Genomic DNA, 44,010 nt, shown 5'->3' with positions numbered 1-44,010 from the left:
CTTATTTACGTTCTTAAGTATGAGTATATTTACAGGCTTACTTATAATCTTACTTACGATTTAATTTATTTTTATAAATGCAGTTCTATTTTAAGAACTATCATTCATAGTTTAAGTATACAATGATTAGTTCATTATTTCAAACGATAATAATATAGTCTTATTTAGAATTATATATACATATAAATATACAAATAGAATATATTCAGTCATATACTATCGTAACTTAATAATTTGTATATATCCATAAACTAATATATTATAGTAATTAAATAGTAATATGTTTTTACATGTGGGGAAGGAGAGTTATTTTATGATTGAAAAATTAAACAGAAAATTATTAGAAGAAGGATTTGATACTCAATTTGATAATGATGGTGTATATATTCCAAAATACAATATTGATATAATTTATGAAAATACATCATTTATCATTCAGCCTTCTAGTTCAGATCCAGTTGTACTAAATTCGTTAGATGAAACGATTATATATATAAAAGACCTATCCTACAGTTCGGATTTCAGCGAAGAAATGGATAAAAATAACTTTCTATATCAAAAGGAATCTCCTAGATTTTTTTCAATAGGTAATAATAGAATAAATATTGTTGATGGTCGTTTTTTCCTCAAAGACGAAAATGGCGAAACTAATATATATGTAAATATTCCTTCTGTCATCAATGCTATACAATCAAAAATTTTTAGGTGAAAAATAAAAAGAGAGGAAGTATAACCTCTCTTTTTATATTAAAACCTATATTTTAAAAGCTCTGTAAAACAATAACTTAAAGCCAGATATAATACTATTGAACCTATTAAAAAGTAAATAAATTTTTGAGTTTTATTTTTCTTGTTATATATAATGCTATGTAGTGTATACCACATAGCAATTATTCCAACTATAAACACAAATATAGTTAATCCTATCATTATATCATCTCCTAATGGTTTTGAAGGTGCTTCAAATATTCCTCTAAACTAGCCCCTTGAACATATGCCTCACAAGATAATATACTTTCTACAACATCACTTTCAATTTTATATTTTTTAGATACTTTATCGATCGCTATTTCATGCTTCGTTTTACTGTATGTTACTTCTTCAACTATATTCAAATTTCTAGACACTACTCTTACGAGTTTGTCATCTTTCGAGGGGATTAATGTATCTGTATTGTTTTTTAAATGTGTAGCTATATTCGCAACTTTTGTATAACTAACGTTAAATTGTTTAGCAATTTGTGTTAAAGACTTTCGATTAGACTTTGGCAAATTATTGTTTATCTCCAAATATTTTCTTATATTAAGACTAGCAATAATTTTACTCAATTTTGATAATGTTACATAGGAAACATCAGTATTAAATCCATCTTTCTCTCTCCATCTGAGGAATGTATTAGCTATATTTATTGTACTAGATAAGTGGTTAAAAATTTTGTAATTAGGCTTAAAATATTCAATCGGTAGTCCATTCTCTATATCTCTTTTTATTAATTTCTGCTCTTCTGCTTTATACATCGGTTTATCTTTATTCATACTTCCTATGTTATTCACTTTTATTATTGAAGCAACATGTTGAGCTGTTACTCCAAATTCATTTGCTATATCTTGTAGCACAATTTCTCTATTTAAATATTTTTTGTATAATCCATTTTCTAATGCTTTTACTATTTGAAAGGACTTATTAAACTTTTGCTTTTTCTCAGTCATTATTTACACCTACTCTAATCTATTGCTCATATACATTATATCATTTATTTATATGTTTTTAAATTATAATCATATTAAAAATACCTCTTGCGTCGATGGATATCTCCCTGCTAATAAACAAAATCTAGGAGGATATTTTTATCTTTCTATTCTAAATCCTGTTTTACTACAGTATAGGCTATACAATTTTTTCGTAATCCACCACGTTAATATCCCTATCCCTTGAATAAGAAACACTCCTAAAATACACACTGTAGTATTTAACGTATGTGTTGCCAGAGCAATAAGCATAGATAGAAAAACGGTGTACGCTGCAAAAAACGACAGAACAAGCAATAGTATCATGGCTACTAACCCTAGCACTGTATACATTGCTATTTCAAATTTTCTTCTTCTGTTCATACTACTATCCTTTCAACTATTACATACTACATATTTTTAAATAGATTTTAAAACCCAAGCTCCTACAAATAGTAATAGAGTAATTAAGTTAAGAAACAAAAGTTTTTTATCAATTATCATCAAATCACTCATTTCTAATTTTTTTTGAATGAAAAATTACGGCAAGATAATACTAATATTCTTAAAGGTTAGGGGCTTATGCCCCTTTACCTTATAAGAAGTGCTTTTGTATAAATTCAATCAAAGCATTTATACCGTTTACTATTCCAGTTAGAAAGCCAATTACCGATGAAAACCAAATACCTACTTTGATGATGTCTTTACTTATCGGTTTGTTCTTTTCTTGTCGGCTATAAGCTACTCTATCTTGCCGTTTCATTTGGCACCCCCTTTTCTTTTGTTAATTACATATTATCATTTTTATCTATGTTTATCAAGTGTTTTATTTATTATTTTTAAAAGTTTTGATTTTTTTCTTTTACATTAACCCTTCATTTCAACATATTTATCAGTTAAGCTTTGTGTCCCGCTAACAATCCTTTTCTAGATTTTAACGTTCCACTCTCTAATAAACTCGTTGCCCTCATTACTACATCTTTTCCATATTTAACCCTAATTCTATCTAGTGAATGGTCTATTATTTCATTTTTTTGTTCACGCTCTGATTTAAATAACTCTAGTTGTTGTATATTGTTATTACGAAAATTAGTAAAGTTTACCCCTATAGTTCTGTAGAGTTCTGTTTTATCTGCTTTCTCACTCAGATATCTCCACAAAACATCTATAATATCAGTTGTACTTTTAAATCCGTTTTTTTTTGTAAATTGTTTTCTCATTCCTCCTCCTTTGGCATAGCCTACATGTATAGAAATTGTTGTAGGGTATAGATTTTGCTGTCTAGCTCTATAAAAAACGTCCTCAACCTGCTCATTAATAACTGCTTTCATTTCATTAAAACAATAATCCCTCAACAAAATTTGACTTTTTCCTAGTCCTTTTTGTTTGGTTTTATATTTATCTCTTATTACACTTTCATCAATACCATTAGCATGTAGATGTAAGTCCACACCAATAATTCCAAAATCCCGTTTTAAGTATACATAAGGATAATGAGCTAAATCTCTTATAGACAGTATCCCTTTTTTATTCAACTTCTTAGCGGTTTTTGTATTTATCCCCCAAAAGTCCGTTAAATTATCAATTTTCCATAGCTTACTAGGCACATCTTGATATCTCCATTCTGCTATTCCGTTTACTGTATGCTTTGCTTCTATATCCATAGATACTTTAGCAAGAAGCGGATTACTACCCAAACCAACTGTGCTTTTTATTCCTGTTACTTGGTAAATTTCTTTCTGTATTTTTTCAGCCATTTTATATGGACTAGATACAAACAAATGATAGCTATTTGTTATATCCATGAAAAACTCGTCTATACTGTATTGATGAAAATCTTCGGGGGCAACGTATTTCAGTGCTATGTTAGATATTTTAGTAGATATATTCATGTACGTTCTCATTTTAGGATTAGTAATATAAATATCAGACCGTTGAGGTATTTCATATAGTCTTGAGCCTGTTTTAATACCCATAGCTTTCAAAGGTGGCGTCGCTGCTAGAACAACCGATCCCTGCCTTTTCGTATTGCCTACCACCGCTAACTTGGTTTTCATCGGATTTAATCCATTTAATAAACAAGAAATACTAGCATAAAAGCTTTTTAAATCGACACATAGAATATCTCTATGTTGGCATTGATAATAATCATACATCTAATACACCTCGCTTCATCTATCACTTATTATAGAACATACGTTCGCATAATTAAAGTTATATTAGCTTTTTTCGTGAAATAAAAAAAGAACTCACAATCCTGTAAGTTCTCCTCTTTGAAATCATTTTCTTTAAATTTTAAAAGGCTCTTGCGTATTTATAATATTTTGCACCGCTTCCGAAAATACTTCCTTTTTATCTAATATTAAGCGACCTATTTCAAATATAGCTCCAAACTCGAAATAAATTTCTTCTTTTTCATTTGTTTGTTTATTTATTAGATATTTACCATCAAACTCATATATATCATACAAATAACTAATATCTATAACTTCATCAATAACGATATACCCCTCTGATTTATTTAAACCTGCACTGATTGAGTGATTGCCATTATAAATATTGATTATGCCTAAAGGATATATATATTCTCCTTTATGATTTAAATTGTCATAATTAAACTTATTTTCTTTCCTCATACCTATTTCTAGGAAACTTTTATCAACCATTCCCTCTCCAATATTTCTTATAGCATCAGATAATCTATTTGCATTCCATATGTGTGTAATGATTGGATCTCTCGCATTTGATACTACTAAATTAGTATTTGTGAACAAAGTAGCTTTTGAAAATTTATTCGCTAAAAATATCTGATCGATTGGTTTCAAATATGCGTCAACAGTATTAAACCACTTATTCCGCTTTGTATTTATATTATCTCTACCATTCTTCAATATTGTTATAGTTAGTTTGCTTTGTATTAAGTCAGTAAATATTTTGATGTAACTAAATATTGGGTGTTGTTGTTCATAGGTTATACGTGGATTTTCCTTTAATATATATATTGCTTGTTCTAATACGGTATTTAATTGTGCATTAGTTCGATTGCTTTTTCGTTTATCTTTAGCCTCTAACTTCATCAATGTTTTGTTATTCTGAATATCACTATTCATGTTTTTAGACCTCCAAATTAAAAAGTATCCACTATTGATTTATTTACTAATAAAAAACATACCAATATATATTCACCACTTCAGCTTCACATTAGAAATAATCAATCCTATAATTTGTTTTACCTAATTTATCTATGACGTCTAACTGCTTATCTGTCACATTTTGTCCTTGCTTAATTAACACTGTTTTTGTTTCTGGTACAATCATCACTAAATTAGCTCTATTCAGTGCCTCGTCCCAAAACCCCTCTATATCTCTATCTATATCACCAAACAAACATTCAATAATTCTATGGTCTTCTCCTCTTACACCACTATCAAACATACCTGAAATAAAGCGTCCATCTGCCATTATATAAATGGCTTCGTCAATATTATCCGTAAGTTCAACGCCTTCTTCTTCTAGCAATTTCAATACATTTATATTATCCATATCGTTTATCTCCCTTGATTAAAATAAACTCTTGAAAAAATCAACAATAGCATTAAGTATTTGCATGATAAAATCGCCTATCTTTTGTAGAAGATTTCTGTTTTCTTCAGTGTTTAAACTACCTGCTTTTTCTTTTGCTTTATTTATCAAGTCGCCGTGATTCTTCTCTAATTGACCTTTATATTTGTCTAGTTGCTTTATAAACGCTTTAGGATCATTATTTAGAACATTTGATTGTGATACATTGATAATAATATTGTAAATCGTGTTTCTTTGATTATCGCTTATCACACTGTCTAATCCCTTTACTTTTAAAACATCATCTACAATACTTCTCACTTTATCTTCAGACACATTGCCGTTATCTTTCTTTTCTTGAGCTACTTGTGACTTCATTTCTGCAACAGCGTTATTCATAACTGCATCAGAATATCCTTCTTCACTTTTATTTTCTTCGCTTATAGTTGATAAATCAGACATCTCTTGATTGGCATTTTTCGCATCACTTTCGCTCAAATCAGTGCCCTCTTTAGCATAAGCTTTAACAATACCTGTCAAAGCACCATCGCCTGTCGTTGGTTCAACTGTTGATGCAACACGTATTTTTGCGTTCTGTATGCCTGCACTAATCGCTGCATTAGTATACTGTTCTTTCGTTATTTTCGTAATATAATCTGGCGTCACTATTTCGACGTCAACACCCTTGCCAAAGCTTTTAGGCTCTATTAGAGAACTTGAGTAGATATGGTCGTATTGCACGCCTGTAAAGTCTTTAACGTCGCCTAACGTAACTTCAATTGTCTTATCACTATCATCTGCCCCAAGTTTCTGTTTAACCTCATCTTTTTGATTGCTATTTAAATCTCCACCATATGTGAGTACATCTTCTTTTAGTTCTGGTTTATTATCACTGTTAGTATCTTGATTTTGTTCTGCTGAAGCGGTTGTTCCTGTAAGTGTTGTTGCTAGTACAGTTGCTGAAATCATTCCTAGTATTTTCTTCATTGTTCGTCACTCCTCATTGTTAGTCATACTAAATATTCAATTCATCTTTCAACGCTCTTTGAAGTGTCTGGCTAAAATTAATTTTCTTTTCTTTACCCAATTCAACTAAATACTGCGGTAGTGTAACCATTTTATTAACTGTCTTGTTCTCTTCTTTAGCCCTTACAACGTTAGTATTTACAAATATCAATTGCAATTGCTCATCATCATTTAAGTTTTGTGATAGCTCTTTAAATTCTGAAGGCTTTGGAATAACATCTCCGTCATCTTCCATTACAATCAAATGACCGCCTAACGCATCTGAAGCCATCTCTACCGCTTCTTCTATACCTTCTCCAAACGTTAAAGCACCCGGTAAATCTGGAAATGATACATTATAATAATTTCCTTCTTTTTCTAAAATCGCATAATAATAGTATTTCATTATTAGCCAACCTCCTATATATACAATAACATATGTTATAACATATGTTAAATGATAACCAAATAAAAAACGACACGTTCAAGTTTTTCTTAAACGTGTCTTTACGATGCTATAGATTTTTTACTATATATCTGTATAATCTTTTATCTTAAATTCTTTTTCTTTATAGTCATAAACTAAATCATATCTAGAATTAATTACTCTACCTTTTTTATCCTTTTTACTTAATACAAGCTGTATCTCTGTATCGTTTCGCTCGTAAGAAGTGACTTTAGGATCTGTGAATTCAGATTTTTTCTTGGATTCGACTTGGTCTTTTATATTTTTCGCAACGCTAGAGTTTTTATCTTCAAAGTAATACTGTAACGCACTGAAATCTGATACTTCATAGCCTGTATTTAGCTTTTTAGTATAAGCCTTCATAAATTTCTCAGCGTCTTTTTCAATATCTTTATTTATCTTTCGTTGCTTTTCTATATCGCTTTCTTTAAACGTTAGTTCAATTGTCTGAGCTTTATCTTCTTTGTTGGCTTTTACTTCTGATTCTTTTGTTTCCAAACTTTGATTATTGGCTCTACCGACTGCTGAGATAGCTATTGGTGCATCTGCTGGATATTTACCATAAATTTTATTTTTCTCATAGTCGACTTCTTCTCCATCGATAAGTATTTTGTAATCTTTATCTAATTCCTCATTATTCTTCAGTTTTACTTTAAACCATGCTTGAGGTATATCTTCTTTTGCCTCTAATTTTTTATTTTTGTCTGCTTGATCTGTATTGACGTGCAAGTGACCGTCTACCGAACCATCTAAAGGTTTTTCTTTGAATGATTTTATTACCTCTACATTATAGTTACCTACAAAAAATTGTCCTAACTCAGTTTCATTATTAGCATTGCTTACTACTTTTCGTTGACTACCGTTATTCTTAAACTCATAAGAAGCGGTATTATTGCCTTCTTTAAGATAAACATTGTAGAAGTTAGGTTCGAAAGCCAAGTCATTTAGAAATAAGAATCTATTGCCATTTTGAGTGACATCTACGATAGTATGACCGTTTTTATCAGTGATTTTTCCAATTATCGAATCATGAGCCGCTTCATCATTCAGCGTTTTTTTCATTTTCTTTATTTCTGAGTTGTATCTTTCTCTATTTTCAGGTTGATTTACATACTCTATAAAGTGTTTTGCATCAATTGTGTTAATACTTTTTTGACCCGATTTAATAATTTCTGTAAGCTTTTTATAATCTTTGTGTTTAACGGCGTTATCAAATTCATTAATTTGTCCGCTCGCCCCCTTACTTGCAATAAAGAAATAAATGGCTAGAGCTATTAAAATGATAATTAGTGCGACTATACCTCTTACAATCCATTTTCGCTTTTTCTTCTTATGTTGTTCTAATAACTCCTTTTCCTCATCAGTTAAACGTATATATGAATCTTGATTCTCGTTTGCCATCATCATCACCTAACTTTTTCTATTTCTTATTTTCTTGAGCAAGTATCTTCCAAAGAAATCAGACTGCATGAGGTGTATTGTTTTCTCATATGTCTCTAAAACTATATCTTTGAATGCTATTTCTAATTTCAAATCTTTTATTTCTATCGCATATCTAATCGAGTTTTGCCAATCTGGAATAGCACTTATACTCGTTTGCTTATAAAACCTTGTATCATCTTTTAAAGTGAATCCTAGATTTAGATAAAATCTTTTTAGTTTTTTATAACCTATTGTTTCCTTAACGTTCTTATAGCTGTTCTGATTTTCTATATAAACGCTTGAGATGTCACCATACAAATAAACGTTTTCTGTATCATTTAGTTTAGCAATACCACCTAAAGCTTCAGCAAACATCGCTGCGCCATAGCTTTGCCCTCGATATTGTCTATCTATCTCAAAGTCTATGATTTTCCACTTACTATTACCTTCATATTTAATACCTAGATGACCGATATTTGTGTAATAATCATCGCTATTATCATGTAACGTTGTAAATAAATAAAAATCATCGTTCATATCAATTGCTGATAGATGAACATTAATCCATTTATCTTTGTATTGGGAAATTATATTTTCTAGGTTTTGCATTGGGAAGTCCTCCATCATCACTTTTATTTATACATAATATCTAGAATACTGTTGATTAGGGAAAATATTAAAGATATTAATAGTGCGTACATTGCTATCGTGTGTGCCTTTTCATGGTAATTAACAATCTTTATTGGCGCTTTCTGATCAACTAAAGTCGTCTGTTCAAGTAATACTTTTAACTTTTTCTTTTGTTTACTTCTAGCGTATCTAATATAAATAATTGTTATAATGCCTAACAAACTCACTAGCAACATCATGTATGAAAAATTATCGTTAGATAACAAACCGTTAATAAATGTTATTGCTAAAACTAATGCAATGACTAACGCAAATAGATTATCTATACCATTTAAATTATTCGTTTCTTTTTCAATTTCTTTTCGTTGTTTCTCGTTTATATTATCTAACTCAATTTCATTGATATTAACTTCAAATGGTTTTACCAATCTTTCACCCCCTATTTCTCTACTTATATAGCATACGCTTATAATCCCATTGCTAAAGCGATAATAAGATAATTAATGTTGTTAAAACTAATATATTAAGCGCTATACCCATATACATATATAACGACCACGTTGTTTTAAATGCTATCGGTTTAATCCTTTTAATATCGTCTACCTTAAAATTTAAAGTAATACTGTAGTATTGGGTCTTTAAAGTGGCGATACCTGTATCAGTAATTGATACATATTTTTTAAGTATTTTACCTATTTCTCGATTCATTTTTTCAAACCAGTATACCGTACCAATATCACCTAATATCATTAGCACAATCATTGTATATCCTAATATCTTAACCTCATAGCTATAGTTGGAATAGTATAAGTTCGTCGTATCCACATGAAAAACTGTAACGCATGTCACAGTGAACCAAACTATTAATAACAAATAGCTAAGTAGTATCGTCTTCTTTTGACTTTTCATATACCTATTACTCAATGTTCTATCTATGAGATTTAAATCAACTTGCTTTAGCTCTAATTCATTAACCGCTCCTACCAAACTCAAATACTCACCCCTTTAAGTACTACTGCTCATTCGTACAGAAAGTTTATAAAAATTTTTAATCGCTTTTTTATAACTGCTGTTACGGTTCACTCTTCGTTCCTTCTCTAATTTATCAAAGCACTCTGCTAGTATTTTTCCTGTTTTAAGCGTAAAGTTCATGTAATTTCTTTCGCCTCGTTTAGCTTGATATATGCCACTTTCACTCAATCCAGTTAAACGTGAGATCTCAGTCCCTTTTACTTCTTCACTGAATATTAGTATGAATACTTTATCCTCCATATCCATTAGCACCATCTACCTCTTTATGTTTCTTTATCGGATTCAATTGCTTTAACAATATCAATTTTTACAATATCGTAATTCACTTTTTTTAATTCGCCCTCTTCCATGAATTGCTTTAACACTTGCCCGTAAACATTATTCCTACTTAACGATCGTATCACTTCTTCTATGGCTGTATTACTCGCATGATTTAAAAAAACGTGTTGTTTAGCTATCTTTTCAACTGGTTCATCTTCAAACGATAATGTCGCTTCAATCGTCTCTTTAATACATTTAGCTTCTTCACTCATATTTGAATTACCAACCAATGTTGCTTACCTCCTTATCTTGGGAAACACTTATTATTGCACCATGGATGATACGCTTTAAACTTATCATTTTTTTCTATGTAGTTCAAGTATTTTTTATAATATAGATATTCTCTATTCATCAAGATACATTGTGCTACAATTAAACAAGTCTAATGAAAGGAATGGAATATGAATATCTCCTCTTATAAAATTTCAATATCTATTTTCATACTGTACTTTATAACAAGTAGTATCTTTTATTTTATTCTTCACAACTGGTCAGCCTTACAATTAATAATTAGTATTTTTATGCACCTCATTATTCTATTTTTCAAATTAGAGTATGACGAAAACAAAAAACGAGAGGAAAACCGTCTTGTTTCACGAAATTTCTTGCTTTCCTATCAAGCCGAATTAAATCTAGTTATACGAGATTTTTCTAAACATCGACTGTCATACATCGATAAAGATTTAGAGGCTCTATTTAATGTTAATAACAGTTATGAGGAAATAATAAATAATAAAGATGAAGTTCAAGAGGTTTTCCGTATTGCTAGAAACAATAGTAAAAATTTATCAAAGCGCTTAGAAGTCCATGAAAACCTTTCTAGAATCATTATTAAAATGTTAAGACATAATGAGCTTGTTTTTACTGATGAAGCATATAGTCTAATTGAAACACTTAATTACTTCTATGTTTGGCATTATGAAGAATACTACTCAAATTTACGAGAAGGTTACTCAAATCTTTTCTTAATTTATGCTGTAAACATCGATGTTCCAGCGAACAAATAAAATGTTATTAATAATTGGTCTGATTTGTGCGGATATGTGAAAGGTACCTTGAACAAAGTAAATTTAGATCTTTCAGTCTCTCATAATTTAGTAGAGCTTTTGAATTTGTTAAATAAAGAGAAAAAGACGCTCGAAAGGTAATCGAGCGTCTTTTAACTTGACCAATGATATTTATCATTATCGTAAAACTCCTTTTTATCTACGATACTTCCATCTTCAAACCATACTGTAGATGTCCATTTTGCGCCGCCGTTAGTCATTTTTTCAACGTCAACAAACCAATAAATACTATATTCCTTGTTTATATTAATGACTTTTTCTTCATGTCTTTTGATTCCCCCACGATTTAGCTTTCTACTCCAACCTATCAATAATCTAGGGTCGTTCTCCGAACCATGAAAACCAACGGGGATTAAATGTGTTTTATCTGAAGCGGAATATTTATTGTAAATCATAGGCTTAAAATTTTTGCGTTTAATATCATTTCTTTTGTAATACCTAAATCCCGATTTAGGCTCAAACCTTGCTGCAATCTGATGCTTTGTTGATGAATGGTGATAATAAGCTATATGCGATGCACTTTTATCCATTTTTTCAAAAGCGGTATCTGGATTCATTTCACTGTTCAAAGTAATGATTTTAACGCCTAGTTCACCCCTATTTACTGCATCTAGCTCTGTAGGCTTTTTATCTTGTTTTGTTATCTTGCTTACCTTAACCTGCTTCTTTCTGTCTGTTCGTTGCTTTACTGGCTGTTCCTCCTCGTTATCATACTTATAAGGTTCTAGCCACTTATGAATCGCTTTTATAATTCCCATTGTCTTAATACACCTCTTATCTACTTAAAAAGCCCGAATAATCGGGCTTTATTTTCTTCCTAAAAAGAAATCCATATCCATTTGTTTTTTCTTTGTTTGAGTACTTTGGTTAGTTTTGTTGTTACTTTGTGTCTCTTTAATCGTATTTCCTGCTTCAGCCGCTTCTCGACGTTTTCTTGCACGTTCTCTCAACTTTTGCATACTTGCGGCTGATGTTGACACTTTTGTCTTACCTTTAATTGACTTTTCTGTTGTTTGGCTAGGTTCGGGTCTCATACGATTAGCATTTGTTGATATTGTCGTGCTATTTGGTACTTTGCCACTTTCATATAATTCATCATCTTCTTCACCGTTAGCTCTCGCAACTTCAGCCTCAAAGTCTGGAAATACAGGCTTATCAAATTTATCTTTTAGGTAGTTAAAAATATCTGTAATTTCTTCATCAGATATATAGGCACCTTGAGCCCTTTCAAGTTTATCTGCACGTTTCACGAGCATATCACCTTGTGGACGTAATCGTTCAGCGCCTGTTTGATCTAAAATGATGCCACTTTCTATACTTCCTGATACACGCATTGATACTCGCATCGGCACATTAGCTTTGATTTGCCCTGTAAGAATATTAGCACGAGGCGTTTGTGTACCAATAATCATATGAATACCTACTGCACGAGCTTTCTGTGTAATACGTTTTACAGGTTCTTCTACATCTTTGAACATTTGTACCAAATCAGCGTATTCATCGATAACTATAACCCAATATGGAATGACCTCTTTTTCATTTTTTTCTGCCCACTTGTTATAGTCTTTAATATTTCTAACTTTTGCTGATTTAAGCATCTTTTGTCTTTTACTCATTTCTAGTGTCGCATATTCCATAAATACTCTTGCTTTTGCCATATCTTGAATTGGATTTGCAATCATGTATGGTAGTTCTTCGTAAAATTGGAAATCAACTTCTTTAGGATCAATAATTCCAATTCTTAAATATTTAGGTGAATGGTGCACCATCATTGTTATCAACATTTGTTGAATATTTACTGATTTACCTGAGCCTGTTTCACCAGCTAATAGTAAGTGAGGTGCTTTAGCTAATGGCAATGAAATAATTTTACTCTCTGGTGTTATTCCTAAAATCATATCTGTTGGATTACTAAATTCTACTTGTTCTATCATCGTTTTTACATCAATTGGAATCGTGTAATCATATTTAACGTGATCATCTTCACCTTCTTTAAGAGGTAAAGTAATACGTAAATACCCTGATCCCCCTTGAACAATAATCCCTTCAACTTCTAAAACATCGGATAAACCATCTTCTATGATTTTTGATTGTTTGTCTGAAGAGCTGCTTTTACTAAAAGCTACTTTATATTTGTACATAATTGATGTATTACCGACGTGTGTTTTTTGATGAGTAACTCTTTTCTCTGTAGATGTTAAAAAATCAGTAATTCTTTGTTGCATCTTATCTGCAAAATCATTAGCTTCTGCTGTTTTTTCTTTAATAGAACCACTACGATCTGTAAATAAGTCTAGCGGGAATACAGGTTCAAAATTTAAGCCTTGCTCGAGTTTATCCTCTCTTTTCTGTTGAGTGACTTTTGCTTCTTTTCTTGCTTTTTTGATACTTCTTGCTTCTTTTAGCTTAGCTTCTTTAGAACCTCTATAACGGTACCACTTTCCGTCAGTCGTTGTTTCCATATCACCAAATGTTACACCTCCTGATTGCTTTCTTAGTCTTATTGGCATGTTTCTAATTTTTCTTTTTAATATGTTATCCACTTCTTCATTACTTGGCTGCATGATTTTGACTTCATATTCTTTAGATGGAACTGCCTCTCCTTGCTGTTTCCTTGTGTGAATATGAACCCTCATCAATCTTATACGACGTCTTGCTGCTTGCTCTACTTTACGTATTGCTTTTTCATTTTCATCGTACATCGTTTCTCTGCTTGCTCCTAAAGCAAAACGCATTTTCAACTTCAGCCATTTAGCCTCCATATCATTCAAAAATGGCGCTTGTTCTCTATGGTGATGTCTTAAAACGATAGTAGCTATGTAAAGCACTACAATAATTCCTAGTGCCCATAATAAGATTGATATATTGTCTAATGATTTATGCTCAATAACCCATTGATGAAGCGAATCACCTAATCCGTTTGCGGGTGGTATCTGTTTCGTCGTTATCGCACCTAACGCTTTATTGTAAATATCTATAATGCCTTGTAGTGCTTGGCTATTCGCTATCTTCTTTAACCCTAACGATAAAAAGTACAATATAAAATTAAATAGGATTACCCATAACGCAATTAAAACGACAAGGTACTTTCCTATCTTCATTAATACACGAGACGCCATCGCATACGGGTAATGATTTGTATCTTTATTTGCCATAAGAATGCTCCTTATCTCTTGATAGTATCCTCTATTTTTTTGTCATATGAAGCCTTAGTCATAATCTTAGAAACAGGCTCAATACCATAGTCTTCTTGGTAAATACCATTTCTATTTTTTACATAGCTTACTACATTAGCTTTAAATTTGATTTCCTCTCCTTGAAGTGATTGGAACATATCATAGTATTTGTTACGTTGATATATCCAAATATGATCTAATTCAATACCATCTACGCTCACGGGTTTTAGCAATACACATACATTTAACTTGCCATTATCATTAGCATGTAGAGGACTTCTATAACACACCTCCTCCACAACGGCTGTTACGCTTACTTTTCTGTTACGAAGCGGCTGTAGTTCGTCCCTAGTATTTGAAGCCATAGTTATCACCTTTCTCCCTCTTTTTTACTCAGTATAATTTTATCATTTTTATATATGTTTTTCAATTATAATTTTAAATATAAAAATACCTCCTTGCTGACAATCAGCAAAGGAGGTAAATTCTCTATATTCTATGCTTCTTCAAATTGCTCTTTATCAACCTCAACGTCAAGTTCATAAGCTTCATTTTGTAGCAAGATTCTATCTACATTTTCTTGTGCGTACATTGATGTACTACCGCTTTCTTTCGCCTCTTCTAGATGTTTTTCAGCTAATGTATCAAAATCAGTTTTCAAGCTTACATATAATGTATATGGAATCTCATCTACTGACGTATCGTGAGGAATACCTTCATCTGCTGCACTTTCTCTAATTTGTTCATTCAACTTATTTGTCTCGTTTTCTTTGAGATATTCAATGAACTCACTTTCTTGATATGCTAATTCTAATGCATCTGATAATGTCTTCATGTCAGGCTTACGTTCTCTGATCTCGCTTAATTCCTCTTTTATTTCAACTTCAGCATCGAAATTACCTTCGAGGTGTTCTAGCATTAATTTTGCTAAATCTTCTTCTTTATCTAAATATTCTTCTAATTCAACACTATTATGAATATCCTCTCTAGATAATAGCTCAGCCCATACTTCAGAGCTTTTTTTGTTTGTCAGTGTGAGTTCATGGCTCACATCTTCTGGTTCGATATCTTGAGGCATGTCATTTTGTTCAAATGCATCAATTACCATTTGTTCATAAACGTAAGCATCTAGCGTCCCTAGTAAGTTCCCAAAGTTGGTTGATTGAATAATATCCTCAATTTTTTCTGCCAGCTTTTGTTGCTGTTGTTCACTAATAGCCATAGAGCATCTTCCTTTCATAAATTAACTTAATCTTTATACTTTTAATCATACTATACATTCACGTACCCGTTCCATGATTTAACGGGCGTATAGCTCTATTCATCTAATCTCTTATAAGTGTATTTGCGTTTAGGTTTTGTTGCCGCTTCTTTTCTATCCATATTACGACAAACTCTTGCTCTAAACGTTCTGTTATCAACCCCGTTTTCTTTCATTAATCGTTTTTCTTCTTCAGTTATTTTAATGTGTTGATTTACAGGTTTTTTCATGGCTTCTTCTCGTGACCACCCCCTAGATACTCGCTCATAGAACCGTCGTTTCGATATGCCATTCTTTTCAAGATAATGTGCTTCAATACGGGAAATGATATGATACTTTCTCTTATTTTTTCGCTTTTGATTCTTACTGTTACTCAAGATTACTACACCTCTTTTTTTCAGTTACCATCATTTTATCCATTTTTTAAACGTTTTTCAATTATTTTATAATATTTAATTAAATAATTGACTTTAAATATACCCTTATTTATACTTATACTTGTAATCATAAATAAATATATAAGTAACTTCACAAGTAATTACATAATTAAGCTCATAAGTAACAATATAAGTAAGTTCATAAATAACCTTTTATTTGTTAGTTTATTTACATATATAAATAAAGGTATAATTAATGAAAGAGGGTGCTAGTATGGAAAACGCAAAACAACCTGTATTCTTAACTGTTCAAATGTTAAAAGGCGGCGTTGGTAAGTCAGTTATCGCATATAACTTTATGATGTGGCTGGCAATCGAAAAGAATAAAAAAGTTTTAGGAATTGATTTAGATGAAAATTGTAACTTTTCTCAAGTATTAGACGTTTACGACCAAGAAGGAACAGTAGCAAATATTCTAACTGGTGAAGGCGACGTTAAAATTCATCATATTACTGATAATGTAGATTTAATCGGTGGATTCAATAGACTACACGACGTTCAAGAAGATAACGCTAGAAGTGAGAAAAAGACAATGATGTTATACATGTGGCTAGAAGATAATTACGATCGCTTAAATCTCGGTCAATATGACTTTATTATTATGGACACACATAATGACTTTGGAACCGCCACAAAAAACGCTGTTGCTGTTAGTCACTTGATGATTAGTCCGATTGAACCCGTTGATTTCAGCGCTACTGCAACAGTTAAACAACGCTTAGAAGAATTTAAAAACGATGTTATCGACTTTAGAACAAGAGAATCTTATATTACGACAGACTTAAAATTTGTAGGTAATAAAATTAGACATACTAAAAATGGTAAAGAATTTGAAGAACGCATCGCTAACGACGAGGAATTTATCGCTAAATTTAGATTCAAAGAACCATTTAATACATCAATTCAAAAAAAGACACCAATCTCTCTTTTACTTAAAAAGCCTAGAAATCAAGATGAAAAAGACTTCAAACAATCTTTTGACGAAAACATGGAGTATATATATCAAGAAGCGAAAAAATATCAATAAAAGGAGGGCTTATCATGGCATTTGATGCAAATAACAAAGATCATAACGCAAAAGTACAAGAAAGCTTAAAGTCTACTAATAAAAAAGGTTTAGAATCACAAGAATTCGTATCATCTAATAAAAACATAGCTGCTGACGGTACGCTACACATACCTAAAAAAGATCCAATAGAAAAGAAAAGGAACTATACATTTAGACTTACGCCATCTGTAAGAAAAAATATTGAAAACATGGCTAAAGAGAACAACTATGAATCATCTAGTGAATTGTTAAATACATTGTTTAAACAATAACTATTCAATATAAAAAACACATCGCCAATTGTTGTGGCGATGTGTTTTTTACTTATCTTGAGCCTTACGCTCTAACCTATCTGCTAAATCATACATACCCTTTATTATCTTATCGATACTTATACGATTAGACGTTTGCTTATCATTTTTACCTAATATGCTTCCTAGTGTGACGTTGGTAATATCTAAAAGCTCACTAACTTCTTTAATAGTACTTTTATTTTCATAAGCCATGATTAAGTAAACACATTTATTTAACAATGGCTTGTCTAAATATCTTAATCGACCATGTACTAAACAACGTTTGTCTGTTGCGTCTGCTAATAATCGTATTACTTCTATAATTTGATAATCAGCCATTTCTTCTAACTTTCGTGATTTAATTTCATCAGCCGTCTCATACATTGCTTGTTGACCACCCTTCTATAATTAAACTTTATGTATATAAAAGAGGATAGGTTTTCCCTCACCTACCCTCATGATGTTACATTCGACCTTTACGTCAAATAGACAAATCGCATACTAGGAACGATTCACTAAAAGAAGATTAAGCATTTAAGAAAGGTGACTTGTAACAACAGTATAAAATAAAAGCGATTTTGAGCAGCATAAAAAACGTGCTCTTGTTTGTGCTTCCCAACACAAAGGGGTGAAAGGATACCCCAATACTGATTATAGCACCCTCATATATATGTCACAATCAAATATCTTCAGCTTCGTTCTAAAGTCTTATTGCGCTTCTCGGTAAGCTTTCATTTTCGTAATATTATATTTATCATCTTTATAATCTGAAATGATGTACCATATCGCCTCTGTTTCCTTACCATCTGGATATACTTTCGTCTGTTTAACAATATCGCCTATTTGGCTTTTATCTTTACCGATATAGCTATCTCTTGAATAGCTACTTTCGGGACTTGCTCCAGCACCTCGTTTATCACCTTTAATGTTTACGACATTACCTTCTTCAATTGATGGATAAAGTACTTGTAAATGTTTCATGTTGCTCATGTATTCTTTCCAAGTTGTCCAGTTGAAAAATTTATCATAAAACTTTTTAGACGATTGATCCGTATCATATATACCTATTTGTTTCTTCAACTGGTCATTGGCTTCTTCAACTTTCTTATTTTCCTGTTTCATCTTATTATTTTGCTCAATTCTTTTATCTACTTTACTTTGCATATCTTGAACATTTGTATGTTGATGATAGGCAAATATACCAGCAATAGCTACTAGTACGGCTAAAACACTTGTTACCACATTACGTCTCAGTCTAGAAGCTTCTTCATACTTATCTGTTTGTTGATTACTGTTTGGCATATAGTGTCCCTCCTTCTAGTTTTTCGTTGCTATTAATGTTGATAGATATAAGCTCATATCCTGTCTCTACTGTTTTGCCTTTGTATTTCACTTCTACATTGGCATTTAATTGCACCGAATCGTCATTCGATTTTTGTGCTGTTACATTAGAAAGTTCATAACTATAATCTTTATATCTTTCTTTGTATTCTTTTTTAGTAGAATCTTCTTTTAATCCTTTAACGCCTGTTGGAACGAAAAGTCCATAAAATACACGCCCTGCCATCCCCTCTTGGAAAATATCGTCATCGTTATATTCACCGTCTAAAAATTCATCGATTTTAGTTTCTACTAATTTTTGATATTTTGATACTTCTTCGGGTTTAAGCGATTGCTCTTTCTCTTTTTTTTGAGTAATTGGATTGTCCTCTAGTTTATGTTTTAAATTCTCTGTTTTTTGTTTTTGATTTATACCGTACCAGCTAAAACCAATGATAAAAATTGCTAGACACGCCATCAATATATATTGAGCCTTAGGATTCATAAAATGTCCTCCTCTTTATTTACCTTTTTTATATTCTTTTTTAGGTTCTCCTACACCTTCAAAGAAAATTAAATCGTTCCCCGCATCTTTAGGTACACCATCTATAACTGAATAAAGTACTGTTCTTGATGGTGCTGGATCTGGGTCAACATTCATCTGTGCAATAATGAATTTTCCATCGTCCATTACTCCAGCAACAACGCCTGTATGACCGATACCCGGTATAGCTGCTAATGCATAAGGAGGTGATGAAGAAAAGCCGTAACCGACTGTTGGATTATGTGTCGTCTTAGCGCCACGTCTTTCATAGATTTGATACACGCTATCTCCATTTGTGACACCGTCAAAAGCTGGTTGGTCTTTTTTATACAACTGGTTCATCATCGCCCAAGTAAACTCTGTACATTGTCCATCATTACCTGATGCAACGAATGGTGAGCCTTTTAAGTATTTAGGTTGGAATTTAGGTAATTCTATATGTTTCTTATATTTTTCTGGAATTTCATCATACGTCCAATTTCCCGCAATCTTCTTACCAGACTTACCATTTGCTTTAGTAGATGCTCCTAGTTTTCCTGATGTTGTTCCGCCACCGCTATCATCGCTCTCTTTATCCTGATCTCCACATGCACTTTTAGGCACTGAATCATTCGATGTATCTGCTGATGAAGCACCTGTTTCTTCTTCATCTTTATCTTTTTTGTCGTCATCTTTATCATCTGAAGACGACGATTCAATATCTTCAGCCCCTAAATCTTTCATCACTTTCTCGTTGTTTGGAACCCAATTTGCATTTAAGTTATCGGGGTCATTGGCTGCGCCAACAGGAGCATATTTTGGACCAATTTTTTTAGGTGTATCTAAACCTTTTTTAATATAGCCTTCATAAAGGTTCTTAGCACCCGCATGAAGTCCTTCCTCTATAGTATCGTACGTCGATTCACCGATAGATTTATTACCCATTACTGACAAAGGGTTATTTTGTTTCATCGCATTTGCACCAGTCCCCCAACCTGATTCATTAACGATGATTGCTATCATAAGCAAGGGAGGTACTTTTTCTTCTTCGGCTATATCAAGTATTTTCATTGATTTACCTTCTAATTTTCCTCCCTTTGCATTCTTCTCGAATGTCGATTTATATTTTTTCATATTGATATTTTGGTCTTTAGGAGAAACATCATCTTTTCCTGTTTTACTATCTTCATCTCCACCTACAGTACACCCGTGCTGTGCATCAATAACAGGGAGATTACTAGCCTTCGCCTCACGATGTGTGCTAGTTGTTTCATATGTCGTAAAGCATGTACTTGCTATAAGCACCGATCCACACATCACTTTTAAGCACCTCATTAGCGAATGCTTTTGAGTTGTATTGGTCAAATGAACCACCTCATATGTTTTGTTTTACTAGTTATATATTATCATGATATTATATGTTTATAAAGTGAAATTACATTTTATTTTAAAGGAGTGGAGCGTATGGTAGAATTTGATGACGCTAAATCATTTAGCACCTCTAAATATAATGATTTTGTTAATAAGGTAGATGAACATGCTAATCATCTTAAACGTTGTGCTGAGATTATCCTTCAACTTGATACAGATGATAATTTAAGTCTCAATGACAAATCTATGCTAAAAGAAGAATTAGGCACAAAACTCGAAATAATTAAAACAGATAATCAAAACATCACGGATATGTTATTCACTGATTATCAAGTATATGATGCAACTGAACCAAGACTACATCAAAATTTAAGCGGATTCCAAATGCTTAAAGAAAAAGTTGCTAGCAAGGATAAGGATTATCGTTTATCTAAAGAAGAAGCGGCAAATGATAGCTCATTTTATTACAGAGATTAAACATAACAAAAGGACTATACGCATAGCGTACAGTCCTTTTTAATATTTAGGAATGATATCACCTGTATAGTCTTCAAAATGGTTTGAAGCGGCTATAGGATCTAACATCTCATAATTTTTGATAGGATTATGTCTAAACGCTTTTATTTCTTCTAGCGTCCCCTCTATTGTAATATCTGCTATATCTATCCTCATGTGATTCTTCTTAGCATTGTATCTTACTTGTACCTCTTTGTAGGTCATTGTGCCATAGCCATCTTCTACATAATCGCATGCTAGTATTTCATCAAATGTACCGAATAGCACCCAAAGAATATCAAATAGATCATATGCACCATAACCGACTTGTGTTTTTTTATTATGAAGTTCTTCATAACTATATCCAGCGTGATCTAAAGAATATGTGCTTAGTAACTCCAATATAAATTGGTCTGTTGTAATACCGCCGATGTGATACATATCATTATTTGCTGCTGGTCTCACATTGTTAGTTGCTGGTTGCACATTTGAGCGTTTTTTGTTCTTAGTTGTTTTTCTTTTTTTGGCAATATTGTTTTTGTTTACTTTAATTGATATATATATGATACATGTAATAATCACGTACATGCCTAAAGCCATAACAAAAGGGTTTGTAGACATTTTTCTCACCTACCTTAAGAACACTTAGAATTTTTATCTTTCTACAAAATAAATTCTCCTCTTATGATATTGCTTGTTAAATCACCTGTGCGTCGGATTTGATATTGTACTGGATTATTTCTAATTAAGGCACTTCTTAATTCATCGTTGAGTTGTTGTCTTACCTTACCTTCATACTGTCCTAGATCTGCTTGAGACATCGTGCCTAGAATCGTGTAATCAAATTGTTGTTCAAAATCTTGGTATAAAATACCATCTGTATTAAAGATATCTGCTTTAAGTACATCATCTTTAACTTCACCTGATCCAATCGTATCAAAGAGATAAGCTAATCGAACGCCTCTATCTGATAGTTGCTCTAGTGTGGGTTTTAGCACCTTTAACGTTTCGACTGAAATTTTATCTACACCGTGAATCATTACAATGTCATTCGGTGCTGCGGTATAAGTACAATAATCAAATGCGTTAACGAATTGCGCTTCTCTTACATCTGGATTATTAATATTTGATACATCATAGTACCACTGAAGCTTAGTATTATCTTTATGGCTTGGTAATGTTGTTACCGTATTAAATAGCTGACTATGTGTGTTTAATGCACTTTGTACAGTTTGGTATAAGTGCTTCGCATTGTTGATTTCTTCATCAGTTGAGGTTGGATTATCTCTCACTGCTTTTTGATAGTTATTGAGGGTTAATATAAAGCTCCCCATTGTTTTAACGGTTTCTGGTTCACTAATACCAATCAATCTTGAACGTAATGGATAATCACGATTCCACACTTTAGAATCTCTATAAAACTTCTCTAGTAGCATAATCAAATCTTCTCTTTCGGTGCGTAAACGACGACCGCCTAATAGATATACGATTTGATAGAGTTTTTTGATATTGTTGTCGAATATATTTGTGATATATGCTTTATCATCTTTACGACGTGTATCACCAAACATCTGTATAGGATTTAAGCCACCCTTAGCTAAATCAATATATTGTAGCTTTTTATTTAAGCTTGGCGGACACGAGAAGTACGTTCTATCAATATCACCATAATAGCGGTGTCCGTTTAGTACAATGTGAAATGTGCGGTTACCGTACATCATAGCGTTATTTGCGATGAGCTGCCCCCACAACGACGATGAAGACATTCTAGGGTCAAAGCCCCTTAATCGACTTTCTTTGTGACTAGCGACTACCACACGACGCTTAAATGTATTATTTAACGCCATAAACGCCTGTCCTTTTGTATATGAATCGCTGAGCTCTCCGACAGGTAAACCATCTTTATCATTCAATCCACGTCTCAATACATGGTCAAACCCTCCATATAACGTACTCATCATTGTGTAATTTGATGATTTACCTTCTTTCGCAAGTAGTAACTCTCTAAACATTTGCTCTTGCACGCCTGCAACACTCATTAACTTCACACCACTGATGCGCTTACTATAGCTATTATTCAATCGGCGTATTTGCTCTTCGATATTATCTGGATTATCTCCTACAATAAGAACATGCAAGTGTAAATCTAATGCGATGTTTTCTTCACCGTGCAACTCTTCAGCAATCGCTATATCTTGTAGTCGAGCTTTACGACGTTTTTCGTCTGTCGCTGAATCAACGTTACCTGTTTCATTCGTTTTATAAGATTTTTGCGTTTCTGGCACGATATTTTTAAAGTAATGTGATTGTTCCTTTTTGCTAAATGGCGTTGTCTCTACGAATAAATATCCTCTTACGCCTTCAACATTAATTGGTGGTATTAATTTATATGCCCACCCTAGCTGTTGATTTCTATTCATTCCGTACGTATTAATAACTTTAAATACTGTTCCGTATCGGTTACCTGATTTCATGATTGAAGCGGTTGATACATAGCCTGAACTCGGCGCATATTCCGTACCTAAATCTCGAATTCGCTTAACTTCTTTTTTCTTTGTTCGCTTACTTTGTTTCTTATTTTTAGTCTTACTTTTATCTTTCGCTTTATTAATATCTGATTCCTTTTTCTTCGCTTCTTTTAGTTTTTCTTTAGATTTTGATTTATGCTTTTTTAGTTTTGGCATTTGAATCATCATCTTCACCCTTTCAAAAATAGAGGACGTTATTTGTCCTCTATTTAAATCCTTTTATGTCAGATAACACTTTATCTGTATCTTTTTTGTTGAGAAACTGCACGTTGTAATACAAGCCTTCTTCTACGGAATTATATAAGTTCTCGATACCTTCTTCTAAAGTTTGTTCATCTGGCGCAATCATTAGAAGATACTGCACAAATGTTGTTGCTTGCCCTTCAATACGTTTATCTGTGTATTCTCGTTGCAAATTGATAAGTTCTTTAATTGCGGGATCTTCATTTGTTTCTTCTAATGCTCTCATATTTTCTAATTGTAGCTCTGTACTCTGCTTTTGAGAGCTTGTAATGATTGTTTCAGTAACATCTCTGTTTCTTGATGTATGATAGTTTGCGGCAATGCCTTCTTGCATAAGTATTTCGGTTGGGAAAGCCGTTTTTGATGTTCGTCCATCTAATAATGCAAGTCGTGCAACGTTACCGCTAGAATATCGAATCAATCCATCTTTTCGGGTACGTTTGAACCCTGTTTTTTTAGAACGAGGCTTTTTACCTTTTCTTACTTGTCGACTTGTGATTAAGTGGTTGATTAAATTAACGCTTATTTCGAGCAATGAACCAAACGCTGGAAATAGGAAAGCGTATAACCCAATCAATATTAATAACGAAATAACCATTAATATTAGCGGTATGCCAATATAAATCGCTCGTCTTAAATCAATCAGCAAGAAAAAACCTGTCCCTATAATTAATACTGCTGCCATAAGTGCTGAGAGAATGAGCCTTTTGGGAATGATAGTGTAAGGAATGTTGAATTTATCTACTTTATCTATACGCAATTCAACTTCCGTCTTACGTTGTCTAAAATTTGCCTTAAAACCGTATATTTTTCTTGGTTTTCCAGCATCATTATTATCAGCCAAAGGTTATCCCCCTTTCTTAAAAATCGCTTTATTTTTTATCATCTTTTTTAGAGTTATCTTTTTTAGCTTCTTTCAAGTCATTTTCGAGTTGTTTAATCTTATCATCTGAAGCTTTTTGTTCCTCTTCATGTTTTTTATCGTTTTTATCAACTGCTTTTTGTACTTCAGTTTGAACTTGATCTTTTGATACGGCATTTTCATCTACCTTACCACTGCTGCCACTAAATAAGATTGATGCAATAACAATCGCAATCGCAATGATTGCTGCGGCGATAATATTACCTAAACCTTTTATTTTTTCAACTAATGTTGGTTTCATGTTTTCGCCTTTATTTTTTTCAATAATACGCTGTAGTTTTTCGACGTTTCCATCAGCCATGATTTTTTGTAGTTCTCGATAATTATCAGACACATTAGTGAAATCTAAACTACGATTTTCTAAAGACTGTTGTAAGCCTTCATTTTTCTTACGTTCAGCTAGCAACTCTCTTTCTAAATCTTTTTGTTGTTCATAAGCTTTTTCGTTTTCTTTATTAATATGTTCAAGCTCATTTTTTAATGTTTCGATTTGATGTTTAAATTCTGGATATTCTAATGTTCTTTCACTTACTTTTTTATCGATAAGTGCTTTATTGTTTTCATCAGTTTCAATTTCTTTATAGGTAATATCTTGGAATTGCTTAATTAAATAGTTGATATCGTCTTCGTTTTTCTTATTCATCTCTTCAATCGCTTGTTTCATCTCTAGTGATACATCATTAGCGACTTTTTCAATTTCTTCTTGATGTGATTGAAGTATTTTAGGTACTAATGTATTGAAGTTTGTTACATACCAATTTTGCGCATCTTGCTCGAGTGTTTTATAGTTGTCGTTATACTCATTGTCAGCACTTTTCTTAATATCATCGATATAGTTTTGTGCTTTTTCATCGATTAAGTGCAAATTACGTTGATCAAATTCTTGTGCTGCTGTTTGCGCTGCTCTTTCAACATATGCTTTTTTATTTGTTTCATGTTGATGTTTATTTTTTTCAACTTCTTCATGCTTTGTTTCTGGTAGTGAATCAATAATCTCTTGATACTGTGTTTTTAGCGTTCTATAGCCTTCATTGAACGGTGAATATTCTGATGTAAAATCGCTTTTTCTCAGCAACTCATCATTTTCAATGCTGAGACGTCTTACTAGCTTATTATTGATTTTCATTAAACGTTCACGGCGTAAATTATTTAATGATTTTTCTACCGATTCTGTACGCTTAACAAATTTATCTTCCGTAATACGTTTAAGGGCTAAAAATTTATCATAAGACTTAGAATCGCTTAAATTACCTAACGTGTCATCTGGTATATGATTTATTCTAGGTAATGTAATTGGATTGATTTTTTCTGATAGTTCATGAATTAAATCCTGTTTCGCAAAATCCATTGGCGTTTCTGGTGCTTTAGGTTCTAAATCAAAACTATATTGTCTATTTTGTTCAGCAATTTCAGCGTTTTCTTCATTCGTATTTTGCGGAACTTCTTTAATCGGTGTTGGGTTTTGTACTTGTTCGTCTTGTGATGTTTCAGGGCTAGGTAGTTTAATCTCTTCCTGTTGTTCTGTTTCTTTAGTACTTTCTGCTTTTTGTTCTTGAGTATCCTCTTCGTCACCACTTGTATAAGCACCTTGTGTTTCTTGTTTATTATTATTTGTTGCGGTCTCTTGCACTTTATTTTCTTCTTGTGATTCTTTCGCCTCATTTTGCTTTCCAGCAACTTTGGTTAATTGTTTCGTTTGTTCCATGACGTCCTCAAGCGTTGATTCCACATCATCAAACTCAATTTTTTGTAATACATAATCAATACCGTAATAGTCCAACATTTCTTGACTAAATACACGAGCAACGTTAGATTCTGTATCAACAACACGGATTCCAAACTCTAATGTTGCTTTATCGTTTTCTGATATCGCACTCAACGATTCCTTTGTAATCACTGCTACGGGTTTATCTTTATATGGTTCTTCATCATCATCAATATCAATATTGATATCTTCGATATGATGATAATTTTCTTTAGGGCTATCCGTTTGATATTGTTTTTCAAACGTTCTCCAAGCTTTGTCTTCTCGTTTGAACGTCTCTACATATTCATCAAGATACGTAAATACAATAACAAAAGGTATTTCAATATCACTTGCATTTTTTATACTGTCTAACATTAAGTCATCTTTCTTTGCCATGCGTATCTCCCCTTTTTATAAACGATCTTTAATTCTTCTATACAAGTTTTCGAATTTAATAAGTGTTTCTAATCGAGCTTGTCTGATATCTCTGTAACCACTTCTAAAGTTATAAACTTGACGCTGATTGATATCTGCTTCTTGTGCAATATAGGTACCCTTTAATTTTTTGTTATTCAATATCTTTAAAGCGTGAGCGATAAGCTCATCTCTATCAATATTTACGTAATTGTCGCTCATTAAATACGTCTCAGTCCTTTCTAAACCGTACACATAAAGTGTACAGATTGTTCTTAAAAAAAGAGGATAAATGGTATATCCTCTTCTACTGTTTGGGAAATTAATAGTTTAAGAAGTTCAACATGATAAAGCTTAGTTCGCTTTCCATACCGTTACCAACCTCTTTACCCCAGCCAAATACAATAGCTAGTGCGCCAGTAGCAATAGCAACAACAACTAAAGCTGCGCCACCCCACATTAACCCTTGTAGCCACTTAGCATCTCCAAAGGCTTTAAGACTGTTGACGATTGGTTTTGCTACAAAAATGATACCAGCAAGCACGACAATCGCTGCTATGACAGCTTTTACCTCTGGTCCTAGAGATTGGATTCTCTCGATAATTGGGTCTAACATGCTTAATCATTCCTTTCTTTCTTATTCGTCTATCTGACATGCTTATTACATGTATTACTATAACATACTCTTACCAAAAATGACACTTTGTGTGTACAAAAAATAGCATTTTTTATAAAAACTTTACATTTCACAGTGTAATAAGACGTTTATTAAATTCATTTTACCAATATTCATACCTTTGTTCTATGTTATCTAATAAAATTAGAAAATGTTTAGTGCTTTTGTTCGAATTTTAGAGTGAAGCTTGGCTAATATTTTGGCTTTCCCAGTATTGCTCAGCTACAGGTATTTTCGTAAATTCAACCGTGTTGTTATGGTTGTTTTTTACGACCTCTTCTATTTCATCAATATCAACTTTAAAGAATTCTTTTCTATGATTGACTTTGTTTAATTCTCTATCTCTAAAGTGTCTATGTAGTGTGCTCTCTAAGGTTGGTGCGTCATCGCTAAATATCATTGCATGTACATCGAATTCAAACGGTACAGAGGCATCTCCTAATTCTTTAACTCTATCGTAAGGTTCTAATCTACGAGTTAAACCGATTTTGTAAATACCTTCGCCAAATGATCCGATATTTGAAATGACATAAACATAGCCCGCACGGGTATTAAGTTTTCTATTTTCGACGTCTTTTTTATCTGCTTCAAGTTGCTTAACTTTCTCTTCTAGCTCTTTGATTTTATCAGCGTATAACTCTTTTTCGATATCGTTTTGAGATTTTTCTAGACGTTTGAATAAATTTTTAATCTCATTGCTAAACTGTGTTTCTTCTTTAGCGATTTTCTTCTCTTGTTGTTCTAGTTCTCGTCTAACCTTTTCTTCTTCTTTCATTTGCTCTTTTATTTCTCGTTGTAACGCTTTTTCTTGTTCAATTTTAATTGCTCGCTCATTAATTAGATTTAATTTTTCTAACTTGATTTGTAAATATTGTCGTGTGATTTCAACGTTATCTACTTTATATATTTTATTTAGCGCTTCGTACGAGCGAACTATTTTTTTATGATAATTATCATAATTTCTAGATGTTAGGCTGCTAAATAAATAGTCACATTCAGTATTAAACGAACGTAAAATCTGTTTGATTTGGCTATTGATATGTGATTTTTTCTCGCTATAGCCATAGTAATAAACGGCTTCATCATTATTTACCATGTCTTTCTCATCAAGAGATAACATACTTAATTGATCGTTGAGTTCTTTGGACGTGATATTTTCTTCAAAGTGATTCACAAAGATATCTTTTAAATCTGAATCGATAATCTTGTCTTCGATATTGGCTTCTAATTCTTTGATTTTCTTTTCTTTAAAGCTTATTTCACCGCTAAGACGTTCATTTTCTACGACTAAATTTTTACGTTCGGCGTCAAGCTCCTCAATACTATTCACAAGTGCCTTTTTTGATTCATCAAGAGCGGCTAATTCTTGTGCTTTGTAGTCTTGAAGTTTTGTTTTTTCTTCGTTGATAGTATTTTGTAATTCTTGTTCCTGTAACTTTAATTGCTTCTTGATTGAATACACATCATTAAGTTCTTTTTGTAACTTGCCATTTAAGCCTTCGTTTTCATTTTTGTATTCGTTCTCAATCTTATCTTTCTCTTTTGATAAGGCTTCTTTTTCGGAATCTAGCTCACTAATTTGTTGCTTCCAGCGCTTAACTTCATCACTCATTTCTTTTTCGAGCTCTTGTCGTTTGTTATCCACTGATTTAGCGAGATTTAACAGACTAATAAACGCATCACCGTCGCTTTTCGTCGTAAAGTCAATACTAGCGGTATAGTGTTTATCTTGATTACCATAAACTAGATGAATGTAGTACTTCAGCACTCTGCCCTCTGTACTTAAATCAGAGATATTATCTAAAGGAATTAGATATTTAAAATCATTCGTCGTACTTATTATTGACATATGTTCAGGTGTTAAAAATAGTGATGAATATATTTTTCTCCGTTTACCTTTCTCATCATAGATAAACGTGACGCTTTTCGAGTAAACGATATTGTTTACTCCAAATACGCTTTTATAGGTTTCTAAATCTTTTGCGATAGACATGTGACGCCTCCAAATAAGTTAAAGTTTTTATTTACACTAAGCATACGATCATCTTTTTATTATACGCATTGCACGTCTTAATTGCCTTATAAATTTTAGTATGCACTTTTTAAAGTTAGGAATGACTAGTAAGGCATACCCATTTCATCTTGATAGCCTAATGAGTTATTGCTGAATGGAGCGTCTTGATGCTTAACTGTTGTACAGTCAACGTGCTTTCGCTTTAAGGTTTTAGATACTTCTTTAATTTTCGCAAACCAACGGGCATTGAACTCTTCTGCTGTCTCTAAACCATTACTATTTTGTTCCTCAATTGTCTTGATTTCATGCGCTTTAAATTCATTTACTGTAGTTGTATAGATATAGCCACCCATCGCCGAAACAGTACTGTTTTTATCATGAATAACGACTTTAACTCGTTTCAACATCGGTAGTAATTGATCATCGATATCTTCAAGAGAATAGTTTGTATCATAGTTTTGATTATAGTGATTTTTAGCAGTAGCTAATTTTTTCAAAACAATACCTAAGTCGCTAGAAGAAAAATTCATGAGGTAGTTCTTAAGTGTTGGATTAAAATTAAATGGTTTTAATTTCATTTCTTTTCTAGTTATTTCAAAGTCATTGTTTGTGTTGTCTGTTTGTTCTGCATATTGATTATCAAATGACATACTATACATAGAATACATAGAATTATATGTATTACTATAATCAGTATTACTAAAACCAGTATTACTAGACTGCATATTTAAACCATAGCCGACTGCATTTTTCACCCATTGACGTTTATAAACGCAACCACGCATCGATTTTTCAGGTGGTACAAGCGCATATTTTTTTGTTTTATTATCTTCTTGGCTTGCCTCTGAAATGTCATCTATAGTCACTTGTTCACTAGATAATGGTGTATACAAATACAAGCGATTCGATTCATTGATACCTTGTTTTCGTTGTTTAAGTAGACCCAATGCCTCTAATTCTTTTTTAGCATCAATAATTTTCTTTTCACATACGTTTAACATCTCAGCTAACGCTTGATTAGCGTATACACAGAATACACGCCCACGTTCATCAATATATTGAGACGGTGATTTTGTATTTGTGTTTGCCAAAGAAAGCGTAAAACGTTCTTTTTGTAACGTATAAACTAATTTCGTAAGTAACGACACGTTTTTATAATTAGGGTTTGTATCAAAGAATTTAGGCATGTGATAGTAAGTCAGTTTTTTACCCTCTGCATACGTATGAGCATCATCAGCTAGTGTTGGTGTATTCACATAAATATATTTGCCTTTATGTGTTGTCGTAATAAGATCATACTCCGTTAAGATACGTTTATATTTTTTTACTGATGAATTAGACAGATTGAGGTCGTCCTGTAAATCTTTGATTGTATAAACAATAAAAGGCTGACCGTTTGTGTCGATGTAAGCTTGTTTATGTTGAGATTTTAAGACGCGGACTTGTTTATTCGCCATATACGTATACATGGCTTTTGCTTGATATGGTAAATCTTGATAATTGTTATCTTCAAAAAGGAATTTATAACTTTTAAGGAATGGTAAATACTTTTTATCATTTTGATTACAGATGCGTGTTTGTAGATTTTTTGTCATTTTCATTACCCCTCTATGTTTTATATTGAGAGGTTTATCACGAGAGCTTAAAAAGTTTGTAAGAGTATAATAAATAAACTACGGTAGTTGAATTGTAAGAGAATACCCTTTATAATAAGGATATAAATAAGCTTATAAATAAACTTATAAATAAGTCCTTATTTATAAATAGTGATAAACCAATAAATAAGGTTACAAGTAAACTTATAAATAAACTTATAAATAAGTCCTTACTTATGGATAGTGATAAACCGATAAATAAGTTTATAAGTAAATTCTTATTTAGGTTTTTATTTATAGGCTGCACAACTAAAAAGACTATATACTCTAAAATATTTTTGTTTGTTTTATTCTGCTCATTCGTAATAAAACACTCTTGAACACAGTTGTTGGAGCAACTGTGTTTTTTATTTGATTATATTATAGCATAGGTAACTAGATGAACCAATGTATAAATTGAATAATTTCGTATTGTTACATTAATACAAAAAAATGATAATATTGAATTGTAATGAAAATACTAAAGTTGGTGAATATATGACAAGCGATATATATATATATAAGTGTTTTTTTCAGGAAGAACAATATATAAATTTAGATATGAGGCTAAAATACGTTTTAGCGCTTCTGTATTCTTTAAGTGATGAAGATAATTACTTTCCCTATAAACAAATAGAACTAGCAAAAATACTAAATATATCAAAGCAAACGATGTATAAATGGATCACTAAACTAAAAAATGATTCGTATTTAGAAGTTGAAAAAGAAATTGGAAAAACGGTTATAAAAGTGAATCGACCAGATAATAAAGATGCTATACCCCTTTCTAAGGAGTTGGTTAGCGGAAAATATGAAGGTATATCATATGGAGCTAAAATTTTTTACAGCTATTATAGTTGGCTACAAGAGGAACAAAATAAAGATTACTTGAAAATCAGAGGTATAGATATTATAAAACCAATGGGACGTAAAATAAAATCACTACAGAAGTACTATAAAGAGTTAGAAGATGTTGGTCTACTAGAAAAAGGTAAAGAAGGAAGTTTCAATACATTTAACTTTAAAAAGATATAAACACAATGGATATCCTATTAATAACAAATTAATAGGATTATTTTTGTTGAAAAACAAAAATAAACGTATAAGTAACAATGTAAGTACGCATATAAATAAACGTATAAGTAACAATGTAAGTACGCATATAAATAAACGTATAAGTAATAATATAAATAATAATGTAATAGAAGATATTATTTAGCATTGGAGAATTGAAATATGAATCAAGCGCTTATTAATTATCAAAAAACACTAAATTTATTAAAAAAGAATACGCAATTTCAAAGTGATATTTTTAAAGCCACTAACTACTTGAATAGTCCTGAATATAAGAAATTATTGAATAATAATATTTTCAAAAATACGTCGGCAGAATTAGCAGAAAAACTAAGAAAAGCGATTAGAGTTAGCAATAATATAAGTGAGATTAGTCAATTTAACGCAAGAATGCTAGAATCTTTCAGACGTGATCTAGGATATAACCATGATTTTATGAAAAAAGTTAATGATTTAAAAAAAATTAAAATTCCAAATATTGATGTTGTAACCGAGATTATAAGTGATAATGGAATTATAAAAATGGGAGATCCGAAAGTAACGTCAGAGACAAGTATCATACAAGATAGTTACGTGGAACATTCCCCAGCAGAACGTGAAAATAATGATATTGATAGAAATGAAAACATAAAAAACAAAGTTGAGTATTTAACAACGAAACTGTTCGAACCTCTATGGAGTGCGATAATCAAAGTTAATGAAAAAACGCTACCTACAACGTTTAATCACTCATATTTTCTATATTTGAATAGCAATGATTGGTATACATTTTTTATGATGATATCTACAATACAGTTAATTATCTATGCAGCAACTTATGAATACGAGGAAAAAGAAGAAAAACTTAAATAGACAGTAATAACTAAAATAGCCCCTACATAACCTTAATTGGTTGTAGGGGCTATTTGTATATGCTAATCGCATTTCATTCGTTGTTGGTTGATAAGCATTCTTCATTTCATAGGTCAAAGTGAATATTTAATTATCCTTTGATTTCTGAAAATTTAATGCTAAAATAAATTTAAATCAAATTGAACGAAAAAGAACATCTAGCATTAATAATTGCGCTAACAATTATTAACCGCTATACCGATCCAACCATCGGCAAGCACTTTACTCGATGAACCAACCATCGGCAAAGACTCTCTTTAAGATGTCCTCTTTCTTATTAATTTGATACCCTTATGTTACTAAATCAACCATAGTTTGGCAATATAAATGTATCACTTTAAACTAGAACTGAAGGATATCCGTCATGACAGTATCGTCACGAAAGAGTGTGAGCCGTATCATTTTTCATCGGCTCACGCTCTTTTTTGTTCTCCAAAGAAGGAGAGATATTATGGCTTATCAACTTATCAATTTACAAGACTATGCAACATTTGAATCTATACAAGAAATGGATAATACAGTTAGACAGTATAATGCAAAAATCAATAAACCACTCTATGAAACGCTTAATCTACTAAAACGTTACAGTTGTAAAGTCATTGGTGTTTCACACATTAAGATTAAAACAATCGCAAAACAATTAGATAAATCGGTTCGAACAATTAAAAGACATTTAAAAACATTGAAGGATCGAGGGTATATTTCTGTTATTAATCTTATGAGATCAAAATCTGGGGGAAAAGGCGCTAATGCTTACGTCATAAACCCAGTTGTGGTACAACAAAAAATTATTAGTGACACCTCGAAAATGTCACCTCGTAACGGTCATAAAAAACACAGTAAACGTCAGTCACAACAAGCAACGGCATTTGTGAAAACAAAAAAAGAAACGGTATTTTCTTTAAAACTATTAAATTCTTTTTTAAGTAACAGAAAACGCAAAAAACAAACTAAATTAAAGCGTATTGAAAATATTAAATATTTTAGATCGTGTCCTGAAGGTTTACCACTTGAACTCTATCAAAAGTACAAACCTTTCTTTAGTGATTCTCAAATTAAGGGTCTTTACAATGCCATTACTTCTCAGATACAAAAATACGCTAATATTACGAATGAAGATTATTCAAATATCATTGATAATTGTTTCGATACGTTAATTAGAAAATTAAGAAACAATCATAGAGGTGAAGGTGAGCAAGCACAAAACATTTTTGCGTATGTAACGGGTGCAGCTAAAATACAAGCCTATCGTCAATATCATGTGAATATGTGGAATAATGATCAAAGTATTGATAATAAACATAGTATGCTAAAACAGGTAAGCCTAAAAATGTGGGGAGAACTGGATTAATGTAATATATCGATTAGATATGTAAAAGAACAACGTTAAACAAAAATAAGCTATCCTAAAAATTAACCCCTTATAGAGAAAACTACAAGGGGTAAGAGAGAATCTATTATGAACCTTTTTTGTGTTTGTATTCTTGATTGTCTTTGATTGCTGGATCATTTGGTTTGTCGAATAAAACTTTTTTAATTTTATTATCAACGGTAGTAACTAAGAATGGGTCTGTACCTTCTTCTAAGCCTTCGTCCTCATCATAAACGCTTAATCCAGCAACCTTTTTACCAGAAATTTCTTTTGGATTTACAGGATTAGAAAATGTGTTGTATTCTCCGTTATTAGTCTGAAATGCTTTAGGAAAGTTGAATTTTCTATCAGTACTGATACGTAATTTTCCACTACCAACAGATCGTAAGTCAACTTTTTGAGATTTAGGAGCTTCATACTTTCTGCTTTCTAGGTCATTTTTATTTTTCTCTAGCTCTTTTAGGGATTCTTCAGGACTTTTATTGTGTAACTCTTTTTGAATAACTGCGTAATCGTTACCGCCATGAGAATCTCTCGATGGACTATATTCATCATAACCTTTTTTTATGAGGTCTTTTGCATTTTTGATATCAGCGTTAGTATTTCCTATCATTTCGGCTGTTTTCATTTTAAAATACCATTTGTCTTGCTCTTTGATATCTTTAATCAGGGATTTTTCGTCTTTTTTTAATAATTCGCCTAGATTTTGCTGTGGAATAGTTTTTGCTTGATATATTTTCATTTTACCGTTTTTAGTGATAATGAACTCATCAACTACAGATTCACTTTCTAAGGTCTCAGTTTTTTTATCATGCATTAGAAACCAAACATGTTCTTTATCTTCTTGCATCATTTCGCCGACTTTCATTTCATCGTCTTTTGTGGTTTTCTTTTGTTTAGGATTGCTGTTATTAGAACACGATGCCAGTGTTACAACGAGCACCAATGAAGCAAGTAATAAGATATATTTCTTCATAAGTATCCACCTTTCATTTGTGTTTCGTTTACTTTTATTTTTTTGATTTACTGTTGTCTTTGTCGTTTTTTGGGAACATACGTTTACCTAGATCTTTAAAGTATTTGATAGCACTACCTTCTTGAGATTCTTTTAAGAAATCAAAGTCCTTACTATCGTCAAAAAACTTTCTGTTATCATTATTCTTGCTTTTAAATTTATCAGATATGAATTTTGCTAAGCTACCTTCTTGTGCTTGTCCTAAATGACCATACTTTTCTTTTCGTTTCGCTTTTCTTTCAGCTTTTTTTGCCGCTTTTTCTTCGGGCGTATCCTTCTCAAATGTAATCTTCATTGTGATCACCTCAATTAGATTTTAGTAAAAGAAAAGGGCATCTCTATGGATACCCTTTTAAGTTGTGTCAAAGAACTTCTTAATTATTTATCTTTATTATCTACGTCTATATTATCATATTTGCTATAGATAGAAGATGCACCTTGTCGGAACGCAAAGTCGAGTTGTTCTTTTTGTCTCATGCTATCCTTATCTAAGTCTTCTAAGTGCTTACCATTAATACTATCGTTAAATTGGTCAAGTTGGTTATAGTCAATGTCGCCGTCGTCATTAATAAATTTAGTACCTTGTAAGTGTTGTTTAGCGCTATCTTGACTTAACGCTGCATATTGACCGTTGTTTGTATAGTATAGCTTTTCTTGGAAGTCCGCTTCGTTATTTGCACTATTTAATGAGCTTAATTCTCTATCACTAAATGGCGGTTGTTGTGATGCAAAGTCGTTAGCTGATTCATGTGACGTATGGCTAACGTTACCAGTCGTTGGATAACTATCACTAGTGAATGAGTTGTTGTTATCATCGAAGCTTGGCGTATCGGTATGTGATTCTGTAGAAGTATTTTTAATATCTTTTCTAGCTTGAGCTTCTCCAGCTTTTTTAGCTTCTTCTTGATTTTGACGACTGATGTTTTTAGCAAAGTCATTAGCTGAGCCCGATTTCATCGCTGAAGGTAACACTCTTGCTGTATCTTTGTATTGGTTGTTACGTTGATGGTTTTCAGGATCAACTGGTTTATTATTTGCACCTTTATTCGTAATTGAAGCAGGACTACCCACCATAGGTTGTCTAGCTCCTACAAAGTAGTTATGACCACCGTAAGGGTTGTTTGTATTCGATGGATTAGGATTTTGTGCACCTAATAACGTACTTCGAGCTGTACCCGTACGTCCAGTATTAGATGCACCACTTTGTCTAGCTGCAAAGGCATTTGCTGATTCATCATTTCCTTGAGTATCTGATGCATTTGACGTTTTATTCGTGAGGTAGTTTACACCGTGACTTGCCCACTCTGAAGGTGTTGTAGCAGCGTTCCAAGTAGCACCCATTGTATTTTTATTAAAATTAGACGCTGTATTACTTGCTGCTGCACCGCCAACGTCTCTAGCAGTACGGTTAGCTAAACGAATAGCATGTCTAAATTGTTGACGAGAACGCATGATTGATTGTGCACGTCTTGCTAAGTTTAAACCGATATCCGTTGGTAAGCTGATGATTGTTGTAATAATATTAGTGCCTGTAACTGTTTTAGAAATAACTAAGTAGAATCCAGCAAATAAGAATACTATAGATTTACCTAAGTCAATGACACCATCTACATTTAGAATGCCGAATGCTTTAACTACCCCGTTAACCCCTTGAGCTAGTAAGTTGATTGCTGATACTAGTAATGATGGTAAAGCATAGGCGATAAAACCTGTCATAGGTGATGTTAATCCTAGTAATAAACAAACAAGCATGTGTGCTGGGTTACCTGTACTTAAGCCTAATAGCCAATGTTTAACAGTTAAGATGGCTGCTTTAAAGAAGTTAGTGAATAATAAAGCGTGAATACAACCTAAAATAACAATTGATTGGAATATCGCTTGTGTAACCATTGCCATGTAAGAACCCGATTTACCAAGTAAACCTTCACCCGGTAACGTGTATTCTCTCCACTCTGTTTTTACAGTACTCATATTTTTAGCTTGCCCTTGAATGCCTGTAGGCGGAATGTTGTAAGCATAAAAATTAGCTGCATGATCTTCGAATGACGTTTGAAGCATAAGTGCTACAGATTGTGTGGAGAATGATTTTTCTCCATCAACGCCCGCATTAGCCTGTGGTTTAAACTTTTTATCTGTCGGTTTAGCTTCGCCTTCATTAGAACTTGATACAGGTTTAGCCGTCCAGATATAATCTTTGTAGTTTTGTTGATCTACCTTTTTACCTAAACTGTTGATATTTTGAAAGGCAGAATATCTACTTGCTGGCTCGTCTCCCGATGCTGGTGTTTGACGAATATCAGACATGTATGTGTTCACGTTAAACTTGCCGTTTTGCATGTAACCAAAGATTAAATCAAGGCTCATTTTCATTGAGCTTTCATCGTTGATATTATCCATACGATTATAAGATTCATAGTTAATGTTGCTGATGAGATTACGTGCATTACTTGGTGCATAATCACCATCGATATGTTGTGTGTCAGAACCTGCATTAGGCGCTTTGTTTTCTTGTTGTAAGGCGTTAGGTGATAAGTTTTGTGAAGCAGCCCACTTTCTATCATTTAAGATATATTGTTGCGCTGGTGATGGATTAAACTTCTTGTTGTTTTGTATATTATCTAATTGACTTGCGAATCCACTAACAAGCGTAATAATTATGACTGGAATTGGGAAAAATGTTAAAAAACGGATAATTAAACGTTTCGTATGATCACTGAATTGCCCGAAATGAAAAGCATCAGATGATAATGTACGCATCATTCGATAAACGAATAACCCAACAATAGCGTAAAAGCCTGTTAGAACTAAGAAATTAAAGAATGCAGGAGATAATCCAACGCCTTGTACAAATCCATAAACTGCTTTAACAAATGGATTTGAAGCTTTGTCTTTTAATTGTTCAGGGTCGTTGTATCCTAAAATAGAGAATACATCGAATTTAGCTAAGAAGCTGACAATCCAGCCAAGTAAACCATTAAAGAATCCGTGAATTAATATAGCACCTAAACAGAATAGACCCGCAAAGTAACGCATAATCGTATTAAACGCACCGTCTGCTTTAGCGGCTAGAGTATTACCAGACACCGTTTCGACATAGCCGTAATGAGAAAAAGTTGAGAAAAAAGAAGCGAGTTGTCGTCCAGCTTGCGTATTTGCTCTTTTATCACCGTTTTGAGCCCCTAAATCAGTGCCAATTGAATACATCTCATTGAAAGGGATATCAACCTCAACTCCCCCGTCGCCCATGAATGATCCAATAGCATTTTTGACCATTTTTTGGACGCCGCCAGTGTCTCCATCTTCTTTTTCTTTTTTGCTATCTTTTCCTTCGCCAGATTCCATCAATATGCGAGAGTAAAGTGTCCATAAGCTACTGTCGGCTTGAAAAGCGTCGCCAGAACGCCATTTACCACCTTCTTGTTTAACAATAGCCTGTTTTTGAAGTTTAGCTAATTCATTGTCCTCTTCTTTAGTGGTTTCTCCATTGTTAGCTTTTTTTATCAACTCTTCGGTGCTATTGACGCTTTCTGTATTATCGTTATCTTGGTTATCATTGTTATCCTTATTATCTTTTTCATCAGCATACGCCGTGTGATGTATCAGCGGTGAAGTGCTATGCAGTGATAGAATTCCTAGTGATATAGATGTAATCAATGCGATTAAGATAAATAATGTGAAAAAACGTTTTTTATGCTGCACTAAAAATCATTCCTTTCAAAGTATTTTTTGGTTTATGTGTTAGGAAGCAGGTTCTACGATGATATCGCCTAATCCAACTTGATAATCAGGATTTTCAAACGAACACTTACCGTTAGTATGAACAAAGAAGCGTCGCTTATCGGGATTATCGAGGATAGCGTCTAAGATGCTTGGGAAAATTTCATTATCAATATAGCGCTTGATAGCACGTGCGCCCCCAAAGTTTGAATCATCAATGTTAGCAAGTTCAAAGCATACATACATTGTTAGCTCACTAGCTACGATATTATATCCGCCATGCGTCCATTTCATCGGTTCTCTAACCTTTACGTTATAACCTTCAGGACGGCTGTTGAGCTGTTTGATTAGTTTCATGATACTTCTATGACAAATCTCAATCAAGGTTGTTTCGTGAAGCGCATAGAACGGTACGATATTTGAAAAACGACCAACAAACTCAGGTGAGAAAGCATCTCTTAACGCATCGTGTATATCAATTTCTAAGTCCCTATATTCTTGTTTCAATGCTGCTGAATACTCATTCATGTTTTCTTGAGTGATAGTTGTACGTAAACGGCTGTATTGGTTCACGTCTTTAAATAAATCAGCCGCAACGTTACTTGTAGCAATCACAATTGTATTTTTTAGTGAAACTTCATGAGTAATCATGTAACCGTCAGCACCGATCTCGTTATGTCTAACGATACCTTCATCTAAGATGGCTAATAAATCTTGCATCACGTTTTTATGTGCTTTTTCCATCTCATCAAGTAGTACGATAACTGTTGAATCATGACTAACTGTTTTACCTAATTCACTACGGAATATAGGAGATGTATTAGCTAGTGCATAATCAGCCATGTTGAAGGTTTTATATTTATTGGGGTTATCATATAAACCTTCAGCAAGTGCTTTTGTCATTTCGGTTTTACCTACACCACTAGAACCGATAAATAACATTGTTGCTTTAGGTCTGTTGCTAAAATTGTCTAGTTGGAAGGCTAATTTTTTAATTGCCTGTCCGACTGTATATAATGCCATTGGTTGACCCATCACTCGATTTAAAATGGTTTGATAAACATGATCAAAGTTAGCTTGAAAATTTAATGTGATGTTGTATTGTTCATCAAAAATCCGATTAATAATAGATTCATCAATATCAACATTTTCAACTCGATGAATAGCAATTGCACTTTCTAATATATCGATAGATTTTGCTGGTTCAGCAAATTGAGGTCTATATAGCCTGTTAGCTTCGATGATTTTATCGAGTAACGAATCGTCTATTCTTACATCTGATTCATTATAGAAATAGGTAGATAACCAACTATCCTGTAGTATTTGTTTTGTTACGTCTTTATTGACTTCATTAATAGCTAAGTTTTTAAAACGTCTAGCTAAAGGTGCATCATTAGCAATATAAGAATCATACTCAATACGTGTTGTTGCTGCGATGACTTTAACATATGAACGAGCGAGTGATGTTTTGAGTAAATCACCCCCTAGTTTAGAGCCCTTGCCAAAGATTGAAACGACCATGTGTACCTCATCAATAAACAATACAACCTCAGTATTAGGATCGTTCTCTTTAAGAATATCTTGATATTCTTTTAGTTTTGGCATTAGAGATTCCATTCGCTTTTGAAGTAAAGTGTTACCGTCAGAACTCATAGCACCAAGTGCTAAAGATAGTAAAACCACATTTTTATTTTTTTGTTTTTGCAATTTTAACCATGTTTCGACAATCGCTGTTTTACCAGCACCCGCTAGCCCAATTAAAAGGGCTATAGGTGTAAGTGGTCGGGACATTAAAATATCAAGCTGATGTAATTCTTTATCTCTACCGATAACATCATGTTTAGGTTCGTATAACTGAGTAAGTGAGTAACCTAACTCTTTATTCATTTCTTCAAAAAATATATCAGCCTTGCGATTGGGATTTTCGATATGTCTATTTGAATTAGTCATTTTGTATCGCTCCTAGTATATTGTAGCTTTCTCTTGCATATCGCCAAAGTCTTCTTTACCAAAGTTAGAGTTTTTCAATTTATCTATTTCTTTGTTTAAAGATTCAATTTCTTTCTCTTCGTCTGCAATAGATTCTTCTGTTTTTTCTAGGTTAGATTCATTTTTGGATTTATTATCTCCAACATCTTTTTCTTTGTCTTTTTTCTTCGATTTTTTATCTTTCTTTTCGTCTTTAACTCGTGATTCATACTCTTTCTTGCTTGTTTTTAGATCTTTTAAATTTGATTCGTGCTTTTCTTTTTCCTTCTCTTTTGAAGCGATAGCTGAATCAGTACTCGTCTGAGCAATTACTTTTGAATAATCAATATCGCCAGATGGAGTTAAGAAACTACCTTTATATACTTTTGTATTATCAGAGTAAGGATTAATGATGAATTTAATGAAGTCTCGTTCTTTATTAGCCTTTTTAGCATTATCATCGTTGCCAAATGCTGAATTTGAAGAACCGTCATCATTCATAGAAGAAATTGCACTTTCTATTCCATCTTCTTCATCGATACCAGTTGACGAGCTAGATGATTGAGAGATTGATTTTGTAGTTAAGCTCAATGTGTTTTCAATACCAATATGATATGGCTGATCTTTAAGCTTACCTTTAATGAATAAGTAACCATCACCTTCTACGCCTAGTATACCGTAAGCCATTTTAGCTTTAGGTTTAGTACCTTTTGGATTCATATAAAGTTTGTAAGCACTACCTCTATTGGATAATTTATCTTGGGAACTTTCCGGATAGCCAAGTTTTACTATCGTTACATCTCTGTTTTTATCAGTCCAAACTTCGCTAAATTTAACCTTTGCGTCAGCTTTAGTAAAAGATTTAGTGCTACCAAATTCTTCAGTGTTATTTTTTTTGAAATTACCGTAAGCTTGAAAGCCAAATCCACAAAGAATAGAGCTGAAAGCGAATAGTACAATAGCAAATATAGCTATAAAGGTTGTACGCATATCACGTTTTGTTCTAGGGTCTTTATCTCCCCCTATTCCCCCTTCTATATCGTATTTAGTTTTGTTGGATTTAAAAGCTTTTCGCTTACGTTTCATTTCTTTCTTTTCTTGCTTGGTAAGTTTCTTCTTTGATGCCTTATTATTTTGCTGCTGGGATTTTTGTTTTTTCTTAATCGCTTTTATTTTTTCTTTGTCGTTACTACGCTTATGTTTAAACATGTAAAGCCACCTTTCATTAGTGATTTAGCTAATGAATGAATCTATTATTGAAAGATAATAGATTCATTTGTTACTTATAAGCTTATTTGAGTTATTACTTGAGATGTTACTTATAAGCTTATTTGAGTTATTACTTGAGATGTTACTTATAAGCTTATTTGAGTTATTACTTGAGATGTTACACTTATAAGCTTATTTGAGGTATTACTTGAGATGTTACTTATAAATATTATTTTCGTTATTACTTACGTTGCTATTTATATGATTACTTGCATCTTTACTTACGCCTTTACCAATAATAATATTATTGCCGTTATCATTTATTTGTATCTTATCGGCAGTGAGTAAAACTTGATTGTTTTTTACAGTCATTCCTGATAAGTTGCCTAAAATGTTGTTTCTATCTATATCTTTATTACCAATAACAAACTCAAGGGGAATATCTCTTACATTAGAAAGCTCTACTTTCAAACTAAAAGTTTTACCTACATTTGATAAGCTGCTATCTACATTAGTTAAGTCTTCTGTTATTAGTATTAATGCTCTGGCAGTAGTTGGGTTTTGCGGGTAAACTGTTAATAATTTTAAGCGATAAGAAGAAATAAATTTATTAGAATTAAAAGTTTTGAACAAATTCATTTTCATTAATCTATAATCTGCTTTTGTAAAACTCGTTCTTTGTTCGAATCCTTCAATTTTATGATTTCTGATTTCTATATCTTTAACAGTTACCTGTAGACAATTAATACCGTATACTAGAGCATCATCAGGATTGATATTGTTTATATAAACCTCGTTACCAATTATATCTACGATATTTACACTATTAGCAATATCTTTGTGTAATATAGCCGTTATTATCTTGTTCTTATTTGCATCTTCTTCTGTTTCATCATTATAAAGGGTTCGATCTTTAACTATTCTAAGTTCTAATTTTATATGAGAATCTACTACAACTTTTTCTACAGCAAGAATTTTACCATTCAAAAAAGATTCTATATCAAAACTTTCGAATAATTCTACGTTATTTATTTTTATTGAATCTTCTAAATTTTGAAGATTATTCGGGATTTCCGACATATAACACAACTCCATTTCTATGAATTGTAAATAATATTCTATACTGTAATTGTACAATATAATGCGCTTTCAAACAAGGATAAGTAGTAAACATATTATATTAGGAAAATACAATGATAGAAAAAAATAATTATACATATAAGTAATAGTAACGAAATATCTAAAATAGAAATCGTAATAATATATTTAGAAGATTTCAAACTATAGTTTGAAATAATGAACTAATCATTGTATACTTAAACTATAAATAATAGTTCTGAAAATAGAACTTCAATTATAAAAATAAATTAAATCGTAAGTAAGATTATAAGTAAGCCTGTAAATATACTCATACTTAAGAACGTAAATAAG

44 protein-coding genes are annotated in these 44,010 nt (G+C 32.3%); 8 read left to right on the top strand and 36 right to left on the bottom strand.

Annotated elements, in window-relative coordinates; genetic code table 11:
* Positions 1 to 313 precede the first annotated feature (313 nt).
* Entirely contained in the window at positions 314 to 709 is a 396-nt protein-coding gene (locus SBL15_RS12115; RefSeq protein ID WP_317956134.1) for a hypothetical protein, read from the top strand.
* Positions 710 to 941: 232 nt separating this feature from the next.
* On the opposite strand, the gene SBL15_RS12110 is transcribed toward SBL15_RS12115, so the two are convergent.
* The 13 genes from SBL15_RS12110 to SBL15_RS12050 all read right to left on the bottom strand — a co-directional run bounded on the left by SBL15_RS12110 (position 942) and on the right by SBL15_RS12050 (position 10,394).
* The gene (locus SBL15_RS12110) at positions 942 to 1,709 is read right to left on the bottom strand and encodes a hypothetical protein (protein ID WP_070046235.1); all 768 of its coding nucleotides are present in this window, start codon (positions 1,707 to 1,709) and stop codon (positions 942 to 944) included.
* 613 nt (positions 1,710 to 2,322) lie between these two features.
* Positions 2,323 to 2,490: a hypothetical protein gene (locus tag SBL15_RS12105; protein WP_159427330.1), complete on the bottom strand. Its 168-nt coding sequence runs from the start codon at positions 2,488 to 2,490 to the stop codon at positions 2,323 to 2,325.
* Positions 2,491 to 2,623: 133 nt separating this feature from the next.
* Positions 2,624 to 3,883: a Y-family DNA polymerase gene (locus SBL15_RS12100; protein ID WP_070046232.1), complete on the bottom strand. Its 1,260-nt coding sequence runs from the start codon at positions 3,881 to 3,883 to the stop codon at positions 2,624 to 2,626.
* 132 nt (positions 3,884 to 4,015) lie between these two features.
* Positions 4,016 to 4,837 (bottom strand): DUF6710 family protein, encoded by an 822-nt coding sequence (locus tag SBL15_RS12095; protein ID WP_317956129.1) that lies wholly within the window; start codon positions 4,835 to 4,837, stop codon positions 4,016 to 4,018.
* 91 nt (positions 4,838 to 4,928) lie between these two features.
* Positions 4,929 to 5,270: a hypothetical protein gene (locus SBL15_RS12090; protein ID WP_070046231.1), complete on the bottom strand. Its 342-nt coding sequence runs from the start codon at positions 5,268 to 5,270 to the stop codon at positions 4,929 to 4,931.
* Between the two features lie 18 nt (positions 5,271 to 5,288).
* Positions 5,289 to 6,275 carry a DUF1002 domain-containing protein gene (locus SBL15_RS12085; RefSeq protein WP_317956126.1) on the bottom strand — a complete coding sequence of 329 codons (987 nt, stop codon included), beginning with the start codon at positions 6,273 to 6,275 and terminating at the stop codon, positions 5,289 to 5,291.
* 28 nt (positions 6,276 to 6,303) lie between these two features.
* Positions 6,304 to 6,699, bottom strand: a complete 396-nt coding sequence (locus SBL15_RS12080) for a type II toxin-antitoxin system HicB family antitoxin (RefSeq protein ID WP_031910709.1) — start codon at positions 6,697 to 6,699, stop codon at positions 6,304 to 6,306.
* A gap of 123 nt (positions 6,700 to 6,822) precedes the next feature.
* On the bottom strand, positions 6,823 to 8,160 hold the full coding sequence (locus SBL15_RS12075; protein ID WP_317956122.1) for a TcaA second domain-containing protein: 1,338 nt from the start codon (positions 8,158 to 8,160) through the stop codon (positions 6,823 to 6,825).
* Between the two features lie 9 nt (positions 8,161 to 8,169).
* Complete coding sequence (locus SBL15_RS12070; RefSeq protein ID WP_317956120.1) at positions 8,170 to 8,790, bottom strand: hypothetical protein; 621 nt, start codon at positions 8,788 to 8,790, stop codon at positions 8,170 to 8,172.
* 23 nt (positions 8,791 to 8,813) lie between these two features.
* Complete coding sequence (locus SBL15_RS12065; RefSeq protein ID WP_070046152.1) at positions 8,814 to 9,239, bottom strand: hypothetical protein; 426 nt, start codon at positions 9,237 to 9,239, stop codon at positions 8,814 to 8,816.
* Between the two features lie 52 nt (positions 9,240 to 9,291).
* Positions 9,292 to 9,804 carry a hypothetical protein gene (locus tag SBL15_RS12060; RefSeq protein WP_317956118.1) on the bottom strand — a complete coding sequence of 171 codons (513 nt, stop codon included), beginning with the start codon at positions 9,802 to 9,804 and terminating at the stop codon, positions 9,292 to 9,294.
* Positions 9,805 to 9,816: 12 nt separating this feature from the next.
* Positions 9,817 to 10,083 (bottom strand): hypothetical protein, encoded by a 267-nt coding sequence (locus SBL15_RS12055; protein WP_141725817.1) that lies wholly within the window; start codon positions 10,081 to 10,083, stop codon positions 9,817 to 9,819.
* 23 nt (positions 10,084 to 10,106) lie between these two features.
* Positions 10,107 to 10,394, bottom strand: a complete 288-nt coding sequence (locus tag SBL15_RS12050) for a hypothetical protein (protein ID WP_070046155.1) — start codon at positions 10,392 to 10,394, stop codon at positions 10,107 to 10,109.
* 291 nt (positions 10,395 to 10,685) lie between these two features.
* On the opposite strand from SBL15_RS12050, the gene SBL15_RS12045 reads away from it, so the two are divergent.
* Complete coding sequence (locus SBL15_RS12045) at positions 10,686 to 11,171, top strand: hypothetical protein (RefSeq protein ID WP_317956113.1); 486 nt, start codon at positions 10,686 to 10,688, stop codon at positions 11,169 to 11,171.
* Between the two features lie 152 nt (positions 11,172 to 11,323).
* Here SBL15_RS12045 and SBL15_RS12040 read toward each other — a convergent pair whose 3' ends face one another.
* From SBL15_RS12040 to SBL15_RS12020, 5 genes are all read right to left on the bottom strand, one after another.
* Complete coding sequence (locus tag SBL15_RS12040) at positions 11,324 to 11,989, bottom strand: hypothetical protein (protein WP_070046156.1); 666 nt, start codon at positions 11,987 to 11,989, stop codon at positions 11,324 to 11,326.
* 48 nt (positions 11,990 to 12,037) lie between these two features.
* On the bottom strand, positions 12,038 to 14,386 hold the full coding sequence (locus SBL15_RS12035) for an FtsK/SpoIIIE domain-containing protein (RefSeq protein ID WP_070046157.1): 2,349 nt from the start codon (positions 14,384 to 14,386) through the stop codon (positions 12,038 to 12,040).
* Between the two features lie 11 nt (positions 14,387 to 14,397).
* The gene (locus SBL15_RS12030; RefSeq protein ID WP_070046172.1) at positions 14,398 to 14,772 is read right to left on the bottom strand and encodes a hypothetical protein; all 375 of its coding nucleotides are present in this window, start codon (positions 14,770 to 14,772) and stop codon (positions 14,398 to 14,400) included.
* 131 nt (positions 14,773 to 14,903) lie between these two features.
* Entirely contained in the window at positions 14,904 to 15,629 is a 726-nt protein-coding gene (locus tag SBL15_RS12025; protein ID WP_070046158.1) for a hypothetical protein, read from the bottom strand.
* Positions 15,630 to 15,724: 95 nt separating this feature from the next.
* Positions 15,725 to 16,045 carry a hypothetical protein gene (locus SBL15_RS12020; RefSeq protein ID WP_070046159.1) on the bottom strand — a complete coding sequence of 107 codons (321 nt, stop codon included), beginning with the start codon at positions 16,043 to 16,045 and terminating at the stop codon, positions 15,725 to 15,727.
* Positions 16,046 to 16,319: 274 nt separating this feature from the next.
* On the opposite strand from SBL15_RS12020, the gene SBL15_RS12015 reads away from it, so the two are divergent.
* Both SBL15_RS12015 and SBL15_RS12010 read left to right on the top strand, forming a co-directional pair.
* The gene (locus SBL15_RS12015; protein WP_031910699.1) at positions 16,320 to 17,132 is read left to right on the top strand and encodes a ParA family protein; all 813 of its coding nucleotides are present in this window, start codon (positions 16,320 to 16,322) and stop codon (positions 17,130 to 17,132) included.
* Positions 17,133 to 17,146: 14 nt separating this feature from the next.
* A complete protein-coding gene (locus SBL15_RS12010; RefSeq protein ID WP_031910698.1) occupies positions 17,147 to 17,425 on the top strand; it encodes a hypothetical protein in 279 nt (92 codons plus the stop codon).
* 48 nt (positions 17,426 to 17,473) lie between these two features.
* Here the strand turns inward: SBL15_RS12010 and SBL15_RS12005 are convergent, their stop codons facing one another.
* The 4 genes from SBL15_RS12005 to SBL15_RS13035 all read right to left on the bottom strand — a co-directional run bounded on the left by SBL15_RS12005 (position 17,474) and on the right by SBL15_RS13035 (position 20,654).
* Complete coding sequence (locus tag SBL15_RS12005; RefSeq protein WP_070046161.1) at positions 17,474 to 17,830, bottom strand: hypothetical protein; 357 nt, start codon at positions 17,828 to 17,830, stop codon at positions 17,474 to 17,476.
* A 324-nt stretch (positions 17,831 to 18,154) separates the two neighbouring features.
* Complete coding sequence (locus SBL15_RS12000; protein WP_070046162.1) at positions 18,155 to 18,748, bottom strand: hypothetical protein; 594 nt, start codon at positions 18,746 to 18,748, stop codon at positions 18,155 to 18,157.
* Positions 18,735 to 19,271, bottom strand: coding sequence for a hypothetical protein (locus SBL15_RS11995; protein WP_317956105.1), 537 nt, complete (start codon positions 19,269 to 19,271; stop codon positions 18,735 to 18,737). The genes SBL15_RS12000 and SBL15_RS11995 overlap by 14 nt, the downstream gene beginning before the upstream one ends.
* A 15-nt stretch (positions 19,272 to 19,286) precedes the next feature.
* Positions 19,287 to 20,654 carry a CHAP domain-containing protein gene (locus SBL15_RS13035; protein WP_411861518.1) on the bottom strand — a complete coding sequence of 456 codons (1,368 nt, stop codon included), beginning with the start codon at positions 20,652 to 20,654 and terminating at the stop codon, positions 19,287 to 19,289.
* 99 nt (positions 20,655 to 20,753) lie between these two features.
* Between SBL15_RS13035 and SBL15_RS11980 the strand changes: the two genes are divergently transcribed.
* Positions 20,754 to 21,137, top strand: coding sequence for a hypothetical protein (locus tag SBL15_RS11980; protein ID WP_070046164.1), 384 nt, complete (start codon positions 20,754 to 20,756; stop codon positions 21,135 to 21,137).
* Between the two features lie 39 nt (positions 21,138 to 21,176).
* Here the strand turns inward: SBL15_RS11980 and SBL15_RS11975 are convergent, their stop codons facing one another.
* The 8 genes from SBL15_RS11975 to SBL15_RS11940 all read right to left on the bottom strand — a co-directional run bounded on the left by SBL15_RS11975 (position 21,177) and on the right by SBL15_RS11940 (position 31,294).
* Complete coding sequence (locus SBL15_RS11975) at positions 21,177 to 21,776, bottom strand: hypothetical protein (RefSeq protein WP_070046165.1); 600 nt, start codon at positions 21,774 to 21,776, stop codon at positions 21,177 to 21,179.
* A gap of 41 nt (positions 21,777 to 21,817) precedes the next feature.
* Entirely contained in the window at positions 21,818 to 23,839 is a 2,022-nt protein-coding gene (locus tag SBL15_RS11970; RefSeq protein ID WP_317956102.1) for a hypothetical protein, read from the bottom strand.
* A 49-nt stretch (positions 23,840 to 23,888) separates the two neighbouring features.
* Positions 23,889 to 24,770: a hypothetical protein gene (locus SBL15_RS11965; RefSeq protein WP_180538891.1), complete on the bottom strand. Its 882-nt coding sequence runs from the start codon at positions 24,768 to 24,770 to the stop codon at positions 23,889 to 23,891.
* A 28-nt stretch (positions 24,771 to 24,798) separates the two neighbouring features.
* Positions 24,799 to 26,991, bottom strand: coding sequence for a hypothetical protein (locus tag SBL15_RS11960; protein WP_317956096.1), 2,193 nt, complete (start codon positions 26,989 to 26,991; stop codon positions 24,799 to 24,801).
* 15 nt (positions 26,992 to 27,006) lie between these two features.
* A complete protein-coding gene (locus tag SBL15_RS11955) occupies positions 27,007 to 27,231 on the bottom strand; it encodes a hypothetical protein (protein ID WP_070046168.1) in 225 nt (74 codons plus the stop codon).
* Positions 27,232 to 27,331: 100 nt separating this feature from the next.
* A complete protein-coding gene (locus tag SBL15_RS11950) occupies positions 27,332 to 27,625 on the bottom strand; it encodes a hypothetical protein (protein WP_070046169.1) in 294 nt (97 codons plus the stop codon).
* A 235-nt stretch (positions 27,626 to 27,860) separates the two neighbouring features.
* Complete coding sequence (locus SBL15_RS11945) at positions 27,861 to 29,678, bottom strand: DUF4041 domain-containing protein (RefSeq protein WP_234946069.1); 1,818 nt, start codon at positions 29,676 to 29,678, stop codon at positions 27,861 to 27,863.
* Positions 29,679 to 29,803: 125 nt separating this feature from the next.
* Complete coding sequence (locus tag SBL15_RS11940) at positions 29,804 to 31,294, bottom strand: replication initiator protein A (RefSeq protein WP_317956088.1); 1,491 nt, start codon at positions 31,292 to 31,294, stop codon at positions 29,804 to 29,806.
* A gap of 537 nt (positions 31,295 to 31,831) precedes the next feature.
* Between SBL15_RS11940 and SBL15_RS11935 the strand changes: the two genes are divergently transcribed.
* The 3 genes from SBL15_RS11935 to SBL15_RS11925 all read left to right on the top strand — a co-directional run bounded on the left by SBL15_RS11935 (position 31,832) and on the right by SBL15_RS11925 (position 34,649).
* Entirely contained in the window at positions 31,832 to 32,368 is a 537-nt protein-coding gene (locus SBL15_RS11935) for a helix-turn-helix domain-containing protein (protein WP_070046171.1), read from the top strand.
* A gap of 201 nt (positions 32,369 to 32,569) precedes the next feature.
* Positions 32,570 to 33,259: a hypothetical protein gene (locus SBL15_RS11930; RefSeq protein ID WP_070046223.1), complete on the top strand. Its 690-nt coding sequence runs from the start codon at positions 32,570 to 32,572 to the stop codon at positions 33,257 to 33,259.
* A 490-nt stretch (positions 33,260 to 33,749) separates the two neighbouring features.
* Complete coding sequence (locus SBL15_RS11925) at positions 33,750 to 34,649, top strand: replication/maintenance protein RepL (RefSeq protein WP_317956085.1); 900 nt, start codon at positions 33,750 to 33,752, stop codon at positions 34,647 to 34,649.
* A 106-nt stretch (positions 34,650 to 34,755) separates the two neighbouring features.
* Here SBL15_RS11925 and SBL15_RS11920 read toward each other — a convergent pair whose 3' ends face one another.
* The 6 genes from SBL15_RS11920 to SBL15_RS11895 all read right to left on the bottom strand — a co-directional run bounded on the left by SBL15_RS11920 (position 34,756) and on the right by SBL15_RS11895 (position 43,659).
* The gene (locus SBL15_RS11920; RefSeq protein ID WP_317956083.1) at positions 34,756 to 35,646 is read right to left on the bottom strand and encodes a hypothetical protein; all 891 of its coding nucleotides are present in this window, start codon (positions 35,644 to 35,646) and stop codon (positions 34,756 to 34,758) included.
* Positions 35,647 to 35,680: 34 nt separating this feature from the next.
* Positions 35,681 to 35,980, bottom strand: a complete 300-nt coding sequence (locus tag SBL15_RS11915; RefSeq protein WP_070046226.1) for a hypothetical protein — start codon at positions 35,978 to 35,980, stop codon at positions 35,681 to 35,683.
* A gap of 83 nt (positions 35,981 to 36,063) precedes the next feature.
* Positions 36,064 to 39,384, bottom strand: coding sequence for a hypothetical protein (locus tag SBL15_RS11910; RefSeq protein ID WP_317956080.1), 3,321 nt, complete (start codon positions 39,382 to 39,384; stop codon positions 36,064 to 36,066).
* A 39-nt stretch (positions 39,385 to 39,423) separates the two neighbouring features.
* Positions 39,424 to 41,352, bottom strand: a complete 1,929-nt coding sequence (locus tag SBL15_RS11905) for an AAA family ATPase (RefSeq protein ID WP_070046228.1) — start codon at positions 41,350 to 41,352, stop codon at positions 39,424 to 39,426.
* Positions 41,353 to 41,364: 12 nt separating this feature from the next.
* Complete coding sequence (locus tag SBL15_RS11900; protein ID WP_070046229.1) at positions 41,365 to 42,579, bottom strand: hypothetical protein; 1,215 nt, start codon at positions 42,577 to 42,579, stop codon at positions 41,365 to 41,367.
* A 216-nt stretch (positions 42,580 to 42,795) separates the two neighbouring features.
* On the bottom strand, positions 42,796 to 43,659 hold the full coding sequence (locus tag SBL15_RS11895; RefSeq protein WP_070046258.1) for a hypothetical protein: 864 nt from the start codon (positions 43,657 to 43,659) through the stop codon (positions 42,796 to 42,798).
* Positions 43,660 to 44,010: the final 351 nt, after the last annotated feature.

The sequence above is a fragment of the Staphylococcus sp. NWU MKU2 genome, from assembly GCF_033283605.1.
Lineage (GTDB): Bacteria > Bacillota > Bacilli > Staphylococcales > Staphylococcaceae > Staphylococcus > Staphylococcus haemolyticus.
This window is presented reverse-complemented; position numbering and strand designations above follow the sequence as displayed.

Coding starts and splice junctions, on each gene's coding strand:
- SBL15_RS12115 (WP_317956134.1), top strand. CDS start 314: ATGATTGAAAAATTAAACAGAAAATTATTAGAAGAAGGATTTGATACT.
- SBL15_RS12110 (WP_070046235.1), bottom strand. CDS start 1,709: ATGACTGAGAAAAAGCAAAAGTTTAATAAGTCCTTTCAAATAGTAAAA.
- SBL15_RS12105 (WP_159427330.1), bottom strand. CDS start 2,490: ATGAAACGGCAAGATAGAGTAGCTTATAGCCGACAAGAAAAGAACAAA.
- SBL15_RS12100 (WP_070046232.1), bottom strand. CDS start 3,883: ATGTATGATTATTATCAATGCCAACATAGAGATATTCTATGTGTCGAT.
- SBL15_RS12095 (WP_317956129.1), bottom strand. CDS start 4,837: ATGAATAGTGATATTCAGAATAACAAAACATTGATGAAGTTAGAGGCT.
- SBL15_RS12090 (WP_070046231.1), bottom strand. CDS start 5,270: ATGGATAATATAAATGTATTGAAATTGCTAGAAGAAGAAGGCGTTGAA.
- SBL15_RS12085 (WP_317956126.1), bottom strand. CDS start 6,275: ATGAAGAAAATACTAGGAATGATTTCAGCAACTGTACTAGCAACAACA.
- SBL15_RS12080 (WP_031910709.1), bottom strand. CDS start 6,699: ATGAAATACTATTATTATGCGATTTTAGAAAAAGAAGGAAATTATTAT.
- SBL15_RS12075 (WP_317956122.1), bottom strand. CDS start 8,160: ATGGCAAACGAGAATCAAGATTCATATATACGTTTAACTGATGAGGAA.
- SBL15_RS12070 (WP_317956120.1), bottom strand. CDS start 8,790: ATGCAAAACCTAGAAAATATAATTTCCCAATACAAAGATAAATGGATT.
- SBL15_RS12055 (WP_141725817.1), bottom strand. CDS start 10,083: ATGGAGGATAAAGTATTCATACTAATATTCAGTGAAGAAGTAAAAGGG.
- SBL15_RS12045 (WP_317956113.1), top strand. CDS start 10,686: ATGCACCTCATTATTCTATTTTTCAAATTAGAGTATGACGAAAACAAA.
- SBL15_RS12040 (WP_070046156.1), bottom strand. CDS start 11,989: ATGGGAATTATAAAAGCGATTCATAAGTGGCTAGAACCTTATAAGTAT.
- SBL15_RS12035 (WP_070046157.1), bottom strand. CDS start 14,386: ATGGCAAATAAAGATACAAATCATTACCCGTATGCGATGGCGTCTCGT.
- SBL15_RS12030 (WP_070046172.1), bottom strand. CDS start 14,772: ATGGCTTCAAATACTAGGGACGAACTACAGCCGCTTCGTAACAGAAAA.
- SBL15_RS12025 (WP_070046158.1), bottom strand. CDS start 15,629: ATGGCTATTAGTGAACAACAGCAACAAAAGCTGGCAGAAAAAATTGAG.
- SBL15_RS12015 (WP_031910699.1), top strand. CDS start 16,320: ATGGAAAACGCAAAACAACCTGTATTCTTAACTGTTCAAATGTTAAAA.
- SBL15_RS12010 (WP_031910698.1), top strand. CDS start 17,147: ATGGCATTTGATGCAAATAACAAAGATCATAACGCAAAAGTACAAGAA.
- SBL15_RS12005 (WP_070046161.1), bottom strand. CDS start 17,830: ATGTATGAGACGGCTGATGAAATTAAATCACGAAAGTTAGAAGAAATG.
- SBL15_RS12000 (WP_070046162.1), bottom strand. CDS start 18,748: ATGCCAAACAGTAATCAACAAACAGATAAGTATGAAGAAGCTTCTAGA.
- SBL15_RS11995 (WP_317956105.1), bottom strand. CDS start 19,271: ATGAATCCTAAGGCTCAATATATATTGATGGCGTGTCTAGCAATTTTT.
- SBL15_RS11980 (WP_070046164.1), top strand. CDS start 20,754: ATGGTAGAATTTGATGACGCTAAATCATTTAGCACCTCTAAATATAAT.
- SBL15_RS11975 (WP_070046165.1), bottom strand. CDS start 21,776: ATGTCTACAAACCCTTTTGTTATGGCTTTAGGCATGTACGTGATTATT.
- SBL15_RS11970 (WP_317956102.1), bottom strand. CDS start 23,839: ATGCCAAAACTAAAAAAGCATAAATCAAAATCTAAAGAAAAACTAAAA.
- SBL15_RS11960 (WP_317956096.1), bottom strand. CDS start 26,991: ATGGCAAAGAAAGATGACTTAATGTTAGACAGTATAAAAAATGCAAGT.
- SBL15_RS11955 (WP_070046168.1), bottom strand. CDS start 27,231: ATGAGCGACAATTACGTAAATATTGATAGAGATGAGCTTATCGCTCAC.
- SBL15_RS11950 (WP_070046169.1), bottom strand. CDS start 27,625: ATGTTAGACCCAATTATCGAGAGAATCCAATCTCTAGGACCAGAGGTA.
- SBL15_RS11945 (WP_234946069.1), bottom strand. CDS start 29,678: ATGTCTATCGCAAAAGATTTAGAAACCTATAAAAGCGTATTTGGAGTA.
- SBL15_RS11940 (WP_317956088.1), bottom strand. CDS start 31,294: ATGACAAAAAATCTACAAACACGCATCTGTAATCAAAATGATAAAAAG.
- SBL15_RS11935 (WP_070046171.1), top strand. CDS start 31,832: ATGACAAGCGATATATATATATATAAGTGTTTTTTTCAGGAAGAACAA.
- SBL15_RS11930 (WP_070046223.1), top strand. CDS start 32,570: ATGAATCAAGCGCTTATTAATTATCAAAAAACACTAAATTTATTAAAA.
- SBL15_RS11925 (WP_317956085.1), top strand. CDS start 33,750: ATGGCTTATCAACTTATCAATTTACAAGACTATGCAACATTTGAATCT.
- SBL15_RS11920 (WP_317956083.1), bottom strand. CDS start 35,646: ATGAAGAAATATATCTTATTACTTGCTTCATTGGTGCTCGTTGTAACA.
- SBL15_RS11915 (WP_070046226.1), bottom strand. CDS start 35,980: ATGAAGATTACATTTGAGAAGGATACGCCCGAAGAAAAAGCGGCAAAA.
- SBL15_RS11905 (WP_070046228.1), bottom strand. CDS start 41,352: ATGACTAATTCAAATAGACATATCGAAAATCCCAATCGCAAGGCTGAT.
- SBL15_RS11900 (WP_070046229.1), bottom strand. CDS start 42,579: ATGTTTAAACATAAGCGTAGTAACGACAAAGAAAAAATAAAAGCGATT.
- SBL15_RS11895 (WP_070046258.1), bottom strand. CDS start 43,659: ATGTCGGAAATCCCGAATAATCTTCAAAATTTAGAAGATTCAATAAAA.